The organism is Streptomyces sp. NPDC001450 (assembly GCF_053597295.1).
Genome location: NZ_JBSFHY010000035.1, coordinates 1 through 56,907, shown reverse-complemented (window position 1 = coordinate 56,907; position 56,907 = coordinate 1). Strand labels below are relative to the sequence as shown.

Annotated in this window: 49 protein-coding genes, 1 tRNA gene and 3 pseudogenes (1 of these 53 only partly in view); 23 read left to right on the top strand and 30 right to left on the bottom strand. The window is 72.2% G+C overall.

Annotated elements, in window-relative coordinates:
- The 3 genes from ACWC5O_RS32200 to ACWC5O_RS32190 all read right to left on the bottom strand — a co-directional run.
- Positions 1-886, bottom strand: partial view of a tetratricopeptide repeat protein gene (locus tag ACWC5O_RS32200; protein WP_450590544.1) — the start only. It extends 2,597 nt beyond the left edge of the window; the window shows 886 of its 3,483 coding nt (coding positions 1-886); the start codon lies at positions 884-886; the stop codon falls past the left edge of the window.
- Positions 887-998: 112 nt separating this feature from the next.
- Positions 999-1,766 carry a hypothetical protein gene (locus ACWC5O_RS32195; RefSeq protein ID WP_450590545.1) on the bottom strand — a complete coding sequence of 256 codons (768 nt, stop codon included), beginning with the start codon at positions 1,764-1,766 and terminating at the stop codon, positions 999-1,001.
- Entirely contained in the window at positions 1,763-1,948 is a 186-nt protein-coding gene (locus ACWC5O_RS32190) for a hypothetical protein (protein ID WP_450590546.1), read from the bottom strand. The genes ACWC5O_RS32195 and ACWC5O_RS32190 overlap by 4 nt, the downstream gene beginning before the upstream one ends.
- Before the next feature lie 156 nt (positions 1,949-2,104).
- Between ACWC5O_RS32190 and ACWC5O_RS32185 the strand changes: the two genes are divergently transcribed.
- Together ACWC5O_RS32185 and ACWC5O_RS32180 are read left to right on the top strand one after the other, a co-directional pair.
- Positions 2,105-2,539: a hypothetical protein gene (locus tag ACWC5O_RS32185; RefSeq protein ID WP_450590547.1), complete on the top strand. Its 435-nt coding sequence runs from the start codon at positions 2,105-2,107 to the stop codon at positions 2,537-2,539.
- A gap of 177 nt (positions 2,540-2,716) precedes the next feature.
- Positions 2,717-3,220: an ATP-binding protein gene (locus ACWC5O_RS32180; protein WP_450590548.1), complete on the top strand. Its 504-nt coding sequence runs from the start codon at positions 2,717-2,719 to the stop codon at positions 3,218-3,220.
- A 95-nt stretch (positions 3,221-3,315) separates the two neighbouring features.
- On the opposite strand, the pseudogene ACWC5O_RS32175 reads toward ACWC5O_RS32180, so the two are convergent.
- Positions 3,316-3,468 (bottom strand): annotated as a pseudogene (locus ACWC5O_RS32175) (Txe/YoeB family addiction module toxin); the annotation flags it as partial.
- A gap of 86 nt (positions 3,469-3,554) precedes the next feature.
- Between ACWC5O_RS32175 and ACWC5O_RS32170 the strand changes: the two are divergent.
- The 6 genes from ACWC5O_RS32170 (at position 3,555) to ACWC5O_RS32145 (ending at position 15,902) form a co-directional block, all read left to right on the top strand.
- The gene (locus ACWC5O_RS32170; RefSeq protein ID WP_450590549.1) at positions 3,555-4,979 is read left to right on the top strand and encodes an AAA family ATPase; all 1,425 of its coding nucleotides are present in this window, start codon (positions 3,555-3,557) and stop codon (positions 4,977-4,979) included.
- Positions 4,976-5,602 (top strand): hypothetical protein, encoded by a 627-nt coding sequence (locus ACWC5O_RS32165; protein WP_450590550.1) that lies wholly within the window; start codon positions 4,976-4,978, stop codon positions 5,600-5,602. Before ACWC5O_RS32170 ends, ACWC5O_RS32165 begins: the two co-directional genes overlap by 4 nt.
- 154 nt (positions 5,603-5,756) lie before the next feature.
- Positions 5,757-9,689 carry a hypothetical protein gene (locus ACWC5O_RS32160; RefSeq protein ID WP_450590551.1) on the top strand — a complete coding sequence of 1,311 codons (3,933 nt, stop codon included), beginning with the start codon at positions 5,757-5,759 and terminating at the stop codon, positions 9,687-9,689.
- A complete protein-coding gene (pglZ, locus tag ACWC5O_RS32155) occupies positions 9,689-12,421 on the top strand; it encodes a BREX-2 system phosphatase PglZ (RefSeq protein WP_450590552.1) in 2,733 nt (910 codons plus the stop codon). The genes ACWC5O_RS32160 and pglZ overlap by 1 nt, the downstream gene beginning before the upstream one ends.
- Positions 12,418-13,761, top strand: a complete 1,344-nt coding sequence (gene brxD / locus ACWC5O_RS32150; RefSeq protein ID WP_450590553.1) for a BREX system ATP-binding protein BrxD — start codon at positions 12,418-12,420, stop codon at positions 13,759-13,761. Before pglZ ends, brxD begins: the two co-directional genes overlap by 4 nt.
- Entirely contained in the window at positions 13,758-15,902 is a 2,145-nt protein-coding gene (locus tag ACWC5O_RS32145) for a DEAD/DEAH box helicase (protein ID WP_450590554.1), read from the top strand. Before brxD ends, ACWC5O_RS32145 begins: the two co-directional genes overlap by 4 nt.
- A 124-nt stretch (positions 15,903-16,026) precedes the next feature.
- On the opposite strand, the gene groL is transcribed toward ACWC5O_RS32145, so the two are convergent.
- From groL to ACWC5O_RS32125, 4 genes are all read right to left on the bottom strand, one after another.
- Complete coding sequence (gene groL / locus ACWC5O_RS32140; protein ID WP_450590555.1) at positions 16,027-17,655, bottom strand: chaperonin GroEL; 1,629 nt, start codon at positions 17,653-17,655, stop codon at positions 16,027-16,029.
- Between the two features lie 120 nt (positions 17,656-17,775).
- The gene (groES, locus tag ACWC5O_RS32135; RefSeq protein WP_039652762.1) at positions 17,776-18,084 is read right to left on the bottom strand and encodes a co-chaperone GroES; all 309 of its coding nucleotides are present in this window, start codon (positions 18,082-18,084) and stop codon (positions 17,776-17,778) included.
- A gap of 345 nt (positions 18,085-18,429) precedes the next feature.
- Complete coding sequence (locus ACWC5O_RS32130; RefSeq protein ID WP_450590556.1) at positions 18,430-19,236, bottom strand: polysaccharide deacetylase family protein; 807 nt, start codon at positions 19,234-19,236, stop codon at positions 18,430-18,432.
- A gap of 35 nt (positions 19,237-19,271) precedes the next feature.
- A complete protein-coding gene (locus ACWC5O_RS32125) occupies positions 19,272-20,192 on the bottom strand; it encodes a polysaccharide deacetylase family protein (protein ID WP_450590557.1) in 921 nt (306 codons plus the stop codon).
- Positions 20,193-20,282: 90 nt separating this feature from the next.
- Here ACWC5O_RS32125 and ACWC5O_RS32120 point away from each other — a divergent pair, with 90 nt between their 5' ends.
- Positions 20,283-21,506, top strand: coding sequence for a THUMP-like domain-containing protein (locus ACWC5O_RS32120; protein ID WP_450590558.1), 1,224 nt, complete (start codon positions 20,283-20,285; stop codon positions 21,504-21,506).
- A 54-nt stretch (positions 21,507-21,560) separates the two neighbouring features.
- Here the strand turns inward: ACWC5O_RS32120 and ACWC5O_RS32115 are convergent, their stop codons facing one another.
- From ACWC5O_RS32115 to ACWC5O_RS32090, 6 genes are all read right to left on the bottom strand, one after another.
- Positions 21,561-22,856 carry an RNA polymerase sigma factor gene (locus ACWC5O_RS32115; RefSeq protein WP_450590559.1) on the bottom strand — a complete coding sequence of 432 codons (1,296 nt, stop codon included), beginning with the start codon at positions 22,854-22,856 and terminating at the stop codon, positions 21,561-21,563.
- 45 nt (positions 22,857-22,901) lie between these two features.
- Positions 22,902-23,258 (bottom strand): YciI family protein, encoded by a 357-nt coding sequence (locus ACWC5O_RS32110; protein ID WP_390856052.1) that lies wholly within the window; start codon positions 23,256-23,258, stop codon positions 22,902-22,904.
- Between the two features lie 129 nt (positions 23,259-23,387).
- Positions 23,388-24,761 carry an FG-GAP-like repeat-containing protein gene (locus ACWC5O_RS32105; protein WP_450590560.1) on the bottom strand — a complete coding sequence of 458 codons (1,374 nt, stop codon included), beginning with the start codon at positions 24,759-24,761 and terminating at the stop codon, positions 23,388-23,390.
- Positions 24,762-24,858: 97 nt separating this feature from the next.
- Positions 24,859-25,914 carry an LCP family protein gene (locus ACWC5O_RS32100; RefSeq protein WP_450590561.1) on the bottom strand — a complete coding sequence of 352 codons (1,056 nt, stop codon included), beginning with the start codon at positions 25,912-25,914 and terminating at the stop codon, positions 24,859-24,861.
- Positions 25,915-25,988: 74 nt separating this feature from the next.
- The gene (locus ACWC5O_RS32095) at positions 25,989-27,335 is read right to left on the bottom strand and encodes an endo-1,4-beta-xylanase (RefSeq protein WP_450590562.1); all 1,347 of its coding nucleotides are present in this window, start codon (positions 27,333-27,335) and stop codon (positions 25,989-25,991) included.
- Between the two features lie 86 nt (positions 27,336-27,421).
- On the bottom strand, positions 27,422-28,453 hold the full coding sequence (locus tag ACWC5O_RS32090) for a LacI family DNA-binding transcriptional regulator (RefSeq protein WP_450590563.1): 1,032 nt from the start codon (positions 28,451-28,453) through the stop codon (positions 27,422-27,424).
- Between the two features lie 122 nt (positions 28,454-28,575).
- On the opposite strand from ACWC5O_RS32090, the gene ACWC5O_RS32085 reads away from it, so the two are divergent.
- Complete coding sequence (locus ACWC5O_RS32085; RefSeq protein ID WP_450590564.1) at positions 28,576-30,897, top strand: beta-xylosidase/alpha-l-arabinosidase; 2,322 nt, start codon at positions 28,576-28,578, stop codon at positions 30,895-30,897.
- A 154-nt stretch (positions 30,898-31,051) separates the two neighbouring features.
- A complete protein-coding gene (locus ACWC5O_RS32080; RefSeq protein WP_450590565.1) occupies positions 31,052-31,921 on the top strand; it encodes a COG4705 family protein in 870 nt (289 codons plus the stop codon).
- Between the two features lie 42 nt (positions 31,922-31,963).
- On the opposite strand, the gene ACWC5O_RS32075 is transcribed toward ACWC5O_RS32080, so the two are convergent.
- The 6 genes from ACWC5O_RS32075 to tsaB form a co-directional block, all read right to left on the bottom strand.
- A tRNA-Gly gene (locus ACWC5O_RS32075) sits at positions 31,964-32,036 on the bottom strand.
- A gap of 137 nt (positions 32,037-32,173) precedes the next feature.
- On the bottom strand, positions 32,174-32,605 hold the full coding sequence (locus ACWC5O_RS32070; protein WP_450590566.1) for an ester cyclase: 432 nt from the start codon (positions 32,603-32,605) through the stop codon (positions 32,174-32,176).
- A gap of 108 nt (positions 32,606-32,713) precedes the next feature.
- Positions 32,714-32,971 carry a hypothetical protein gene (locus tag ACWC5O_RS32065; RefSeq protein ID WP_450590567.1) on the bottom strand — a complete coding sequence of 86 codons (258 nt, stop codon included), beginning with the start codon at positions 32,969-32,971 and terminating at the stop codon, positions 32,714-32,716.
- Positions 32,968-34,059 (bottom strand): tRNA (adenosine(37)-N6)-threonylcarbamoyltransferase complex transferase subunit TsaD, encoded by a 1,092-nt coding sequence (gene tsaD, locus ACWC5O_RS32060; protein ID WP_450590568.1) that lies wholly within the window; start codon positions 34,057-34,059, stop codon positions 32,968-32,970. The genes ACWC5O_RS32065 and tsaD overlap by 4 nt, the downstream gene beginning before the upstream one ends.
- Complete coding sequence (gene rimI, locus ACWC5O_RS32055; protein ID WP_450590591.1) at positions 34,052-34,546, bottom strand: ribosomal protein S18-alanine N-acetyltransferase; 495 nt, start codon at positions 34,544-34,546, stop codon at positions 34,052-34,054. The genes tsaD and rimI overlap by 8 nt, the downstream gene beginning before the upstream one ends.
- Before the next feature lie 17 nt (positions 34,547-34,563).
- Positions 34,564-35,220, bottom strand: a complete 657-nt coding sequence (gene tsaB, locus ACWC5O_RS32050; RefSeq protein ID WP_450590569.1) for a tRNA (adenosine(37)-N6)-threonylcarbamoyltransferase complex dimerization subunit type 1 TsaB — start codon at positions 35,218-35,220, stop codon at positions 34,564-34,566.
- Between the two features lie 112 nt (positions 35,221-35,332).
- Here tsaB and ACWC5O_RS32045 point away from each other — a divergent pair, with 112 nt between their 5' ends.
- On the top strand, positions 35,333-35,890 hold the full coding sequence (locus ACWC5O_RS32045; protein ID WP_450590570.1) for a hypothetical protein: 558 nt from the start codon (positions 35,333-35,335) through the stop codon (positions 35,888-35,890).
- Positions 35,891-36,081: 191 nt separating this feature from the next.
- Here the strand turns inward: ACWC5O_RS32045 and ACWC5O_RS32040 are convergent, their stop codons facing one another.
- The 4 genes from ACWC5O_RS32040 to alr all read right to left on the bottom strand — a co-directional run bounded on the left by ACWC5O_RS32040 (position 36,082) and on the right by alr (position 39,457).
- The gene (locus ACWC5O_RS32040) at positions 36,082-36,252 is read right to left on the bottom strand and encodes a hypothetical protein (RefSeq protein ID WP_450590571.1); all 171 of its coding nucleotides are present in this window, start codon (positions 36,250-36,252) and stop codon (positions 36,082-36,084) included.
- A 129-nt stretch (positions 36,253-36,381) separates the two neighbouring features.
- On the bottom strand, positions 36,382-36,924 hold the full coding sequence (tsaE, locus tag ACWC5O_RS32035; protein ID WP_450590572.1) for a tRNA (adenosine(37)-N6)-threonylcarbamoyltransferase complex ATPase subunit type 1 TsaE: 543 nt from the start codon (positions 36,922-36,924) through the stop codon (positions 36,382-36,384).
- Entirely contained in the window at positions 36,890-38,149 is a 1,260-nt protein-coding gene (locus ACWC5O_RS32030; protein WP_450590573.1) for an alpha/beta fold hydrolase, read from the bottom strand. The genes tsaE and ACWC5O_RS32030 overlap by 35 nt, the downstream gene beginning before the upstream one ends.
- Before the next feature lie 141 nt (positions 38,150-38,290).
- Positions 38,291-39,457, bottom strand: coding sequence for an alanine racemase (gene alr, locus ACWC5O_RS32025; protein ID WP_450590574.1), 1,167 nt, complete (start codon positions 39,455-39,457; stop codon positions 38,291-38,293).
- A gap of 297 nt (positions 39,458-39,754) precedes the next feature.
- Here alr and ACWC5O_RS32020 point away from each other — a divergent pair, with 297 nt between their 5' ends.
- Genes ACWC5O_RS32020 through ACWC5O_RS32010 form a run of 3 tightly spaced genes read left to right on the top strand, consistent with a single transcriptional unit; the run spans position 39,755 to position 42,407 of the window.
- Positions 39,755-40,528, top strand: a complete 774-nt coding sequence (locus tag ACWC5O_RS32020) for a CPBP family intramembrane glutamic endopeptidase (RefSeq protein ID WP_450590575.1) — start codon at positions 39,755-39,757, stop codon at positions 40,526-40,528.
- An 11-nt stretch (positions 40,529-40,539) separates the two neighbouring features.
- On the top strand, positions 40,540-41,811 hold the full coding sequence (locus ACWC5O_RS32015) for a sensor histidine kinase (protein ID WP_450590576.1): 1,272 nt from the start codon (positions 40,540-40,542) through the stop codon (positions 41,809-41,811).
- Positions 41,763-42,407, top strand: a complete 645-nt coding sequence (locus ACWC5O_RS32010) for a response regulator (RefSeq protein WP_450590577.1) — start codon at positions 41,763-41,765, stop codon at positions 42,405-42,407. The genes ACWC5O_RS32015 and ACWC5O_RS32010 overlap by 49 nt, the downstream gene beginning before the upstream one ends.
- Positions 42,408-42,434: 27 nt before the next feature.
- On the opposite strand, the gene ACWC5O_RS32005 is transcribed toward ACWC5O_RS32010, so the two are convergent.
- From ACWC5O_RS32005 to ACWC5O_RS31995, 3 genes are all read right to left on the bottom strand, one after another.
- Positions 42,435-43,868 carry an NAD(P)H-hydrate dehydratase gene (locus ACWC5O_RS32005; RefSeq protein WP_450590578.1) on the bottom strand — a complete coding sequence of 478 codons (1,434 nt, stop codon included), beginning with the start codon at positions 43,866-43,868 and terminating at the stop codon, positions 42,435-42,437.
- Between the two features lie 46 nt (positions 43,869-43,914).
- Positions 43,915-44,286 carry a holo-ACP synthase gene (locus ACWC5O_RS32000; protein ID WP_403960066.1) on the bottom strand — a complete coding sequence of 124 codons (372 nt, stop codon included), beginning with the start codon at positions 44,284-44,286 and terminating at the stop codon, positions 43,915-43,917.
- A gap of 252 nt (positions 44,287-44,538) precedes the next feature.
- On the bottom strand, positions 44,539-45,432 hold the full coding sequence (locus ACWC5O_RS31995) for a hypothetical protein (protein WP_450590579.1): 894 nt from the start codon (positions 45,430-45,432) through the stop codon (positions 44,539-44,541).
- A 233-nt stretch (positions 45,433-45,665) separates the two neighbouring features.
- Between ACWC5O_RS31995 and ACWC5O_RS31990 the strand changes: the two genes are divergently transcribed.
- On the top strand, positions 45,666-46,670 hold the full coding sequence (locus ACWC5O_RS31990) for a hypothetical protein (protein ID WP_450590580.1): 1,005 nt from the start codon (positions 45,666-45,668) through the stop codon (positions 46,668-46,670).
- On the top strand, positions 46,667-48,451 hold the full coding sequence (locus ACWC5O_RS31985) for a M16 family metallopeptidase (RefSeq protein WP_450590581.1): 1,785 nt from the start codon (positions 46,667-46,669) through the stop codon (positions 48,449-48,451). The genes ACWC5O_RS31990 and ACWC5O_RS31985 overlap by 4 nt, the downstream gene beginning before the upstream one ends.
- 17 nt (positions 48,452-48,468) lie before the next feature.
- Here the strand turns inward: ACWC5O_RS31985 and glmS are convergent, their stop codons facing one another.
- Positions 48,469-50,316, bottom strand: a complete 1,848-nt coding sequence (gene glmS, locus ACWC5O_RS31980) for a glutamine--fructose-6-phosphate transaminase (isomerizing) (RefSeq protein WP_450590582.1) — start codon at positions 50,314-50,316, stop codon at positions 48,469-48,471.
- A 200-nt stretch (positions 50,317-50,516) separates the two neighbouring features.
- Between glmS and ACWC5O_RS31975 the strand changes: the two genes are divergently transcribed.
- Positions 50,517-51,095 carry a carboxymuconolactone decarboxylase family protein gene (locus tag ACWC5O_RS31975; RefSeq protein ID WP_450590583.1) on the top strand — a complete coding sequence of 193 codons (579 nt, stop codon included), beginning with the start codon at positions 50,517-50,519 and terminating at the stop codon, positions 51,093-51,095.
- Positions 51,092-51,958, top strand: a complete 867-nt coding sequence (locus ACWC5O_RS31970; RefSeq protein WP_450590584.1) for an RNA polymerase sigma-70 factor — start codon at positions 51,092-51,094, stop codon at positions 51,956-51,958. The genes ACWC5O_RS31975 and ACWC5O_RS31970 overlap by 4 nt, the downstream gene beginning before the upstream one ends.
- Here the strand turns inward: ACWC5O_RS31970 and sigJ are convergent.
- A complete protein-coding gene (gene sigJ / locus ACWC5O_RS31965) occupies positions 51,948-52,910 on the bottom strand; it encodes an RNA polymerase sigma factor SigJ (protein ID WP_450590585.1) in 963 nt (320 codons plus the stop codon). The two genes, ACWC5O_RS31970 and sigJ, sit on opposite strands and share 11 nt — an antisense overlap.
- A gap of 149 nt (positions 52,911-53,059) precedes the next feature.
- Here sigJ and ACWC5O_RS31960 point away from each other — a divergent pair, with 149 nt between their 5' ends.
- From ACWC5O_RS31960 to ACWC5O_RS31950, 3 genes and pseudogenes are all read left to right on the top strand, one after another.
- Positions 53,060-53,440, top strand: a complete 381-nt coding sequence (locus tag ACWC5O_RS31960) for a DoxX family protein (RefSeq protein ID WP_450590586.1) — start codon at positions 53,060-53,062, stop codon at positions 53,438-53,440.
- Between the two features lie 38 nt (positions 53,441-53,478).
- Positions 53,479-53,925 carry a nuclear transport factor 2 family protein gene (locus ACWC5O_RS31955; protein WP_450590587.1) on the top strand — a complete coding sequence of 149 codons (447 nt, stop codon included), beginning with the start codon at positions 53,479-53,481 and terminating at the stop codon, positions 53,923-53,925.
- Positions 53,900-54,121, top strand: a pseudogene (locus ACWC5O_RS31950) (type I pantothenate kinase); the annotation flags it as partial. The gene ACWC5O_RS31955 and the pseudogene ACWC5O_RS31950, both read left to right, overlap by 26 nt.
- Here ACWC5O_RS31950 and ACWC5O_RS31945 read toward each other — a convergent pair.
- Positions 54,118-54,282, bottom strand: a pseudogene (locus tag ACWC5O_RS31945) (glucosamine--fructose-6-phosphate aminotransferase); the annotation flags it as partial. The pseudogenes ACWC5O_RS31950 and ACWC5O_RS31945 overlap by 4 nt on opposite strands.
- A 301-nt stretch (positions 54,283-54,583) precedes the next feature.
- Between ACWC5O_RS31945 and ACWC5O_RS31940 the strand changes: the two are divergent.
- Positions 54,584-56,907 (top strand): RICIN domain-containing protein (locus tag ACWC5O_RS31940; protein ID WP_450781125.1); only part of this gene is annotated, 2,324 nt, incomplete at its 3' end.

Here is a 56,907-nt window from a genome sequence, read left to right as displayed (position 1 = left end):
CGGCGTACATGTCGGCCATCAGCGCGCCGGCGTACGCGTCCCGGACCGGTGCGGACATGGCGACGACGGCGGGCGCGCCGGACTCCGTGAGGCTCTGCGCCAGCCCGGGCAGAGACCTACTGTGGTGCGCCGGCTCGACGGGCCCGGCGGGAGAGCGGTTCACCGACGCCGCCGTCGAACAGCCCGCCAGGACCACCGCGGGGACACCGTGGGTGCCTCGCAGGGCCCGGCACAGGGCGTCGGCGGTCACCGGCTCGCGTTCCCCGGCCTCGTCCTCCAACAGGAGTTCGCCGGGCCTGGCGTGGCAGACGATGTGGACGACGTCGGCTGGTCTCTCCGCCAGCGCGGCGCCGAGCGCGGCGAGACTGCCGGAGCTGAGCACCCGTAGGTCCGCACGGCCCGGGATCCTGGACACGGCAGCCGCCAGACGCGCCGTCTCCGCGTCCAGGTCGAGCAGGGGCTCCCGGCGGCCGGGGGCCTTGCGGGGCCCGGCGAGCAGAACGAGCAGCCGCAGCGGCCGGTCCGGCCGGCCGGCGTGTGCGGGCACGAGGTGGTCGCCGAAGCTGCGGTACGGACGGATGGTGGGGTGGAGCGCCAGCGGTGCCGACCGACCGGGCAGCGTCAGGGCCTCCCACGGCAGCCCGTCGAGCCGGCCCCGTTCCGCCTCGATGGTGAGCGGCAGGCCGTGCTCCCTCGCCGCCCCGCTCTCCGATGCCGTGGTGAGGGCGCGGAGCGTCGGGACGCCCACCGCCTCGGCGAGCAGGCCTCCCAGACGCCGCATCAGCACCTGGGGTGGGACGCCGGTCGCGCGTCGGCGAGCGCCCCGGCCGGCGGCCTCGTACGCCCGGTGCAGCGCCTGCACGGTCTCCGTCAGGGAGAAGGACACATCCGCACCAGGACCTTCGGCGACAATCTCCGAGCCGGCGCTGAGGGTGACGGCGGCATGCCGGATGCGAAGCCGCCAGTGCAGTGGGCCGGGGGGTAACGCCGACAGCGGTTCATCGAGCACAGGGGTCCCCCTGCCCGTGGACGGCCGCGTGGACGGCTTTCGGTTTCGCGGCGGCGCCCGCCTCGCAGACGTACACGACGGTCGGCTCCTCCTTCGCGTCGAGTGGCGCGGTGACGTACAGGACGGCACCGGCCAGCACCAGCAGCGCGGCCAGCAGGGTCTCCCGCCGGGCCCGCAGCAGGGACTGCCGTACCTGCCAGGCGTGGATCCAGGCGAGCAGTCGCTGTTGCAGACGCTGGATCAGCAGTGCGTTCCGCCGGGCGACGGCCGCCTCGTGGGTCAGGACCCGCACCCGCGCGGGATCGCTCTCACGGGCCAGCAGGGCTTCGAGACGGGCCGCCACGGTCAGCCGCAGCCGGCGCTCCCGCCGCAGCGCGGCCGGGTCGGTGGCGTACGGGCCGTAGAAGTCGCTCGGTGACCGGTCGATCAGCTTCCGCAGACCGGCCAGGTCCGGTGAGCCGAGATCGTCGAGCGTGGCCGTCCGTGGGCTGAGCACCTCGCTGGTGCGCCACACCACCCAGACGACCCCGACGACGGCCAGCAGCATGCCGCCGGCCGCCGCGGCCACGTCTCCGGCGTCGTTCAGGTCCTTGACGATCACGAGTGGCCCACCCGCCAGCACCAGAGCGCCGACTCCCGCCGCCGCTCCGGTGATCCAGCGGGCCGTGGCGCGCATGTCGTCGACGGAGGCCCGCAGATCGGCGAGCACGGGGTCGGGGCCCGGGTCGCCGGCCGGCGGCTCGGCGGGGCTGCTCATCCCGGGAACGAGGAATCGTCGTCCGGCCCTGCGCCGTCCTCGTCGTGGCCGCGCAGGTCGGGTGGTGCCTGGTCGTCGGGGAGTTCTTCGTGCCGCACCCATCCGGTTCCGTCGAAGTACTCCACGGTCGTGCCGTTGAACCGGATGTCGCCCACTTCGGGCTGCGGCGGTGGTGAACCCATGACCGGATTATCCGCAGAATTCAAACCAGTTGCACCGGATGTACCGAACTCGGCGAGTAGTCTTCCGAGTGACGACGACTCCCCCGCACTCAGCCGAGGACACCCAACTCCCTTACTACGCACCGCATCCGTCTCCTGCGACGAAGGGCTACCGCCGTGTACCGCCTGACACTCAGCCCACACGCCCGGGGCACCAGAGTCGAGTCACTCCACGGGCTGATCGAGAGTTCCGGACTCGTCACCACGGTGCAGACGTCGGTCGGTCCGGACGACACGACCGGAGCGATCCTCGAGGCGGCTCCGCGTCTTGCGGAGGACCAGGACGTCAGGCCCAACGGGCTGATCGTGAGCCGCGTCGGGATGTACCGCATCGTCTGGGGCGTCGTCAGCCATCCCACCGGAAGCCTTGCGGTCCTCACCCCGCTGCCGGCCTACGAGGGACAGCCCTCCGACTGGATCCGCCACTACATGAGTGAGGTGCTCGATCCCGTCATGGCTCTCTCCGGCCGCGGCCACCGCACCGGAGGCGGCGGCAACGGGACGGTGACCGACCCGGAGTTCGCGCGGGCGTTCGGGGAGGCCTACGTCTGACCCGGATCCCTCGCGCGAACGGGAACCCCGGCGGGACGGGCGGCGGCCGTCTCGGGTGGTGGTGCACGGGGCGGGGCACGACAGCCCCGACAGGGACGGTCCCCACCGTTACAGCGGGCGACTGTAGGCCCGTCTCCCCTGGTCGGACGGTGCTCGGGAGCGGAACCCTCGGGCCTCATGACCATCCTCACCCTCCGTTTCACCGCCACCCCCCGCGGCGCCCGCCTCGCCCGCCGGCTCGCCGCCCAGCAGATGGACGCCTGGGGCTGGCCGTACGGCGGCACGGCGAACGACACCGTCGAGCTGATCGTCGCCGAGCTGACCGCGAACGCCGTCACCCACGGCCGGGTCCCCGGCCGGGACGCCGAGCTGCGGCTGCGCCGGCGGGACGGCGAGGGCGTGGTCCGTATCGAAGTGAGCGACACCCGCGGCGAGCGGGTGCCCGTGGTGCGGGACGCCGGGAGCGAAGAGGACGGCGGGCGGGGGCTCGTCCTGGTCGCAGCACTCGCCAAGGAATGGGGCACGGCACCACGCCCCGGCTCCCCCGGCAAGACCGTGTGGGCTGTCGTGCCCACCGGTGTCCCAGCAACACCGGCAGCCGGAGCCTTCCGTGGGCAGGGCGACGGCAGCCGGAGCCTTCCGTGGGCAGGGCGACGGCAGCCGACATGCCGCAGCCGATGAACTCACCGCTCTGAGTCAGGACATGGGTCTGATCTGACCGAGAGCGGCAGGACGCCGGGCTGCGGCTCAGCCGAGGGATACCGGGAACGTGGACGTCAGTAGTGGTACCGGGCCTTGATGATCACGACTTCCTTCTCGGTGGCCCGGTAGACGAGCCGGTGCTCGTCATCGATCCGGCGGGACCAGTAGCCGGACAGGTCACCCGTCAACAGTTCCGGTCTGCCAGTACCGCTGAAGGGATTCACGGCACCGGTGCGGCCCTGCCAGGGGACATATGCTGCTGAGGACGCTGATCCGGCCGGGCGAGAGCCGGCTGCACCGCCTGGGAGGACGGATGCTCACACGGCTCGAGGTCGACGGCTTCAAGAACCTTCTGGGACTCACGGTCGAGCTGGGTCCGTTCACCTGTATCGCGGGCGAGAACGGTACGGGCAAGTCCAACGTCTTCGACGCGATCCAGTTCCTGAGCCTGCTCGCCGACCGCTCGCTGATGGAGGCGGCGCAGGAGGTCAGGGGCACTCAAGGCGAGCGACACGGCGACGCACGCGACCTGTTCTGGAACGGCTACGACGAGGGCACGCACCGGATGCGGTTCGCGGCGGAGATGCTGGTGCCGCCGCAACCGGTCGAGGACGATTTTGGACGGCCGGCCGTACCGACGACGTCCTTCCTGCGCTACGAGCTGGAACTCGGCTATCACCCCCCCAGCGGAGCTGAGAAGATCGGCAGGCTGTCGCTGCTGCACGAAAGCCTGCGGCACATCAAGCAGGGGGATGCGCGGGCTCGGCTCCGCTTCCCCCACTCCAAGGCGCGGTTCCGCGACGCGGTCGTCACCGGACGGCGTTCCGGCGTCTCCTACATCTCCACCACGGTGGAGGGAACCGAGTCCGTGATCCGCATTCACCAGGACGGGGGAAGCCGTGGCCAGCCGCGGCCCGCGGCGGCATCGCGAGCCCGTGCCACGGTGGTGTCGACGGTCAACACCAGTGACGATCCCACCATCCTGGCCGTACGCCGGGAGATGCAGTCCTGGCGGCGGCTCGCCCTCGAACCGTCGGCGCTGCGCAGCTCCGACAACTACACGGGCTCCCGGTCGATGGGCCCCGACGGTCTGCACCTGCCCGGCACCCTGTTCCGCATCGCGCTGCACACCTCACCGGACGACCCCGCCCAGGTCTACTCACGCGTGGCCGGCCGACTGTCCGACCTGTCGGGCCTCCAGGTGCGCACGCTCGACGTCCAAGAGGACGACGTACGGGAACTGCTCACCATCAGGCTGCACGAGATCAGCGGCATGGTGCTGCCCGCCCGAAGCCTCTCTGAGGGAACGCTGCGGTTCCTGGCCCTGTGTGTGCTGCTGGAAGACCCCGAAATCCGGGGCTTGGTGTGCATGGAGGAACCGGAGAACGGCATCCATCCGGCCAACCTCTCGGCGATGGTGGATCTCGTGCGGGATCTCGCCGTCGATCCGCAGGAGACTCCGGGAGACGACAACCCGTTCCGTCAGGTCCTCATCAACACGCACTCCCCTGGGCTCGTGCAGCTCGTGGACTCCCAGGATCTGCTGTTCGCCGACACGGCCGCCTTCCGCACGGAGACGGGACAGGTGACCCGACGGCTGAGACTGCGTCCGCTGGCCGGAACCTGGCGGGCGGCAGGCGAGACGGGTGACTACGTCACCAAGCTCGACATCCTGCCGTACCTCGAGTCACCACCGGACGCCCAGCTCACCCTCGACCTGGACGGGCGAGCCACATGACCGTACGCGTCCTGTTCCTGAGCGAGGGCACCAGCGACCAGGGCCTCGTGGCCCACGTGGAGGGGATCGCGGCGGATCTGGGGGTTGCGGTGACCGTCAGCGCACCGGACCTACGGTGGCTGCGGTCCTCGGTGGGACACTCCGTCGCGGACAAACTGCGAACGGCGAGGGATCTCGGGGCCACCTACGATCTCGCGGTGGTCCAGCGGGATGCGGACCGCGGATCACCGGACATCCGCAACGCAGAGATCGCGGATGCCGTCGGCGAGACCTGGCCGGGTCTCCCGCACGTTCCCGTCGTACCGGTGCGCATGCTCGAAGCGTGGCTGCTCCTCGACGAGCAGGCCATCCGGGAAGTGGCCGGCAACCCACGAGGACGCATGCCCCTGGAGCTGCCGAAAGCAGCCGCCGTGGAACGCGTCGCCGACCCGAAGCAACGCCTCAAGGACACCCTCGCGAAGGCCAGCGGCTGCAAGGGCCGACGCCTAGCGGAGCTGCAGCAGCGCTTCCCACGAAACCGGCACAGACTGCTCGACCTGCTCGACCGCCACGGGCCAGTGGGCCAGGTTCCCTCGTGGCAGACGTTCGTGGCGGATCTTTCCGCCGCGCTGCGCGGCCTCTGACCCCGGTCGCCCTCGTCCCACCGCACGCGGTCATGAAGAGCGGGGCGCGGTCGATGACCGGCCGATGACTCCCGGGTCCGCAGAGCCACCCGAGCTGGCAGGATAAGGAGGAGTTGTAAGGGGCACGGGTTTCACCGGGGAGCGGGAGCAGCCGATGGCCAGGGGTGGCGACACCGTCGTACTGAGGGACGTCCTCGACATCAAGGAGGACGTCTACGCCGGCGACTTCAAGGTCGAGCTGTCCCAGGGGTTCACCGGTGACTCGGCGGGGCGGGTCGAGGAGTACGTCGTCACGCCGCAGCTGAGGGAGCAGTTCGACAAGGCGCTGAAGCTGGTGCGCGGCGCCGTGCGGAAGAACGCCTCGTACGCCGCCTATCTGCACGGTTCCTTCGGCGCCGGCAAGAGCCACTTCCTGACCGTGCTGCACGCCGTGCTCAACGGAGACGCCTCGGTACGGGCCAAGCCGCGGCTGAGGGAGGTCATCGCCGAGCACGACGAGTGGCTGCGCGGCAAGAAGTTCCTGATGGTGCCGTACCACCTGGTCGGCGCGGCGAACCTGGACGAGGCGCTGCTCGGCGGGTACGTGCGGGCCGTGCGCGAGCAGCACCCCAACGCGCCCACCCCGACCGTGTTCCGCTCCGACGCGATGCTCGCGGACGCCCGGCGGATGCGGGAGCAGCTCGGCGACGACGCGTTCGTCCGGCTGCTGCCCGCCGACGGCGGTGCCACCGCGGGCGGTGACGACGATGACGAGCTTCAGGTGATCGGCGCCGGCGGGGCCTGGACCTCCGGTGAGCTGGACGACGCCTTCACCGCCCCGGCCGGGGACTCGCGCCGTGAGCGGCTGGTGTCCGCGCTGCTCACCGGGCCGATGCGGTCGTACGCCGAGAGCGCTCGCGGCGACGCCGCCAAGTACGTGCCGCTGGAGAACGGGCTGTCCGCGATCAGCCGGCACGCGCGTGCGCTGAACTACGACGGTGTCGTGCTGTTCCTCGACGAGCTGGTGCTGTGGCTCCAGGCGCACATGCGGGACCGGACCTTCGTCAACAGCGAGATCCAGAAGCTGGTGAAGCTGATCGAGTCCGGGGACGCCGACCGGCCGGTGCCCATCGTGTCGTTCATCTCCCGTCAGCGCGACCTGTCCCAGCTCGTCGGTTCCGACGTGCTCGGCGCCGACGTCAAGGCCATGGAACAGGCGCTCGAATACCTGAACGAGCGGTTCGACACGGTCGACCTCGAGGACCGCAACCTGCCGGAGATCATCAAGGAGCGGGTGCTGAAGCCGCTGCCCGGCAAGGACGTGGTGCTGGAGAGCGCCTTCGGCGGGGTCGACCGGTCCAACCAGCAGGTCAAGGACATCCTGCTGGACGGCGGCGGCGCCACCCACGCCGACTGGACCGACTTCCGCGCCGTCTACCCCCTCTCGCCCGCGCTGCTCAACGTGCTCGTCGCCCTCTCCGGCGCCCTCCAGCGCGAGCGCACCGGTCTGAAGCTGGTGCAGCAGCTGCTGCAGAAGAACGCGGGCGCCGCCGTCGGGCAGCTCATCCCGCTCGGTGACCTGTGGGACGTCCTCGTCGACGGCTCCGGAGCCGCCTTCACCGACAAGCTGAAGCGCGAGTCCGAGGCGGCCGTGAAGTTCTACGGCAAGGCGCGCACCCATCTGCTGGAGAAGTACGGCTCCGACACGCACGCCGACTTCCGGGCCGACGACCGGTTCGTGAAGACCCTGCTGCTGGGCGCACTCGCCCCGGACGTGCCCGCGCTGCGCCGGCTGACCGGGGCCCGGCTCGCCGCCCTCAACCACGGCTCGGTGCGCTCCCGTACCGTGCCGGCCGGTGACGTCGTCGTACGGCGCATGCGGGACCTCCAGGCCGCGTTCCCGTCCGAGGTGCGCTCCGACGGCGAGACCGACCCGGTGTTCTCGCTGCACCTGTCCGAGCTGGACATCGAACCGCTGCTCGACGCCGTCGCCGAGGAGGACAAGGCGGGCGTGCGCCGGGTGTGGCTGCGCGACCGGATCTGGGAGGCCGCCGGCGTCCGGGACGGGCAGTTCGTCGCCGAGAAGGAGATCGTCTGGCGGGGCACCCGGCGCCTCGCCGAGTTCGTCTTCGGCAACGTACGGGACCGGGCCGACCTGCCCGACGAGCAGTTCACCCCGGCGACCGCGGGCAACGTGCGGTTCGTCGTCGACTACCCCTTCGACGACGGCGACCACTACCCCAGCGACGACTTCCACCGCGTGGAGCAGCTGAGGAAGGACGGGGTGACCGCGCCGACCCTGGTGTGGCTCACCGACTTCTTCTCCGACCAGCGCCGCGCCCAGCTCGGCCGGCTGATGCGGATCAACTTCCTGCTGGAACGGGACCGGCTCACCGACTACACCGGCAACTTCCCGCCCGACGACCGGGCCAAGGTCCGGCGCCAGCTGGAGGTGGCCCGCGACACCCTCACCGACCAGCTCACCGGCGCCCTCGCCGAGGTGTACGGGCTGGCCCGGCCGACCGACGCCAACCCCGGCCCCGAGGTGCCCGACGGCCGCCACGTGCTCTCGCTCCAGCCGGAGTTCGCCCAGCCGCGCGAGGAGGGCGGCAAGGGCTTCGAAGCGAATGTGCAGCATCTGGCCGACGGCATGTTCTCCGCGCTGTACCCGAAGCACCCCGACTTCGGACTCGACGGGAAGGGACAGCGCAAGGCGGTGAGCCCGGCCGAGCTGCGGACAGCCCTGGAGTGGATCACCCGGGCCATGGACGAGGGGGGGCGCGCTCAGAACGTCGACAGCCACCACCTGAAGACCGTCAAGCGGATCGTGGAGCCGCTGGAGCTGGGCACGGTGCACGACGGCCCGCTGGTCATGCGGCAGGACTGGCGCACCCGGATCAACCAGGCCGCCTCCGCGCACAAGCAGCGCGGTGACCTCGCCGTCGAGGACATCCGCGGCTGGATCACCAGGGACCTCGGCTACGGCGGCCTCGACAAGCTCACCGGGAACCTGCTCATCTCCGCGTACGCCCTGCTCGACGACCGGGCCTGGGTGTACCAGGGCGGCCCGGAGCGGGAGGCGCCCGCGCTGCACGAGATCGGGCCCGGCTGGTCGCTGCGCTCGCAGCCGCTGCCCAGCGAGGACGAGTACGCGGCGGCCCGGGAGCGGGCGGCCCGGCTGTTCGGCGTCTCCGCCAAGCCGAACATGTATGCCCGGAACGTCAACCGGCTCGCCGAGGACATCCGCGCCAAGGCGGACGCCTGGGAGCGGGACGTCGCCGGGGTGCGGGCCTCGCTGGACCGGCACGCGGCACTGCTCGGCCTCGACGCCCCCGGCGAGCCCGCCGCCCGGGTGGCGATCCTGCGGGAGGCCGCCGGGCTGCTCGCCCGGCTGACCCGGCACGGCAGCGACGCCACCGCCCTGGTGCGCGAGCTGGCCTCCGCGTCCTGCACGGCCACCGAGCGGGACTTGAGCACGACCATGGGCAGCGCCGGTGAGGTGCTGCGGGCGCTGGACGACGCCGCCTGGCCGGCGCTGACCAACGTGCGCGGGCTCACCGGCCGGGAGGACGGCGTCGGCGACCGGGCCCGGCGGCTCTTCGGCGAGATCGCCCTCGCCGCCCGGGCCTCGGAGTTCGAGCGGTCGCTGGTGCCGGTGCTCGGTCACGCCGGTGAGAAGGCCAACTCCATCATCAACGCCGCGCTCCAGGTGGAGACCGTGTTCGCGCCGCGCCAGGAGCCGGCACCGGGGGCGCGGGACGTGCGGGTGAGCGAGCCGGAGGTCGCCACGCACCATCCGCGGCCGGGAGCCGGCGGTGCCGTACCGGCCGGGTCGGACGGGTCCCACGGGGCGGACGGGGCCGTCGTACCGGCGGCACGGCCGGCGGGCGCGCCCCGGGCGTCGTCCGGGCGGCGGCTCATCGCGGCCGGTGGGGCCACCCCGCTGGAACAGCGGCTGGCCGACGGGCTGGCGGGCGTCCGCGACGACATCCGCGCCTTCCTGGCCGCGCATCCGGACGCCTCGGTGGAGATCAGCTGGAAGCCGGTCGCACCCGCGGACGAGTCCGCGGGCGAGTCCTCCGCCGGGGACGCCGAAGGGGCCCGCTGATGGCGGCCCGGCCCGCCGCCGGACGGCGAGCCATCGAGGTACTGCTGGAGACGGAGCTGCCCCGGGCCGAGGGGCGGCGGCTGGTGCTGGTCGACGCCGTGTGGGCGGGCGGCGACGAGGAGCGGGAGTTCACCGTGCGGGTGGACGGCGCCGCCCGGCGCGTGCACGTCACCGACCAGGACTCGCCGCTCGGCATCGCCGACGCCTGGCGGCGCCACACCACCGAGACCGACCCCGGCGGGGACAGCGTCCTCGTCGTCACCGGCAGGGTCCCCGCCGACCAGCTCGGCTGGGACCTGCGCGGACACGCCGTGCGGCGCAGGCCGCTGGCCGTCGAGCAGGCCGACATCGTCAAGCAGCTGTTCGGGGCCGGTGACCTGGACACCCGCATGGTGCGCGAGACCTGGCTGCTCGACGCGCTACTGGAGGCCGAACCGCCCGGCGGCTGGCCCAGGGCCGGGTCCGTCCTCACCCGCGACCGGGCGCTGCGCGCCCTGCTCGCCGCCCGCGTCGGCCTCGGCGACATGCGCGCCGACTCCCTCGACCTGGATGCCGACACCCTCTTCGACTGGAGCCGCACCCTGGCCGGTCCCCGGCTGTTCGCCGAGCTGCCCGACCAGCAGCGGGCCGGACTGGCGGAGTGGCTGGAGGAGGTGACCGGGCCGGCCGCGCCCACCCTGCTCGCGCTGGCCGCCGACGGGCGGGGCGCCGACGCGCTGCCGCTCGGCGCGCTCGCCTCGGCCGTCCTCGCCTGCCCGTCGGCCGCCGACGCCGGGTTCGCGCTCGGCACGCTGTTCGGCCGGGCGCTCGGCTCGTTCGACGTACTCGGCCCGTACGCGGCCGCGGCCACCGGCGTGCTCACCCGGTGGATCGCACAGGCCGAGGCGGGCGGAGGAGCGGGCGCGGACGCCCGGAGCCGGGTGCTGGCCGTGCTGGAGCGTGCCGACCAGCTCGCCGAGACCGCCCGGCTGACCGGCCTGCTGGCCGGGGACCGGCTGCTGCCCTCCGGCTACCGGACGCGACTGCGGTCCCTCGCCGCCGCGCTCGACGGACGGCCCGGCCCGGCACAGGCCGCGCTGCGCGACCTCGCCGACCACCAGCTCGCCGTCCTGCACACCGACTCCACCGAGCGCGCCCGGACCGCCGTACGCCTGCTGCGCTGGCTCGACACCCCGCAGCCCGCCCCGGGCTCGGTCGGCAGGAGCGTGCGCCACCACATGGAGTCCACCGGCTGGGTGGACCTGGCGACCGGGATACTCGCCGAAGGCGACGCCTCGCGGGACAGCGAGGTCGGTGAGGCGTACCACCGGCTGATCGCCCGGGTACGCGACCGGCGCCGGCAACTCGACGAGCAGTTCGCCGCCGTCCTCGCCACCTGGACCGAGGCGGCCTCCCAGCAGGCGCCGAACGGGGCGCTGCTGATCGAGGACGTGCTGGCGGAGGCAGCGGCGCCGCTCGCCCGGGACGGCGGACGGCCGCTCATCCTCGTCCTGGACGGGATGAGTGCCGACGTGGCCGTCGAACTCGCCGCCGGGTTCGACCGGCGGAACTGGACCGAGATCGTCCCCGCCGCGGAGTCGGGCCGGCTCGCCGCCGTCGCCATGCTGCCCACCCTGACGAAGATCAGCCGGACCTCGCTGCTCTGCGGAGCACCCGCCGAAGGCGGCCAGGACGTGGAGCGGGCCGGTTTCACGGCCTTCTGGAAGAAGCGCCGCCGGGAGGCGGTTCTCTTCCACAAGGGCGGCTACGAGGGAACGGCCGGGCACCGGCTCGCGCCCGAACTCCTCGGCGCGCTCGCCGACGACAGGACGCTCGTCGGGGTGATCCTCAACACCATCGACGACGCCCTCGCCGACGGACGCGAGAGCGGGCGCGCCCGCTGGCGCACAGGGGACATCGCCAAGCTGGCCGATCTGCTGGGCGCCGCCCTCGGCGCCGGCCGCCCGGTCCTGCTCGTCTCCGACCACGGGCACGTCCTGGACCGGGGCCCGCGCGAGGCGGGTCCCGCGGTCGCCGAGGGCGTACAGGGAGCCCGCTGGCGTACCGGACCCGCCCAGCCCGGCGAGGTGGAACTCGCCGGGCCGCGTGTCCGGGCCAATGGCGGGCGCGTCACCGCCGCCTGGCGCGACGACCTGCGCTACACCGCCCGCCAGGCCGGCTACCACGGTGGCGCCTCACTCGCCGAGGTCACCGTGCCCGTGCTGGCGTTCGTGCCGTCCGACAGCGAGATCCCGGCCGGCTGGGCGGCACTGCCCGCCGAGAACACCGCCCCCGAGTGGTGGCGGGGCGCCGCCGAACCGGCACAGCCGCAGGAGACCGTGCCCGCCCCGCCCCGCGGCAAGGGCGGCCGCAAACAGCCGACGCAGTCCGAAGGGCTGTTCCCGCAGCTGCCGCAGCCGGGCCACGTCACGCCGGGCGAACAGACCGTGCGCAGCAAGCCGTACGAGACGCAGCGCGAGTTCGTGCGCAACGCGCCGGCCGGACCGGCCGTGGCCGCCGCGCTCGACGCGCTGCTCGAAGCGGGCGGCAAGCTGTCCCCGGCGGCCGTCGCGGCCGCCGCCCAGGCCGCAACCGGCAAGTCCGAACGCAACCCGCAGCGGTTCGTCACCATGCTCGAACGACTCCTGAACATCGACGGCTACCCCGTGCTCCAGCTGGTGGAGTCCGGGCGCACCGTCCACCTCGACAAGGAGCTGCTGCGGCAGCAGTTCCTGGAAGGCACGCCCTCGTGAACACCGCAGACGGCCCCCGGGCAGCCGGCATCAGCCCCGCCCGCGCCCGGGACGTGGTCGACGCGCTGCGCCGCGGCACCGTGCCGCAGCAGGGGCTCGGGCTGTTCGCCGTCGGCCTGGACCGGTTCGCGGACGCCCTCGACGACGACCTCGCCACCGTCGCCCGCGGCGGCTCCGCCTTCCACGCGCTGCGCGGTGAGTACGGCTCCGGCAAGACGTTCTTCGCCCGCTGGCTCGCCGAGCGGGCCAAACGGCGGGGCCTGGCCGTCAGCGAGGTGCAGATCTCCGAGACGGAGACTCCGCTGCACCGGCTGGAGACCGTGTACCGGCGGCTCACGGAACGGCTGGCGACGGCCACCCATGCGCCGTCCGCCCTGCGCGCCGTGGTCGACTCCTGGTTCTACGCGCTGGAGGAGGAGGTTCTCGACGCCGGGGACGCCGACCAGGACGACGAGGCCGGACTCGCCCGCGCCGTCGACGAGCTGCTGGAGCGGCGGCTCACGGACGTCGCCCGCACGACCCCCGCCTTCTCGGCCGCGCTGCGCGGCTACCGCGAGGCCGTGGCGGCCGGTGACGGAGCCCGCGCCGAGGCACTGATCGCCTGGCTCGGCGGCCAGAAGTCCGTCGCCGCCTCCGCCAAACGGGCCGCCGGGGTACGCGGCGACCTGGACCACTTCGCCGCGCTCGGGTTCCTCCAGGGGCTGCTGACCGTGCTGCGGGACTGCGGTCACCCCGGGCTGCTCCTCGTCCTCGACGAGGTCGAGACCCTCCAGCGGGTGCGCGGCGACGTCAGGGAGAAGTCCCTCAACGCCCTGCGGCAACTGCTCGACGAGATCGACGCCGGACGGTTCCCGGGGCTGTTCCTCGTCATCACCGGTACCCCCGCCTTCTACGACGGACAGCAGGGCGTGCAGCGCCTGGCACCGCTCGCCCAGCGGCTGGCCACGGACTTCACGACCGACCCACGGTTCGACTCGCCCCGGGCCGTCCAACTGCGGCTGCCCGGCTTCGATCTGGCCTCCCTCGGTGAACTGGGGCGCAAGGTGCGCGGCGTGTACGAGGCCACCGCCCGCAATCCCGAGCGCATCGCGACCCGCGCCGACGACGGCTACCTGGACGAGCTGGCGCGTGCCGTCACCGGATCGCTCGGCGGCAAGGCCGGTATCGCGCCCCGGCTGTACCTGCGGAAGCTGGTCGCCGACGTACTCGACCGGATCGACACCTTCGACGACTTCGATCCCCGCGTCCACTACACGCTCACGGTGAAAGCCTCGGAACTCGACGAGGTGGAGCGCAACGCGGCCGCGAGCGCCGGTGACGTGGAGCTGGAGCTGCCGTGAGCGCCGACGCGCTGGACCTGCTCGACCCGATCCTCACCCACCACATCGTCAACTCGCTGGGCTGGCGCTCCCTTCGGCCGCTACAGGAAGAGGCGATCGGGCCGCTGCTGTCCGGGCAGGACGCCGTACTGCTGGCGCCGACCGCCGGCGGCAAGACGGAGGCCGCCGCCTTCCCTCTGCTCACCCGCGCACAGCGGCACGGGTGGAAGGGCACCGGCATCCTCTACGTCACCCCGCTCAAGGCACTCCTCAACAATCTGCACCCCCGGCTGGAGACGTACGCCGGCTGGGTGGGGCGGACGGCCGAGCTGTGGCACGGCGACATCGCCTCCAGCCGGCGCCGGCGCATCCTTTCCCAGCGCCCGGACCTGCTGCTGACCACCCCCGAGTCGCTGGAGGCGATGCTGGTCAGCGCGAACGTGGACCACCGGGCGTTCTTCTCCGGTGTGCACAGCGTGGTCGTCGACGAGGTGCACGCCTTCGCCGGTGACGACCGTGGCTGGCATCTGCTGGCCGTGCTGGAACGGCTACAGAAGATCGTCGAACGGCCGGTGCAACGGGTCGGCCTGTCCGCCACCGTCGGCAATCCGCACGAGCTGCTGGACTGGCTCCAGGGATCGGGCAAGGGACGCCGACCGGGGCAGGTCATCGCTCCCGGGGTGGCATTCCCCGACACCAAGGGCATGCCGTCCCCGGCGTCCGCCGGTGCGCCCCCGGGTGACATCGAGCTGGACTTCGTCGGCTCGGTCGCCAACGCGGCCACCGTCATCGCCGCCCTGCACCGGGGCGAGAAGCGCCTGGTGTTCTGCGAGACCCGGCGTACCGTCGAGGAGCTGGGCGAGCAGCTCCGGCTGCGCGGTGTCACCACCTTCCTCTCGCACGCCTCGCTCTCCACCGACGAGCGACGGCGCGCTGAGGAGGCGTTCGCCGAGGCCCGGGACTGCGTGATCGTGTCCACCAGCACGCTGGAGCTCGGCATCGACGTCGGCGACCTGGACCGGGTGATCCAGTTGGAGGCACCGGCCACGGTGGCCTCGTTCCTGCAACGGCTGGGCCGCACCGGGCGCCGCCCCGGCACCACCCGCAACTGCCTGTTCCTCGCCCTGACCGACGCCGGTTTCCTGTCCGCGGCGGCCCTGCTGCTGGCCTGGTCGCGCGGCTGGGTCGAGCCGGTGACCGCACCCCCCGAGCCACGGCACCTCATCGCGCAGCAAGTCCTCGCGCTGTGCCTCCAGGAGCACCGGGTCGGGGAGAACCTGTGGCAGGAGTGGTGGGGCGGGTTCGGGCCGTTCGGAGCGGGCGCCGAGCCCGTCGTACGGCACCTCGTCGAGCAGGGATACCTGGAGCGCGACGGCGGCACGCTGTTCATCGGTCCCGAGGCCGAACGCCGCTTCGGGCACCGGCACTTCATGAATCTGACGGCGTCGTTCACCGCCCCGCCGGAGTTCACCGTCCTCAGCGGACGGACAGAGATCGGCCGCACGGACCCGGACCTGCTCACCGAGGAGGTCGAGGGGCCCCGCAAGCTGCTCCTGGCGGGCCGCAGCTGGCTGGTGACGTATATCGACTGGCGGCGCAGGCGCTGCTTCGTGGAGCCCGTGGACGAGGGCGGGCGGGCCAAGTGGAGCGGCTTCGGCCCGGACCGGATCCGCTCCTTCGCGCTGGCCCGGGCCGCCCGCGAGGTGCTGCTCGGTACCGATCCCCCGGTGCTGCTCACCCGCCGGGGCGAGGCGAGACTGGCCGAGGCCCGGGAGACCCACCTGGACGTGGTGCACCCCGCGGGGACCGTCATCACCCGCCGCGGTGACGACGACGTGCGCTGGTGGACGTGGGCCGGTCACCGGGCGAACGCCACGCTGGCCGCGTCACTGCCGTCCGTCGTCCTGCGCCACCGCTTCGTCGACGACCGCTTCATCCGCCTGCGCGACGACGTGACGCGCGAATCCTGGCGCACGGCGGTCGCTGACGCCGGACCGGGACTGACCCTGCCCGAGGTGGACATCCGCGCGGTCCGCGGCCTGAAGTTCGCGGAGGCCCTGCCCGAACGGCTCGCGCAGGCCACCCTCGCGGCCCGGCTGGCGGACGAGGAGGGGGCGCGGACGGCACTGGCGGAGCCGGTGCGGTTCGTCAGCTTCCCGTGACGGACGCCGGGCGCCACGCTGCATCACCCGCCGAAGCTCCACGGGGGTGCCGAACCGCAATGCCCGGCACCCCCGTGGAGGTGCCGGGCATTGCGGTTCGGCTCAGGTCAGCTCAGCGCAGCGCTCAGTGGGCGTGGCCGTGACCGTGGCCGTGGCCCGCCTCGGCCGGCTCCTCTTCCTTCTTCTCGACGACCAGGGTCTCGGTCGTGAGCAGCAGGGAGGCGATGGAGGCGGCGTTCTCCAGGGCGGAGCGGGTGACCTTGACCGGGTCGATGACGCCGGCCTTGACCAGGTCGCCGTACTCGCCGGAGGCGGCGTTGTAGCCGTTGCCCTGCTCCAGCTCCGCCACCTTGGAGACGATGACGTAGCCCTCGAGGCCGGCGTTCTCGGCGATCCAGCGCAGCGGCTCGACGGCGGCGCGGCGGACGACCGAGACACCCGTGGCCTCGTCGCCGGACTTGCCGAGGTTGCCCTCGAGCACCTTGACGGCGTGGACCAGCGCGGAGCCACCACCGGAGACGATGCCCTCCTCGACCGCGGCGCGGGTCGCGGAGATGGCGTCCTCCAGACGGTGCTTCTTCTCCTTCAGCTCCACCTCGGTGGCGGCGCCGACCTTGATGACGCACACGCCGCCGGCCAGCTTCGCGAGGCGCTCCTGGAGCTTCTCGCGGTCCCAGTCGGAGTCGGTGTTCTCGATCTCGGCCTTGATCTGGTTGACGCGGCCGACGACGTCCTCGGAGTTGCCGGCGCCGTCGACGATCGTGGTGTCGTCCTTGGTGACGGTCACGCGGCGGGCGGAGCCCAGCACGTCCAGACCGGCCTGGTCGAGCTTGAGGCCGACCTCCTCGGAGATGACCGTGGCGCCGGTGAGGACGGCCATGTCCTGCAGCATCGCCTTGCGGCGGTCGCCGAAGCCGGGGGCCTTCACCGCGACGGCGTTGAAGGTGCCACGGATCTTGTTGACGACCAGGGTCGACAGGGCCTCGCCCTCGACGTCCTCGGCGATGATCAGCAGCGGCTTGGAGGCACCCGCCTGGATGACCTTCTCCAGCAGCGGCAGCAGGTCCTGGATCGAGGAGATCTTGCCCTGGTTGATGAGGATGTACGGGTCCTCGAGGACGGCCTCCATGCGCTCCTGGTCCGTCACGAAGTACGGCGACAGGTAGCCCTTGTCGAAGGCCATGCCCTCGGTGAAGTCCAGCTCCAGACCGAAGGTGTTGGACTCCTCGACGGTGATGACACCGTCCTTGCCGACCTTGTCCATCGCCTCGGCGATCAGCTCGCCGACCTGCTGGTCCTGGGCGGACAGCGCGGCGACGGCGGCGATGTCGGACTTCTCGTCGATCGGGCGGGCCGAGGAGAGCAGTTCGTCGGAGACGGCCTTGACCGCGGCGTCGATGCCCTTCTTCAGGGCGGCCGGGGAGGCGCCGGCGGCGACGTTCTTCAGGCCCTCGCGCACCAGCGCCTGGGCGAGCACGGTGGCGGTGGTGGTGCCGTCACCAGCGATGTCGTTGGTCTTGGTCGCCACCTCCTTCACCAGCTGGGCGCCGAGGTTCTCGTACGGGTCCTCGACCTCGATCTCGCGGGCGATGGTGACACCGTCGTTGGTGATGGTGGGGGCACCGAACTTCTTGTCGATGACGACGTTGCGGCCCTTGGGGCCGATCGTCACCTTCACCGTGTCGGCCAGCTTGTTGACGCCGCGCTCGAGGGCGCGACGGGCGTCCTCGTCGAACTTCAGGATCTTCGCCATGACAGCGGGAGCCCTCTCGGAAATCTGTGGGTGAAAAAAGAACTGCGCCCCGGCGCCCGGCTTCTTGGGTGGTCGCGGGGGCCAGGGGCGCAGCTGGAAGCAACTGAGTGCTGGAGGTGATTACTTCTCGATGATCGCGAGGACGTCGCGAGCCGAGAGGACGAGGTACTCCTCGCCGTTGTACTTCACCTCGGTGCCGCCGTACTTGCTGTACAGGACGACGTCGCCGACCTTGACGTCGAGCGGAAGGCGCTCGCCGTTCTCGAAGCGGCCCGGGCCCACGGCGAGGACGGCGCCCTCCTGGGGCTTCTCCTTCGCGGTGTCCGGGATGACCAGGCCAGAGGCCGTGGTCTGCTCGGCGTCCAGCGGCTGGACCACGATGCGGTCCTCGAGCGGCTTGATGGCAACCTTGGAGCTGGCGGTCGTCACGATCCGACCTCCCCCTTCGGAGATCTCACGGGGTTAACTGTCTGAGGTGGCGACCAGGTCGATCCGTCGTCGCGGGTGCCGGACCTGCCCGTCGCGTTTGTTGGCACTCTCATCTGCCGAGTGCCAGAGCCGAGACTATGACCGCGATTAGCACTCGGTCAAGCGGAGTGCCAATGCCGTGCGGCGCGTCGGCCGAGTTGGGGGTACGCGGAGCTGCTCGGTCGCCGGTGCCGGCCCCACCGCCCCGGGGGCTGCCGGCCCCCAGACCCCCGCTTCGGCCCTGAACGGGCCTCGCCCTCAAGCGCCGGACGGGCTGTTGTTGCCGGCGGGCGCAGAAAAGCACGTTTACAGGTAGTCCTCGAGGCGCCCCACCGTCAGCCCTCGTGACTGCACCCGGCGCAGCAGGCGTGCCGTGCGTTCCCTGAGAGTGGGGCCCGTGGCCTCGTCGGGGCCGACCAGGACGATGTCTCCCGGACGCAGGTGGTGCTCTCCGCGCGTGAAGGCGATGCCGTCGGAGGTCATGGCGGCGCGCCACAGGACGATCGTGGAGATGCCGCAGTCGGCGGCGGCGCGCAGGGTCGTGGTGTCGTACGTGCCGTAGGGCGGGCGGAAGAGGCGGGGGCGGATGCCGAAGCGGGACTTGAGTTTGTCCTGCTGGCCGCAGATCTCGGCGCGCTGGCCGGCGTAGGGCAGTCCGGGCATCGCCGGGTGGTCGAGGGTGTGGTTCTCGATGTCGGCGCCGACCGCGCGCAGGCGGGCGAAGTGGCCGTAGCCGGGTCCGACGACGCTGTCGGTGAGGAAGAAGCTGACCGGCAGTCCGAGGTCGCGGACCATGTCGACGAAGCGCGGGTCGCGCTCGGCGCCGTCGTCGTAGGTGAGGAAGACGACCTTGTCGGTGGTGGCGACGTGGTCCATGACGCGGGGCGGGGAAGCGCCCGCCCCGTGGGCCGTCAGGGGGCGGACCGGGTGGCGGGGCGGCGCGGTGAGCGGGGCGGCCAGGCCCCAGCGGCGGTACGCCTGGCTTCCGGCCGGGCTGGGCTGCCGTACGCCTTGGGCCGCCCGTTTGCCGAGGCGTTCGATGGGGTCGACCGACTGGGCGCAGCCCGCGAGGAGGAGGGCCGAACCGAGCACGGCGGCCAGCCCGGCCCGCACTCCTCCCGGACCGCGCCCCGGTCGCCCCCGGCGCCTCACAGGTAGTCCTCCAGGCGCGCCACGGCGTACCCCTCGCGCGTGACCTTGTTCAGGAACCGGCGCATGTCGTCGACCATCGTGCCGTCCCAGTCGTTGCGGCCGCGGAAGTGGGTGAGCACGATGTCGCCGGGGTGCAGGCTCTTGTCGTCCTCGCGGTACTCCCAGTGGTCGACGAAGACCTCCTCGTCCCAGATCGGCGCGTACCTGATCCCGCAGGTCTTGGCGGCGCGCAGGGTGTCGCCGTTGTAGTTGCCGTAGGGCGGCCGGAAGACGGTCGGCGCCTTTCCGAACTGCCGCTTCATGACGGCCTGCATGCCGCAGATCTCGTCCTTCTGCTCCTCGTAGGACAGTCCGGGCAGGTAGGGGTGGGTGAGGGTGTGGTTGTTGAGGGTGTGGCCCTCGGACTGCATCCGGCGGAAGTAGCCGTAGTCGTCCTTGACGAGGTAGTTGCTGAGGAAGGCCGTGTAGGGGATCTTCAGGTCGCTCATCATGCGCAGGAACGCCGGGTCCTTCTCGGCGCCGTCGTCGATGGTGAGGAAGACGACCTTCTGTCTGGTGGGGACGGTGGTGAAGACCGGTGGGAGGTTCTCCTCCTCCTGGCCGTCCACCTCGAAGCCCTCGCGCGCGGTGATCTTCGGTTTTCTGGCCGGTGGCGCCGGGGGTCTCAGGGGGACCTCGTCGAGGTTCCAGTGCCGGGCGGCGGCGACCAGGCGGGCGTGTTCGGCGGCGAGGCGGGCCTGGGGGTCCGCCGGCCCGGCGGGGCGGCCGTGGCCGGGGGCGCCCTGGGCTCCGGGGTCCGAGCCCAGGGCGGAACAACCGGAGACGAGGGCGGTGGAGGCCAGCGCCGCGGCCGCGCAGCGGAGGGCGACCTTCGGAATGCGCGCCCGACTTTTGTCATTTTGTACTACTACTCGCATGGTGTCGGATCCTTCCAGCCCCGGCTCCCGAATCCCGTCCGACACCGCCGCCGGAGGCGCACCATCCACCGACTGGCTCACAATGACCCGGTGAACGACCTCGCCCTTCTCCTCACCCCCGAAGGCCGCGCCCTCCTCGACGAGGTGCGCGACACCGACCCCGCACAGGAGCTGGCCGTGGCCACCCGGCTGCGCCGCGAGCATCCCGCCGAGCTGGTGTCGGCGGCGCTGGGTCAGGCACGGCTGCGGCAGCGGGCGGTGGCGAAGTTCGGGGCCGAGGACGCGCGGCGGATGTTCTTCACGCCGAACGGGGTCGAGCAGTCGACCCGGGCGAGCGTGGCGGCGTACCGGGCGGGACGCATGAGGGAGTTGGGCGTGACCTCGGTCGCCGACCTGTGCTGCGGGATCGGCGGCGACGCGATCGCGCTGGCCCGGGCCGGGATCCGGGTGCTGGCCGTGGACCGGGATCCGCAGACCGCGGCCACGGCACGGGCGAACGCCGAGGCGCTGGGGCTCGCCGGGCTGATCGAGGTGCGCGAGGCGGACGTCACGGAGGTGGACACGAAGGGCTACGACGCCGTGTTCGTGGACCCGGCGCGCCGGGGCGGGCGGGGCAGGATCTTCGACCCGGAGGCGTACTCGCCGCCCCTGTCCTGGGCGGTCGCCACGGCCCTCGGGGCGCCCCGCGCCGCCCTGAAGATCGCCCCCGGCATCCCGCACGAGGCGATCCCCGCCGAGGCCGAGGCCGAGTGGATCTCGGACGGCGGGGACGTGAAGGAGGCGGTGCTGTGGTTCGGCACCGGGGCGCCGGGGGCCGTACGGGCCACGCTGCTGCCGGGCCCGCGCGCACTCCTCGGCCGGGGTCTGCCCGATCCCCGGGTGCGCCCCGTCGGGCGGTACCTGTACGAACCCGACGGCGCCGTCATCCGCGCCCATCTGGTCGCGGAGATGGCCGAGGAGGTCGGCGGCGGCCTGGTCGACGAGACCATCGCGTACGTCACTGCCGACGAACTGCACCCGACGCCGTACGCCTCGGCCTACGAGATCACCGACCGACTCCCCTTCAACGTCAAGAAGTTGAAGGCCCTGCTGCGGGAGCGGGAGATCGGCACGCTGACCGTGAAGAAGCGGGGGTCGGCGGTGGAGCCGGAGGAACTGCGCAGGAAGGTCAAGCCGCAGGGGCCGGGCTCGGCAACCGTGTTCCTCACCCGGGTCGCGGGGGCCCCGACCATGCTGATCGGCGCCCCCGCGCGGCCGTCGGCCACTGCCGGTGGACCGGCCTCGGACACGGGATCCGGCGTCGGCCAGGTGTGACCCCCGCTCACCGGAGGGTGAGCACGGGGAGAACTACCGGCCCAGGAACCAGAGTTACGAGGGGCACTCCGCGGCCCGGTCCAGCAGCAGCGCGCGCTCGCGCTCGTTGCGCGTCAGCTCGGCCGCGCGCACGAACTCCTCGCGGGCCTCCGCGGTGCGCCCGAGCCGCGCCAGCAGGTCGCCGCGCACGCTGGGCAGCAGGTGGTAGTCGCGCAGGGCGGGTTCGGCGGTCAGGGCGTCGACCAGCTTCAGCCCCTCGGCCGGGCCCTCGGCCATCGACACGGCGACGGCGCGGTTCAGCTCGACGACCGGCGACGGGGCACGGGCCGCGAGCAGGCCGTACAGGGTGGCGATGGTCCGCCAGTCGGTCTCCTCGTAGGTGTACGCGTGCGCGTGGCAGGCGGCGATGGCGGCCTGGAGGGCGTAGGGGCCGGGGGCGCGGGATGGGGGTCCCCCCTGCTCGGGTGAAGCCGAGAGCTTGGGGGAAGTGGCGTCGGCGCGGCCGAGGGCCCGGATCCCGCGCGCGATGAGCATGCGGTTCCAGCGCCGGCGGTTCTGGTCCTTCAGCAGCACCGGGGTGCCGTCGGGCCCGGTGCGGGCGGCGGTGCGGGAGGCCTGGAACTCCAGGAGCGAGGCCAGGGCGTGCACCTCGGGCTCCTTGGGCATCAGGGCGGAGAGCACACGGGCCAGCCGGAGGGCGTCCTCGCACAGCCCGGGACGCAGCAGGTCGTCCCCGGCGGTGGCCGCGTACCCCTCGTTGAAGATCAGGTAGATGACGTCCAGGACGGAGCCGAGGCGGGCCTCGCGGTCGGGGCCGTACGGCACCTCGAAGGCGACGTTCTTCGTGGCCAGGGTGCGTTTGGCGCGGACGATGCGCTGGGCGATCGTCGGCTCCGGGACGAGGTAGGCCCGGGCGATCTCGGCGGTGGTCAGGCCGCCGAGCAGCCGCAGGGTCAGCGCGGTGCGGGCCTCCGTGGACAGCACCGGGTGACAGGTGGTGAAGACGAGCCGCAGCAGGTCGTCGTCGATGTCCTCCGGGTCGGCGGGCTCCTCCGGCGGGGACGTGGTCTCCAGGTCCCGGCCCATCTCGGCGAGCTTGCGGGCGTAGGTCTCGCGGCGCCGGACCAGGTCGACGGCGCGGTGCCGGGCGGTGGCCATGAGCCAGGCGCCGGGGTTGTCGGGCACGCCGTCCACGGGCCATCGTTCCAGCGCCGCGACCAGCGCGTCCTGCGCCAGTTCCTCGGCGATGCCGACGTCCCGCACGATCCGCGCCACTCCGGCGACGACCCGCGGGGACTCCAGCCTGAAGACGGTCTCGATCGCGTGCGCCGCGGTGGGCTGTGCTTCCACAGCCCACCATGCAACACCCCCGGGCGGCCCGAGGCCAAGAAAGGCTCAGCCCTCCGCGATCTCCCGCACCTCGCAGCTGACGGTCCAGTAGTCCTCGTGGACCTGCAGGAACCGCTTGGCCCACTCCAGGGCCTCGGCCTTGTCCTTGCACTGCATGATCGCGTAGCCGCCGACGACCTCCTTGGACTCGGTGAAGGGCCCGTCGGTGACCGAGATCTTCCCGCCCGCCCAGCGCACGGTTGTGCCCTGGGCGGAGGGGGTCAGGCCGGCGGTGTCGAGCATGACCCCGGCCTTGGTGACCTCCTCGATCAGCCGGCCCATCCGCTGCATCAGCTCCTCGCTGGGGCCCTCGGCAGGGGCGGAGGACTCGTCGATGTGCACGATCGACAGGTAGCGGGGCATGGTGACTCCTTCGGTCGGTGCGGCGGGGTCCGTCCCCGCCGCTCACCCATGCGTCGATCGGGAGACACCTGGATCGACACGCTCTCGGAAATTCCTCGAAGAAATCTTTTCCGGGGGCGTGCGGCGCCGCTACTTCAGCTCGGCCCCGAACGCCGCCTTCGTGTACGGCGCCCCGACCGCCTTGCCGCCGAAGGCGAGGGCAGCGTCCGTGACCAGGCCGGTGGCGCGGCCCTGCAGGACCGCGACCGCGCCGTTGCCCGCGTCCTCGAACAGTGCGGTGGCGGCCAGGTCGGCGTGGCCGTCGCGGTTGATGTCGAGCAGGGCGACCGTGGCGCCGAAGGAGTCGTTCCGCTCGGCGGCGCCGGGGACGCCCTTGGTGTTCTGGCTGAAGGCCTGCGCGCCGGTGCCGGTCAGGCCGGAGCTGCTGCCGCGCAGCACGTCGACCACGCCCTCGCCGTCGTTCTCGCCGGGCGCGCCGACGGCCACGTCGTCGATGCCGTCACCGGTGATGTCGCCGACGGAGAGGGAGGTGCCGAACCTGTCGCTCAGCTCTGTGGCGCCCGGGACGCCGGGGGTGTCCTGCGAGTACGACCGCCAGGTGTCCTGGCCGCCGAGGCCGGAGGGTGAGCCGTGGACCACGGAGATCTTCTCGTCGTCCGCGAATCCGGTGACCAGGTCGTCGTAGCCGTCTCCGTCGACGTCGCCGAGCGCGGCCGCGCCGTCGCCGCCCGGGTACCCGTCGGTGACGCGGGTGAGGCCGGACGGGCCGCTCAGGTAGAGGCGGCTGCAGTGGCTGCCGTCGCCGCAGTAGCCGGTCAGCAGCAGGTCGGCACGGCCGTCGCCGTTGACGTCGCCGGTGCCGCCGTCGTGGATGTCGATGTACTGGAGGTAGTCGGGGTCGAGCGGGGTCTTGGCGGCCGGGGTGCCGGAGCGCTTGAGTGGGCCCTTCCAGAGGGTGGCGGTGGTGCCGTGCGGGTCGTCGCCGGTGGCGAAGCCGGTGCGGAACACGGCGAGGTCGAGGCGTCCGTCGCCGTCGAAGTCGCCGGTCTGGGTGTCGGTGGCGGGGACCGACGTGCCGCCGGACAGGCCGTGCGGGCCGCCCCAGACCACGACCGCGTCGGCCGACGCGGAGCCCGTGCCGATGACGAGGTCGGCGTAGCCGTCGCCGTCCAGGTCGCCCTTGGAGACCTGGAGGCCGAAGCCCTGGCCCTTGGCCGGGCTGCCCGGGACGCCGGCCGTGGCACGGCTGATGATCGTGCGGTGGGTGGTGGACAGGCCGTGCGGACCGCCGTACATCACGGCGACGTAGCCCGCCCTGGCCTGCCCGCCGACCGTGGCGTGCGGGGCGCCGACGGCCAGGTCCGCGTACCCGTCGCCGTTGAAGTCGTCGCGGACGGGCGCGGCCGTCTTCGTCGCGGACGCCTGCGGTACGGCGACGCCGAGGGCGGTGAGGCCCAGGGTCAGCGGAAGCGCCCAACGGGCGTGCGAACGCAACGAGAACACCGGAAAACCCCCAGATGTACGGCGACTGGATCACCGCAGGAGACTCGCGGGTCACGCAGATGGTTGTGCTGCTCGGCCCAGCGTCCTGTGGTGCTGCTCAGCGCAGCGAGGCCCACAGTTCGCTCGCCGCCGGTTCCTTCGCCACCACCCGGTTGGCGTCGGAGGGTGCCGTGACGACCGGCATCGTCACCGTCTTCACCCGGTCGGCGGTGAGGCCCTGCAGGCTACGGCCGAGCTTCGTCAACTCGCCCAGGGAGTCGAGGCCGGTGTCCGTGGTGAGGCTGGCGGTCACCGCGTCGGCGACCCTGTAGAGCTTGGCCGGGTCGGTGAGGAGGTCGCTGCCGGCCATCTGCTCCAGCAGGGCCTTCACCAGCTTCTGTTGCAGGCCTATGCGGCCGAGGTCGCTGCCGTCGCCTATGCCGTGCCGGGTGCGGGCGAGCGCCAGGGCCTGGGTGCCGTTCAGGTGGTGGGTGCCGGACGCGAGGTGCAGATGACTCCTGTCGTCGTCGATGTCCTGGTCGGTGGTGACCGTGACCCCGCCGAGCGCGTCCACCAGCTTGGCGAAGCCGGAGAAGTCGATCTCGACGTAGTGGTCCATGCGGACGCCGGTGACCGACTCGACGGTCTTGACCGCGCACACCGGACCGCCCACCGAGTAGGCGCTGTTGAACATCGCGTGGTACGCCGACGCCGTCGAGCCGCCGGAGGACAGCGGGCAGGACGGGCGGGTGACGAGGGTGTCGCGCGGGATGCTGACGACGGTCGCCTTCGTGCGGCCGGCGTCGATGTGCACGACCATCGCCGTGTCGGAGCGGGCACCGGAGCTGTCACCGCCCCCCAGCTCCTTGTTGGCCCTGCCGCTGCGCGAGTCGGAGCCGAGGACCAGGATGTTCAGGGCCTCGGTGGGCAGCGGGGAGGCGGTGGCCGAGGCGGTCGCGGCCGGGGTGACCACCGCCTTCGCCGGGCGGTTGTCACCGAGCGCGCTGTTGATGTCGACACTCTTGATGTTGTTGTCGAGGTGCCGGTAGGCGTAGCCGGCCGTGGCCACGCCCAGCACCAGGAATCCCGCCAGGGTGAGGCCGGCGGCCTTCAGCACTCCCGGCCGCCGGCCCACCCGTCTGCCCGCGTCGCCTTGCTCCTCGTGTCGCGTCACGGGCAGGAACGTAAGTCCGAATTATTAGCGGACTGTTAGCGGAAGCCGTGAGAGACGGTTTTCTTGGGAAATTCTCATCCCAACGACACCGTGGGCAGCGGATTGCTCCCGCTCCACGACGCGTTGAAACCGAACGTCACCGAACCGCCGGCCGGCAGCGACCCGTTGTACGAGGCGTTCGCACAGGACACCGCCGCGCCCGACTGGGCGCAGCCGGCGTTCCAGGCCTGCGTGATCTGCTGGCCCGCGCCGAACGTCCAGTTCGCCTTCCACGAGGACAGCGAGGCCCCGGAGCAGGAGATCGTCACCTGGCCCGTGAAGCCGGTGTTCCACTGGCTGGTCACGCTGTAGGCCGCGGTGCAGGCACCGGTCGGGGGCGGAGTCGTGGTCGAGCCGCCGAGGGCCTCGGCGATGCCGTGGTACGCCGGCTTCGGCGCGTAGTTCTCGTCGTACGGCGTCGCCGCCCCGTACCCGGGGAACGTGCTCGGCACCCAGGAGTCGGAGTCGGTGAAGCCCCACACGGTGACGTTGACGCAGCGGGTCACGGCCGCGCAGGCGGCCACCACGGACTTGAAGTCGGCCGCCTGCTGCGCGAGCTCGGCGCTGCCGGCGGGCAGCGCCATCCGTACGTCCAGTTCGGTGATCGCCACGTCCACGCCGAGGTCGGCGAAGCGCTGGACGTTCTGCTGGAGCGTGGCCGGCACCTGGCCGAGGATCAGGTGGGCCTGCAGGCCGACGCCGTCGATCGGGACGCCCCGCTGCTTGAGGGACTTGACCAGGTCGTACAGGGCGGTGGACTTCGCGTTCACACCCTCGACGTTGTAGTCGTTGATGTACAGCTTGGCGTCCGGGTCGGCCGCGTGCGCCCAGGACAGGGCGTTCGCGATGTAGCCGGAGCCGAGGCCGTCGTACCAGAGCGCCGAGCGGTAGCTGCCGTCCTCGTTGAACGGCTCGTTGACCACGTCCCAGGCGGCGATCTTTCCCTTGTAGCGGCCGACCTCGGTGCTGATGTGGTTCTGCAGCAGGCTGCTCAGCTGGGCCGAGGTCCAGCTGCCGTTGGTCAGCCAGCCGGGGTTCTGGCTGTGCCAGACCAGGGTGTGACCGCGCACCTGCTGGTGGTGGGCCTGGGCGAAGGCCACGATCTGGTCGGCCTCGCTCCAGTCGAAGCTTCCCCGAGTGGGCTCGACCGTGCCCCACTTCATGGCGTTGCCCGGGGTCAGCGAGCTGAACTGCGACCCGGCGAGGTCGCCGTAGGTGCCGGTGAGCCTGGAGCCGGTGACGGCGGTGCCGACGACCTTGTTCTTCGCCGCGGCGAGGTCGCGCAGCGGGGTGTCGGCGGCGTGCGCCGCGGGCGCCGTCGGCAGGAGCGCCGCACTGGCCAGGAGGGAAGCGATGGATAATCCGGTTCTCAGAAGTCTCATGGACATCTCCGAAAGTTTCGGTCAGATAACCGATTGACTTCGGAGCAGTGTGGGGTGGCCTTCGAGACGCGTCAATATACGCACCGCTAAACCGCCGGAGGCACATCCGTACTCGACCGCACCACCAGGCTGGTCGCCAGCTCCACCCGGGTCGCCGCCCGTTCGTCCTCGGCACGGCCCAGTTCCAGCACCAGCCGGGCCGCGGCCTCGGCCATCTCGGTCAGCGGCTGCCGTACGGTCGTCAGCGGCGGGCCCACCCAGCGGGCCACCGGCAGATCGTCGAAGCCGACCACGCTCAGGTCCTCCGGGATGCGCAGCCCCAGCTCGCGCGCCGCCTCGTACAGACCGAGCGCCTGCAGATCGTTGCCCGCGAAGACCGCGGTGGGCCGGTCGGGGCCGCGCAGCAGTTCCAGGCCCAGGCGGTAGCCGGAGTCGTGGTGGAAGTCGCCGGTCCTGATCAGGCCCGGGTCGACCGGGAGCCCGGCGGTCTCCAGGGCGGCGCGGTAGCCGTCGAGGCGGGCGCGGCTGCACATCATCCGGGAGGGTCCGCTGATCGCCCCGATCCGGGTGTGGCCGAGTTCCACCAGATGACGGGTGGCGGCGAGGCCGCCCTGCCAGTTGGTGGCGCCGATGGAGGGGACGTCCGGGCCGGGGTCGCCGGCCGGGTCCATCACCACGAACGGGATGGAGCGGCTGGTCAGCAGCGCCCGCTGGGACTCGTCCAGGCCGGACAGCACGAGCACCACCCCGTGCGGGCGGCGGGCGGCGACCTGGTCGGCCCAGGTCCGGCCCGGGGTGAGCCGCCCGGCGGACTCGGACAGCACGACACTCAGGCCCGCGTCCCGGGCCACGTTCTCCACGCCCCGGATCACCTCCATCGCCCAGGCGCTCTCCAGCTCGTGGAAGACCAGGTCGATCAGCGGCGAACGGGAGGATTCGGCGCGGCGGCGCCGGTAGCCGTAGGCGCGCAGCAGCTCCTCGACCCGGGTGCGGGTCGCCGGGGCGACGTCGGCGCGGCCGTTGAGGACCTTCGAAACAGTCGGGGCGGACACCCCGGCTTCCCGGGCGATTTCGGCGAGGGTCGCCGTCTGCGTTTCTGCGGGCTTCGAAGGCTTCATGCCCGGGATCGTATCCCTGCGGGCCCTCTTGACGAAGGCCTTCGCGCGCCATAGGTTCCCGGAACATTCGAGATATTGCCCGAAACATTCGTGAGCACCCGACCCCATCCGACGGGAGTTTCATGGCCACCGCTCCTTGGCGCGACCCCGCCCTGCCCGCCGCCGACCGCGTCGACGACCTGCTCTCCCGGATGACCCTGGAGGAGAAGACCGCCCAGCTGTACGGCGTATGGGTGGGCGCCGCCACGGACGGCGACGGAGTCGCCCCGCTGCAGCGGGAGATGACGGCCGGCCCCTCCGCCGACGAATGGGACGAGCTGGTCACCCGCGGCCTCGGCCAGCTGACCCGCTCCTTCGGCACCGCACCCGTGGACCCGGCGCTCGGCACCCGGGCCCTGGCCCGCGCCCAGCGGCGGATCGCGGCGGCGGGCCGCTTCGGCGTCCCGGCCGTCGCCCACGAGGAGTGCCTGGCGGGCTTCACGGCCTGGGGCGCGACGGCGTACCCGGTGCCGCTGGCCTGGGGCGCGGCCTTCGACCCGGCGCTGGTCGAGGAGCTGGGCCGGCACATCGGCCGCGACCTGCGTTCGGTCGGCGTCCACCAGGGTCTCGCCCCGGTCCTGGACGTGGTCCGCGACCCGCGCTGGGGCCGGGTGGAGGAGACGATCGGCGAGGACCCCTACCTGGTCGGCACCATCGGCGCGGCCTATGTGCGGGGCCTCGAGTCGGCCGGGATCATCGCCACGCTCAAGCACTTCGCCGGATACGCGTCCTCGGCCGGCGCCCGCAACCTCGCGCCCGTCCGGGCGGGTGTGCGCGAGTTCGCGGACGTCACCCTGCCACCGTTCGAGATGGCGCTGCGCGAGGGCGGGGCGCGCTCGGTGATGGCCTCGTACACCGAGACCGACGGCGTGCCTGTCTCCGCCGACCCCCACCTGCTCACCGGCCTCCTCCGCGACGAGTGGGGCTTCACCGGCACGGTGGTCGCCGACTACTTCGGCATCGGCTTCCTGCAGACCCAGCACCGGGTCGCCGCGGACGAGGCGGGCGCGGCGCACCTGGCCCTCGCGGCGGGCATCGACGTCGAGCTGCCGACCCTGAAGTGCTACGGCACCCCGCTCGTGACCGCCGTACGAGAGGGCCGTGTCCCGGAGTCCCTGGTGGACCGGGCGGCCCGCCGCGTCCTGCTCCAGAAGTGCGAACTGGGTCTGCTGGACGAGGACTGGCAGCCGGAACCGGACGGCCCGGCCGACCTCGACTCGCCGGACAACCGGGCCCTGGCCCGCCGCCTGGCCCAGGAATCGGTGGTTCTGCTGGACAACCCGGACGGTCTGCTCCCCCTGGCCCCCGACGCCCGGGTCGCGGTCGTGGGCCCGCGCGCGGCGGACGCGCTCGCGATGCTCGGCTGCTACTCCTTCCCGTCCCACGTCCTCCCCCACCACCCCGAGGCCCCCCTCGGCATCTGCGTCCCGACCGTCCTGGACGCCCTGCGCACCGAACTCCCCGACGCCAAGGTCACGTTCGCCGAGGGCTGCGGGGTCTCGGACCCGGACACCGCGGGCTTCGCGGAGGCGGTGGCCCGGGCGGGCGAGGCGGACGTGTGCGTGGCGGTCCTCGGCGACCGCGCGGGCCTGTTCGGCCGGGGCACGTCGGGCGAGGGCTGCGATGTGGCGGACCTGCGACTGCCTGGCGTGCAGAGCGAGTTGCTGGACGCACTGCTCACCGCGGGTGTCCCGGTCGTCCTCGTGCTGCTGACCGGGCGCCCGTACGCCCTGGGCCGCTGGCACGGCCGGCTCGGCGCGGCCGTGCAGGCCTTCTTCCCCGGCGAGGAGGGCGGCCCGGCGCTCGCCGGGGTCCTGTCCGGCCGGGTGAACCCCTCCGGCCGCCTCCCGGTGAGCGTCCCGCGCGAGCCGGGCGGACAGCCCTGGACCTACCTCCAGCCTCCGCTGGGTCTGGCCGGCGAGGTCAGCAGCCTGGACCCGACCCCGCTGTACCCGTTCGGCCACGGCCGCTCGTACACGTCGTTCGCCTGGGAGGACGGCACGGGCGACGATGTCACCGAGATCGGCACGGACGGCTCGTACGACCTCTCGCTGACCGTCCGCAACACGGGCGAGAGCGCGGGCGCGGAGGTCGTCCAGCTGTACCTGCACGATCCGGTGGCGTCGGTGACCCGCCCGGACGTCCGGCTCATCGGCTACCGGCGGGTGGACCTGGCCCCGGGCGAGGCCCGCCGGGTGACCTTTCGCTTCCACGCGGACCTGTCGTCCTTCACCGACCGTACGGGCGCGCGGGTGGTGGAGCCGGGGGCACTGGAGCTGCGGCTGGGGCCGTCGAGCGCCGAGGTGCGGCACACGGCACGGCTGCGGCTGACGGGGCCGGTGCGGGTGGTCGGGGCGGACCGACGGCTGCGCTGCGAGGTGGAGGTGTCCGGGGGAACCGATTGAGTGGAAGGGGTCGAGGGGACGTATTCAGCCACAGCGGGACCACTGGGAACCCGGTTCCGCAAGACCCCTGACACGGGCGTTCAGGATGGGTTCAGGTTGCCCCTGGCAGGGTCGGGCCGAAGTTGATCAACCCCCCACCCCGACAGGAGCACCCTTGACGACGACGAAGTCCGTGATGAAGAAGCTGCCCGAGGTCACACTGGCGTTCTGGATCATGAAGATCGCCGCGACGACCCTGGGCGAGACGGCCGGCGACCTGTTCGCGCAGACGCTGAAGCTCGGCTACTTCCTCACCACCATCGCCCTGTTCCTGGTCTTCGTGGTGACGCTGGTGATCCAGCTGCGCTCGTCCCGCTACAACCCGTTCTTCTACTGGACCGTGATCCTGTCGACCTCCATGGCCGGCACCACGATGTCCGACTTCATGAACCGGGACGCCAGCGCCAAGTACCTCTCCGACGGCGCGACGAAGCTGGGCTGGGGACCGCAGGGCCTCGGCCTCGGCTACCCGGAGGGCGCGGCGATCCTGGTCTCGATCCTGCTGCTGATCTTCCTCTGCTGGAAGCTGAGCGGGATGACCTTCCAGATCACCGAGATCGTCTCCTTCAAGGGCGAGGCCCTGTTCTGGTCGGCCATCCTGGTCTCCAACACGCTCGGCACCTCGATGGGCGACTTCCTCTCCGACAGCTCGGGCCTCGGCTACCTGGGCGGCGCCGCGCTGGTGACCGGTGTACTGCTGGTCCTGGTCGCGCTGATGAAGGTGCCGGCCGTCCCGAACGTCCTGCTCTTCTGGATCGCCTTCGTCCTGACCCGCCCGCTGGGCGCCACGGCCGGCGACTTCCTCACCAAGCCGGTCGCCAAGGGCGGCCTGAACCTGGGTACGGCCGGTGCGTCGACGGTGCTGCTCGCGATCCTGTTCGGCCTGATGGTGCACGCGCACCTGCAAGAACGCCGGGCCGGGACGGCCGTGCCCGAAGGCCCGGAGGCGGAGGCGGTCAGCCCCGAGAAGGCCGGCCGCCGGTAAAGGAAACACCCCGCCCCCAAAGAACCGGGGGCGGGGTGTTCATGGAGCGCCGGGCAGGCCTTGCACCTGCATCTCCCCGCAGGAAGCGGGGCGTCTTTCCTTGGACCACCAACGCACTGCGTCCGGACCGGAGTTCCGGCCGTTCACTGTGTGATGATCATAGCCTACCGAGACGGGTGCCCGCACCTCCCGGCGGTCCGGCGATGCCGCGGGGCCTCGGCCCGGCCGGGGCCCCGTGGCATGTCCGCCGGCTCAGGCTCCCAAGCGCTCGGTCAGGCCCAACTGGGCCATGATGGCGCCGGTGTCCAGGTAGGCGCGGGCCTCCTGGATCTTGTTGTCCTTGACCTCGTAGATGTCACACGCGTGCACCGTGACGTGCTTCCCGGTGGCGGGTACCGTCCCGGCGTGCAGGACCAGATCGCCGGTCTGTGTCCCGTCGCCGGTGTACTCGATGACCACCGTGTCGCCCTGGGCCGTGAGGTGGTCGACGGTGAACCTGCCGTCGGGCATCGCGTCGAACAGGGCCTTCGCGAGCCGGGTGAACCCCTCCGGGCCCTGCAGCGTCCTGCCGCTGCCCTCCTCCACGAGGGTGCAGTCGGGAGCCACCGACTCCGCGATGGCGTCGTAGTCGCGGTCGTTCCACGCCTGGAAGAGGTCGCGTACGAAGGTTTCCTTGTCTCCCATGAGGGCCTCCACCCCCCTTGGTGAAGCCCCCTCCCACGATGAGTCCCGAGTCGTCCTGTACTCCCATGCTGGTGCCAGGCTCGCGAAGGCGCATCCCGGCGGAGCGGGCTATCCCTCACCCACGGACTCGAACCGCCACCGGTGCACCGCCCGGGCCACCAACTCGTCGCCCGGCTCCGGCAGTTCGGGCAACTCGGCGTCGTACGGCGCGTCCCACCACGTGATCACCAACACCCGGTCCCGCGGGGCCAGGAAGGTCTCCCGGCGCAGGGGCCGCGCGGCGAGTTCCTGCGTGCGGGCCCAGGTCAGCAGCTCCTCGCCCCGGCCCTCGGCGGCCCGGGCCTCCCACATCAGGGCGACCGTCACGAGTACAGGTTCTCCTTGCTGACCTCGTGCACGTGGTCGTGCCCGTGGCCCGGCACGTGCGGGTCGGTCACCGGCAGGGAGGAGTCGGCGGACAGGTCCCAGCTGGAGACGGCCCGGTTGCGGGCGACCATCTCGGCGCCGAGGGCCGCGACCATCGCGCCGTTGTCCGTGCACAGCTTGGGGCGCGGTACGCGCAGCCGGATGCCGGCGGCCTCGCAGCGCTCCTGGGCGAGGGCGCGCAGACGGGAGTTGGCCGCGACGCCGCCGCCGATCATCAGGTGATCGACACCCTCGTCCTTGCAGGCGCGGACGGCCTTGCGGGTGAGGACGTCCACCACGGCCTCCTGGAAGGAGGCGGCCACGTCACGGACCGGGACCTCCTCGCCGGCGGCGCGCCTGGCCTCGATCCAGCGGGCCACGGCCGTCTTCAGGCCGGAGAAGGAGAAGTCGTACGCCGGGTCGCGCGGGCCGGTCAGACCGCGCGGGAAGGCGATCGCCGCCGGGTCGCCCTCGCGGGCGTAGCGGTCGATGACCGGGCCGCCGGGGAAGCCCAGGTTCAGCACGCGGGCGATCTTGTCGAAGGCCTCGCCGGCCGCGTCGTCGATGGTCGAGCCCATCGGGCGGACGTCGGAGGTGATGTCCTCGGACAGCAGCAGGGAGGAGTGGCCGCCGGACACCAGCAGGGCCATGGTCGGCTCGGGCAGCGGGCCGTGCTCCAGCTGGTCCACGCAGATGTGGGAGGCGAGGTGGTTGACGCCGTAGAGGGGCTTGCCGAGCGCGTAGGCGTACGCCTTGGCGGCCGAGACGCCGACCAGCAGGGCACCGGCGAGGCCGGGTCCGGCGGTGACCGCGATGCCGTCGAGGTCCTTCGCGCGGACGCCGGCCTCCTTCAGGGCGCGGTCGATCGTCGGGACCATCGCCTCCAGGTGGGCCCGGGACGCCACCTCGGGCACCACACCGCCGAAGCGGGCGTGCTCGTCGACACTGGAGGCGACGGCGTCGGCCAGCAGGGTGGTGCCGCGGACGATGCCGACGCCGGTCTCGTCGCAGGAGGTCTCGATGCCGAGGACGAGAGGTTCGTCAGTCATTGGTCTCGGTTTCTCGTACGGAGGAGGAACCCGCGGCGGAGCCGCCGGATTCCGTGGTCAGGCGCATCACCAGGGCGTCGACGTTCCCCGGCTGGTAGTAGCCGCGTCTGAAGCCGATGGGCTCGAAGCCGAAGCGCTCGTACAGCTTCTGGGCGCGGACGTTGTCGACCCGGCACTCGAGCATGACCTCGGAGCACTCGAAGGCGGTGGCGGCCTTCAGCAGCTCGGTGAGCAGGCGGGCGCCGAGGCCGGTGCCCTGCTGGTCGCGGGCCACCGCGATGGTCTGGACGTCGGCCAGCTCGCCGGAGGAGGCCAGGCCCGCGTAGCCGACGATGCGGCCGGCGTCCTCGGCGACGAGGTAGCGCCGGGTCGCCTCGTCGCCCCGGGAGTGGGCCAGCTCGGACCAGAACATGCCGCGGGACCAGGCGTCCTCGGGGAAGAGGTCCTTCTCCAGTTCGAGGACCGGGTCGATGTCCCACCAGCGCATCTCGCGCAACTGTGCGGTCACTTGGGCGTGACCACCTTGTAGCTCTTGGGTACCTGGGCGTCGGGGCGGCGCAGGTACAGCGGGCGCGGCGCCGGGAGTTCCTCGCCCGCGGCCAGTTTCCCGGCGGCCAGCGAGGCGAGGGCGGCGGCGGACACGTGCTCGGGCTCGTGGGCGCTCGGGAACGTGTCCGGGTAGAGCAGCGCGCCCGCGCCGACCGCGGGGAGTCCGGCGACCTGCTCGGCGATGTCGGCCGGGCGGTCGACGGCCGGGCCGGTCAGGCGGGTGCGGGAGTCGGCGTACGTCGCCCAGTAGACCTCCTTGCGCCGGGCGTCGGTCGCCACGACGAAGGGGCCCTTCTCGATGTCGGTGGCGTAGGCGAGCGCGTCCAGCGTGCACAGGCCGTACACGGGGACGCCGAGCGCGAGGCCGAAGGTGTCGGCCGTCATCAGACCGACGCGCAGACCGGTGTAGGGGCCGGGACCGGTGCCGACGACGACCCCGGTGACGGCCTCCAGCGTGAGCCCCGCCTCGGCGAGCACACGATCGACGGCCGGCAGCAGCAGCTCCCCGTGCCGGCGCGCGTCCACCTGACTCGACGAGGCGATGACGTCCGTCCCGTCGTGCAGGGCGACGGTGACGGCGGGCGTGGCGGTATCCAGAGCGAGCAAGAGCACGCGAACAGCCTACGGCGCCTGCGGCTCGTGCATGGCCGTCCGGGGCAGACGGTGACTGACTGCTACGGTCTGTACGAAGTACGACATATGACGCGAGGCAGAGGTGGCGGACGTGGCAGGGACCAGCTCGGGGATCGTGGCCGGCCTCACCGCGGCCGCCGTGGGCACCGTCGGCTTCCTCGCCTACCAGGCACAGGCGACCGTACCGGCGAGTCTGGGTGGCGTGGCCGGCGCGAGTGCGTCACCCTCGGCGAGCGCCAAGAAGGCGCCGCGCGACCTGCGCAACCCGGGCGCCCTGCCGGGTGACTCCGGCACGGGTGAACGGGTCGTGTACTCGGTGGACGACGACCGGGTCTGGCTGGTCGACGAGAGGAACGTGGTGCAGCGCGGCTTCGGGGTGCGCCCCGGGACCGTCGACCCACCGGTGGGCAGGTACTGGGTCACGTCCCGCTCCAACGCGGTCACCGGCACGGACGGCGTGCCCATCGAGCACGTGGTGCGCTTCACGAGCGTGGACGGAGTGGTGATCGGCTTCAGCGCGGCGGTGGGCGGCACCGTGGGCATGACCGCCGACGGCGTGAAGACGGGCGGCATCCGGGAGCGGCGCGAGGACGGCGACGCGATGTGGAAGTTCGCCACGATCGGCGTACCGGTCGTCGTCATCCGCTAGGTCCTGTCGTCAAACTCCCGTCGTCCGCCCGAAGGGCGGGCCGCGCGGCCCAGGTGCGTGCTCTCGGCGTGCCGGGCCCTGACCCTCGTACTGGAGTCGTTTGGATCAGGTCGGCCGTGACAAGCGGTAGGGACTGGCCGACCCGAGCCCCGCGACGCCGGGATGATCCGAACGACACCCCCTAGGGCCGGCTACGCGGCCCGGCGGCGCCCCTGGTCCCGGTCGGTCTTCTCGGGCTCCGGCTTCCGTGGCGGCCGGGAGATCGCGTCCGCGGCCGCGCACGACGCCAGCAGGTCACGCATGGACACCCCGGAGAGCACGACCGGCTCGGCCGGCTGCGCCGTGGGTCGAGAAGCGGGCATGGACGCCTCCTGACGTGCGGGGGGCGGAGCGTGGTTAGGCACGCCTAACCACGGGCTGGACACCATGTGACCATGCCCGGTACGTCCGGCGCAACAGGTTGCCGACGGCTTGTCGGAACGTACGGCGGATCAGGCGTCGAGCGCGTCCAGACCGGCCTCGGCCCACCGCGGGCCGAGCCCGGTCAGCGTCACGTGCCGCACCTCGTCCGTGCCCGGGGGTTCGGGGGTGTCCCCCGATGCTGCGGTGCCGACGGCCCGGTGGATGACGACCTGCAGCCGGTCCTCGGTCAGGTCCTCGACCTTGCCCTCGCCCCACTCGACGACGACCACCGAGTCGGTCAGCGAGACGTCGAGGTCCAGGTCCTCCATCTCGTCGAGGCCGCCGCCGAGCCGGTAGGCGTCGACGTGGACGAGCGGCGGACCGTCACCGAGGGAAGGATGCACACGGGCGATCACGAAGGTCGGCGAGGTGACCGCGCCACGGACCCCCAGACCCTCGCCGAGCCCACGGGTCAGCGTCGTCTTGCCCGCGCCCAGCTCCCCGGTGAGCATCACCAGGTCGCCCGCGCGCAGCAGCTTGGCCAGCCGGCGGCCCAGCTCCCGCATCTGCTCGGGGGAGGTGATGGTCAGCCGGGTCTCAGCGGGGTTGTGCGGTGCTGCTGGTGCTTCCATAGCCACTTACGGTAGCTCCTGCGGGCACGGCACCCGCGCGGGTGAGCAGGTCGGCGAGCCGGTCGGTGACCACTTCCGGGTGTTCCAGCATGACCAGGTGCCCGGCGTCCGGCACCAGCACCAGCTCGGCCTCCGGCAGCAGGTCGGCCATGGCCTCGCTGTGCTCGCTGGGCGTGATCAGGTCCCGCACCCCGGCCAGTACCAGCACCGGGAAGTCCCGGAAACAGGCGAGCGCCTCGGCCTTGTCGTGGTCGGTGAAGGCCGGGTAGAACTCGGCGACCACGTCGATCGGCGTGGACTCGATCATCCGCTCGGCGAACCGCTCGACGGCCGGGTCGACGTCCCGGGTCGCGAACGAGTACCGCTTGATGATCCCGGCGAACAGGTCGGCGGTGGCCCGGCGGCCCTTCTCCACCAGCTCCGCCTGCTGGCCGAGTGCCTTCAGCACTCCGGGGAGGATCCGGCGCACCGCGTTGACGCCGGCCAGGGGCAGCCCGAAGTTGACCTCGCCGAGCCGCCCGGACGACGTACCGACGAACGCGGTGGCGACCACCCGGTCCCGGATCAGCTCCGGGAACTGGGCGGCCAGCGCCATCATGGTCATCCCACCCATGGAGTGGCCGACCAGCACGATCGGCCCGTCCGGTACGGCCGCGTCCAGGACCGCCTTCAGATCGCGGCCGAGCTGCTCGATGGCGACGGGCACGCCGTCCTGGGTCTGGACGACGCCCCGCCCGGACCGCCCGTGGCTGCGCTGGTCCCAGTGCACGGTCCGCACGACCCCGCGCAGGGCCGCGCGCTGGAAGTGCCAGGAGTCCTGGTTGAGGCAGTAGCCGTGGCTGAAGACGACGGTGACCGGAGCGGGCGCCTTGCGGCCGAAGAGCCGGCGGCGGCGCGGGGAGACGTTCGGGCCGGGGTCGGGTTCGACGTCGTCGACCTCGTAGTACAGCTCGGTGCCGTCGTCGGCGTACGCCTTGCCGGGGGTGCCGCGCAGGGCGCCGTAGGGGCCCGCCGAGTCCAGCACCAGCCGGGCCTTGCGGCGCATCCCGCGGCCCACGGTCATCCGCTCGATGGCGACACCGGCGGCCGCGCCCGCGGCGAGCACGCCTATCGCGGCACCGGCGATGCCGGTCGCCCTGCGCCAGCTGCCGGCCGCCTCCGCGGCGGAGGCGGCGGCCGCCGAGGCGACGACGTCCGCCACGGCCTCCGCACTGCTCTCGCTCACGTACCGCTCCTCTTCGCCGTACTGCAGTTCGCTGGGTGAATGAAACAGGTGGTGCCGGTGTGGCTCGTGTGGTGCAGCTGTGGTGCGTGGCGCCGGTCATGACAGGAGTGACCGGGCGCGCGGCGCCCGTCTCAGAAGGGACTACCCCTCTTCTTCCCCGTTCACATAGACGCGCGGAACCCGCGTTCCGATCCGCGTGACGATTTCGTACGCGATCGTGCCGCAGGCCTGCGCCCAGTCCTCGGCGGTCGGCTCGCCCCGGTCGCCGGGCCCGAACAGCACCGCCTCCGCACCCACCGGGGGCTCGTCCCCGCCGAGGTCGACCACGAACTGGTCCATCGCGACCCGCCCGGCGACGGTCCGCCACTTGCCGTCGACCAGCACCGGACCGGTGCCCGAGGCGTGCCGGGGAACACCGTCCGCGTAGCCGACGGGCACGAGGCCGAGGGTGGTCTCGCCGGGGGTGACGTAGTGGTGGCCGTAACTGACGCCGTGCCCGCCGGGGACGTGCTTGACCAGGGCCAGCGACGCCCTCAGCGTCATCACGGGCCGCAGGCCGAAGTCGGCCGGGGTGCCGATCTCCGGGCTGGGCGAGACGCCGTACATGGCGATACCCGGACGGACCAGGTCGAAGTGGGTCTCCGGGAGGGTCAGCGTGGCCGGGGAGTTGGCGAGGTGCCGCACCTCGGGGCGCACGCCCTGCTCCTCGGCGTACGCCACCACCTCCCGGAACCGGGTGAGCTGGGCGGCGATGGACGGGTGCCCGGGTTCGTCGGCGCACGCGAAGTGGGACCACAGACCGGTGATCCGGACCAGGCCCTCGCGCTCGGCGCGCAGGGCCTCGCGGACCAGCTCGGGCCAGTCGTCGGGCTGGCAGCCGTTGCGGCCGAGGCCGGTGTCGGCCTTCAGCTGCACGCGCGCGGGCCGTCCCGCCTGCCGGGCGGCCTCCGTCACCTCCCGCAGCGCCCACACCCCGCTGAGCGAGACGTCGATGTCGGCCTCGATGGCCTGCCGCCAGGGCCCGCCCGGCACCCACAGCCAGCACAGGACACGCGTGTCCAGGCCGGCGGCGCGCAGTGCGAGGGCCTCCTCCGGCGTGGCCGTGCCCAGCCAGGTGGCCCCCGCCTCGACTGCCGCGCGGGCGCACGGCACGGCCCCGTGGCCGTAGGCGTCGGACTTGACGACGGCCATCAGGGCAGCGCCCTTCGCCCGGGCACGCAGGGCCCGCACATTGGCGCGCAGGGCGGCCAGATCGATCTCGGCCCGGGCGCGCAGGGGCGCGGTCGGCACAGCTGCAGTCTCACTCATGGCGCCCCCAGTGTCTCAGAGGCCCGTGCGGGCCCCAGGTGCAGTGTCAGGTACCCGGCCGCCGCCCCCGCTCCCTGGCCTCCTCCGCCTAGCCGGGCTCGCGGTGGCGAGCAGTGCCGCGACGCCTCGACACCTCGACGCGCGATTCGTCCGCTGATCATGCGATCAGCCAAACGTGCGGCCCCATCGGATCCAGGATGCCGCGCGGACGGGTCACCCGGGGGTGCACCTGGGTACACCCCCGTTCGGCAAGCAGGTGCAGTCCGCGCGCGTCGCCGTCCCGGCATCGTCGAGGTCATGCAGACGACACAGACGAGACAGCGGTGGAAAGTCCGGGCAGGGGTCTATCTGGTGGTCGCCTTCCTGGCGTCCGGGGCGCTGGGAGCCGTGCAGCCGGCCACCGGGATTCCCACGGAGGTCGTCCAACTCACCCAGTTCGGCCCGGCGCTGGGCGTGGCCCTGGCGGCTCTGCTGTGGCCGTCCCGGACGCGCGGGCTGCTCGCCGGTTCCCCGGGGCACCCGGCCTCCGCGTGGCGGCAGTTGCTCGCCACGCCCCTCATTATCATCCTCCTCTCGGCAGGCCCGTACGCCCTTCTGACCGGCACCGCCCACGCCACCGACCCACGCAGCCTGCACCACCCCCTCCTCCTCATCGCCCTCGCCCAACTGGTCGGCGCCTGCGGCGAGGAGATCGGCTGGCGCTGCTTCCTGCAGCCCCTGCTGCGCACCCGTTTCGGCCCGCTCACCGCGTCGGCGGCGGTCGGGACGGTGTGGGGCCTGTGGCACGTCCGGGCGCTGGCTCAGAGCCCGGCCTACGTGGCGGGCTTCCTGCTCGCCGCGATCGCGATGTCCGTCGCCCTGGGTCTGGCCCTGGAGGAGGTCGGGGGACTCCGGCGTCTGCTCCTCGCGGGCGGCTTCCACGCCCTGGTCAACCTCGGAATGCTGCTGTTCATGGACGAGGAGACGGGCAGGGCGCTGCCGATGGTCCTGTTCGGGCTGGCCTGCGCGGTGACCGCGGTGCCGTGGGGGTGGCGGAGGCGGGGGGTTACGATCCCGGCGGCCGTGGGGTGAGGGGGCGTGGGGTGGGGGGTTTCCGGCGCGCGGACTGGGTCGCGCTCTGGCGGTGCCAGTTGGTCGGGCTGGCCGGGTTTCTCGTGGTCGGGGCCGGGCTGTTGGCCGGCGGGGCGTTGACGCTGTTGCCGCTCGGGGTCGGCTTCCAGGTACTGCCCGCGACCGCCGGGCTGCTGCGCCGCGTGTCCGACACGTACCGGGCCCGCGCGGCCCGCTGGACCGGCCGTCCCCTCAGCCCTCCCGACCCCCTCCCCCGTGGCACGTCGGCCCGCCGCAGCAGCGCCGCGATCCTCGGGGACGACGGCTTCTGGTACGACCTGCGCTGGGCCTGGCTGGAGCCGTGGACGGGCGGGTTGCTGGCGGCGGTTCCGCTCGCGCTGGTCGAATACGGGGCGTTCGGCGCGCTGGTCCAGCCCTTCGTCCGGCGCCGGCTGGGCGACGGCAACTGGTACGCCTTCATACCGGTCACCTCCCCGGCCACCATGCTCACGGCCCTGCTCCTCGGCCTGGCGTTCATCGTGGCGGGCCTGCGTCTGGCGCCGGTCATGACGACCCTGCACGCCCGTCTCACCCACCGCCTGCTCGCCGCCCCGCGCACCACCGAACTGGCCCGCCGCGTCACCCGGCTGACGGACACCCGGGCCGCTGCCCTGGACGTCCACGCGGCCGAACTCACCCGTATCGAACGGGACCTGCACGACGGCGCCCAGGCACGCCTGGTGGCCCTGGGCCTCACCCTGGACGAGGCGACCCGTCTGCTGGACACCGACCCCGGGACCGCGCGCACCCTCCTCCTGGACGTCCGTGCCCTCTCCGCACGGGCGTTGCAGGATCTGCGCGATCTGGTCCACGGCATCCACCCGCCGATCCTGGCGGACCGGGGCCTCGCCGACGCGGTCCGCTCCCTGGCCCTGGACAGCCACCTGGACGTCGACGTGGCCGTACACCTGCCCCCGGACCGCCTTCCCGCGCCCGTCGAGTCGGCGGCCTACTTCACGGTGTCCGAACTCCTCACGAACGCGGCCAAGCACGCGCAGGCGACCCGGGTCGGCATCGCCCTGGCCCACGACGGCACGCACCTGCGGGTGACGGTGACCGACGACGGCCACGGCGGTGCCGACCCGTCGGCCGGGACCGGACTGCTCGGCGTGCGGCGCCGGTTGGATACCTTCGACGGCACGCTCGCCCTGTACAGCCCGCCGGGCGGGCCGACCACCGCGACCCTGGAGATCCCGTGCGCGTCGTCCTCGCCGAAGACCTCTTCCTCCTCCGCGACGGCCTGACCCGCACCCTGCGCGAACACGGCTGCGAGGTCGTGGCCTCGGTGGACAACGGCCCCGCGCTGGTACGGGCCCTGCGCGAGACGGACCTGGACGTCGCCGTGATCGACATCCGCCTGCCGCCCACGCACACGGACGAGGGCCTGAAGGCGGCCCTGGAGGCCCGCCGCACCCGACCGCGGCTGCCGGTCCTGATCCTCTCCCAGTACGTCGACCAGCTCTACGCCCATGAACTCCTCGCCTCCGGCGAGGGCGCCGTCGGCTACCTCCTCAAGGACCGCGTCACCCACACCGCGCAGTTCGTCGACGCCCTGCACACGGTCGCCGCCGGCGGCACGGTGATGGACCCCCAGGTCATCGCCAGGCTTCTGACCCGCAGTGAGAAACGGGGCCGCACGGACTCGCTGACCCCCCGCGAGCACGAGGTCCTCACTCTCATGGCCGAGGGCCGCTCCAACACGGCCGTCGCCGGCACCCTGCACATCAGCGAGAGCGCGGTGGCCAAACACATCGCGTCGATCTTCGCGAAGCTGGGGATAGAACAGTCACCGGAGGACAATCGCCGGGTGCTGGCGGTGTTGGCCTACTTGAGGGGCTGAGTGACCTGCGTGGCTGCGGGCCACAGTTCACCCCCGCACATCCCTCCACGCCTCCGGGATCCTCTCCGCGACATCGTGTGCCCCGGCCGGTGCCCCGTCTGCGGCGAAGCGGCCCGCCAGGCCATGGAGATACGCCGCCACACTCCCCGCGTCCAGCGCGGACAGCCCCGCCGCCAGCAGTGACCCGGCCAGTCCTGACAGCACGTCCCCGCTCCCGGCCGTGGCCAGCCAGCCCGTCCCCGTGGCGTTCACCCGCACCGGCCCGCCCCCGGAGTCCGCCACCAACGTCGTCGACCCCTTCAGCAGCACGGTCGCCCGGTACACCGCAGCCAACTCGCGCACCGAGGCCAGTCGAGCCCCCTCGACCTCCTCCCGCGGCACCCCGAGCAACGCCGCCGCCTCCCCGGCATGCGGAGTCATCAGGGTCGGCGCCGTACGCGCACGCACGGCGTTGCGCTCGGCCAGCCGCAGCCCGTCGGCGTCGAGCAGCACCGGCACCTCGGCGGACAGCACCTCCGCCACGGTCGCCGCGTCGTCCCCGGCACCCGGCCCGGCCACCCAGGCCTGCACCCGCCCGGCCTTGGCGGGCCCCTGGTCGGACACGAGGGACTCCGGGAAGCGAGCGATGACCGCCTGCGTCGCGGGCCCGACGTACCGCACGGCCCCCGCCCCACCCCGCAGCGCTCCGGAGACGGCCAGCACGGCGGCCCCCGGATACCGCGCGGACCCCGCGGCGATCCCGACCACGCCCCGCCGGTACTTGTCGCTCTCCGCCACGGGAAGCGGCAACAGCCGCGCCACGTCCGCGTGCTGCAACGCCTCCAGCTCGGCGTCCGGCGGCAGTTCGAGCCCGATGTCGACCAGCCGCACCGACCCGGCGTACTCCCGCGCGGGGTCGACCAGCAGTGCCGGCTTGTGCGTCCCGAAGGTGACGGTGAGGTCGGCCGGCAGCGCCGTACCCCGTACTTCTCCCGTGTCCGCCTCGACCCCGCTCGGCAGGTCCACGGCGACGACGGCGGCCCGCGACCGCTCGACGGCACCGGCCAGCGCCTCCGCGTCCGGCCGCAGTCCGCCCTTGCCCCCGATCCCGACGATGCCGTCCACGACGAGGTCGGCCCGCTCGACGGCCTCCTCGGCGGCACCGTCGGCCGCGAGGCACCCACCCGCCCGGAGCAACGCCGCGAGCCCCTCGGAGTGGGTCCGCTCGGGCCGCGCCAGCAGTACGGCCGTGACCCCGGCCCCCCGCCGCGCCAGCCGCGCCCCCGCGTACAACGCGTCGCCGCCGTTGTCCCCGCTCCCGACGAGCAGCACCACCCGGCTGCCGTAGACCCGTCCGAGCAGGTCCGCACAGGCAGCGGCCAGCCCCGCGGCGGCCCGCTGCATCAGCGCACCCTCCGGGAGCCGCGCCATCAACTCCCGCTCGGCCGCCCTCACCGTCTCCACGCTGTACGCAGTACGCATGGCATCGAGTCTGCCCCGGAAACCCCTGCCGCCACACCCGGGGGCGTCACCCCTCGGCGACCACCACGGCCGACGCGATGCCCGCGTCATGGCTGAGCGACACGTGCCAGGACCGCACCCCGAGTTCCGCGGCCCGCGCGGCCACGGTGCCCTTCACCCGCAGCCGGGGCTGCCCGCTGTCCTCGACGAACACCTCGGCGTCGGTCCAGTGCAGCCCGGGCGGGGCCCCGAGGGCCTTGGCGAGCGCCTCCTTCGCCGCGAACCGCGCCGCGAGCGAAGCGATGCCCCGGCGCTCCCCACTGGGCAGATACAACTCGCTCTCCACGAAAAGCCGGTCGGCGAGACCAGGCGTACGGTCCAAGGACGCCCGGAACCGGTCGATCTCGGCAACGTCGATACCAACCCCGATGATGCTCATCCGGGCACTCTACGATCCGTCTGGCGACTGCGGGCTCGGCTCCCCGGTGACCGGACCGGCCTGGTGTGCAGCGGTGAAACCTGCCGCCCATTGCGCGCGTTGTTCCCCGTCCTCCGCCACCTCACCGGCGCGCACCCGGGCCACATCCTCAAGGCGAGGAACCCGGCGCCGCCTGAGGCCTTCGAGCCCGAACAAAAAATCACCGGCCACCTGTCGGCTGTCTTGCTGACCGTCCTGCTGGTCGGCCGACACTCAGGCCTGTTCAGGGCTGGTCCCCGGAACGTCCGCGTCCTCGGCGAACAGGTCCTCGGCCCGCTCGACCGTACGGGAACGCTCCAGCCAGGCGTCCATGCGGTCGAGATCGGTGCAGGTGGTGATGCGCTCGCGCACACTGTCCGGTACGGGGATGCCACGCACCTCCAAAACCGACAGGATGCCCTTGGCCTCGCCTTCGGCCCTGCCCTCTGCCCTGCCCTCTGTCTTGCCTTCTGTCTTGCCTTCGGCCCGGCCTTCCAAGTAGGCGGTTTCGCGGACCGTCCCCCGGCCGGGGAAGTAGCTGACGAACGACATGATTTCCCTCAATTTCTGTCCGGCCGGGGTGTTACCCAGGCTGATTTCCAGGAAGTCGAAGAAGTAGTCGGCGGTCTCGGGGTCCGTTTCCCGGATCTCCTGAAGGGCGGCTGTGATTGCCCTCAGTATGGCCTCACAGTCGGCGCTGCGGGCATGTGCCAGGGCGGAGAGCACCGCCAGGGCGGAGAGCACCGCCAGTGCGGGGTTCTTCGTCGCGGTCCTGACGTCGGTGATCTTCGGCAGATTGTCCGGCCCGGCGACCAGTGGACAGGTCCGCTGAGCCGTCCAGCCGCGCGTACCGCAGTCGAAGGGTCCTGTCGCCCACTTGGCCGTGGACCTGTCCTGGCAGACCACGAGAAGCAGCACGGGCAGGCGGTACTTCGCCTGGAGGTAGGCGACGTAGTACGCCCAACTCGACGCCTTGCCCTCGTCTTTGCCCGACTGCGACTCGATGGCGAGCAGGAAGTCCTCGCCGTCGGACGGACCCACACACAGCACGGTGTCCACGCGTCGCTCCAGTGGCCGCGCCTCCGTCACGTCCGTGGTGACGGCGTCCACGGTCGCCTTTGCGGACAACGCGGTCGGTGTGTCCCACGCCCCGTCCGCAGTACGCCCGGTGGCGACCAGGGACGGAAGCCCTCAAGACCGCCCCCGAAACCGAGTCCCCTCGCGTCGCAGCTCCCTGCTAGCCTGCCGAGGCTCGATCACATGTGCCCATTCGGGCGCTCGCGGGTCACATCACGCGCCTCCTGACCAGACGGCGTGCTCCGCGGTGGGAGCGCATCCGAAACGCCGAGGGGGGCGGACGCTTGAGCAGTACCACCAGCGCAGGCAGCGACAGAGACGGCGGCGGCAGAGCCGCCGGCCCGTCGAGGCCGGTGACCGATCCGTTCGACGCGCTGCCCGAACTCGCGCCGCTGCGCACCGCCGCCCAGGCCGGCGACTGGGCCGCCACCCAGGACTTCTTCAGCGGCCGCGACTCCGCCGACGAGGTCTCCTTCGCGGCCGGCGCGCTCGCCGACCTCGCCGGGACCGAGGGGTATCTGGAGGAGGCCGCGCAGGCCCTGCCCGGCGACCCGCTGCCGCGTACGCTGCTCGCCGAGCGGTACATCCGCATCGGCTGGACGATCCGCAGCGGCGCCGGCGCCGAGCACGTCTCGCGGGATCAGTTCGACCAGTTCCACGCCTGGTTGCGCAAGGCCGAGCACATCTTGATCGAGGTCTGCGCGGAGCACCCCGACCACGCCCCCGCCTGGACCGCCAGGCTGCTGACCGCCCGCGGCCTGGAGCTGGGGCAGTCCGAGGCCCGGCGCCGCTACGACCGGCTGTCGGTCCACCACCCCCACCAGTTCCGCGCGCAGTCGCAGTTGCTGCAGCAGTTGAGCCCCAAGTGGGGCGGATCCCTGGAGGCCACGCACGCATTCGCCCAGGAGTGCGTGAGTGCCGCGAAGGACGGCTCACCCGCCGGGATCCTGATCGCCGAGGCCCACGTCGAGCACTGGCTGGAGCTGTCCGGAGTCGCGGGCACGGAGTACCTGCGGAACGTGTCCGTCCGCAACGACCTCCGCCAGGCCGCCCAGGCGTCCGTGCTGCACCCGGACCACCGGCCGGGACGGCACGGGTTCACCGGGCACAGCGCGTTCGCCCTGGCCTTCTCGCTCGGCGGTCACCTCAAGGACGCCGCCCCGCACTTCGCCGCCCTGGGCAACACGGCCGCCGAGTCCCTGTGGCGGTACCTGGGCGACTGGAAGAGCCGGTACGCGACGTACCGCACGGCCGCGCTGGCGACGCTCCGAGGGGAGACGGAACGATGACCACGTACGACGCGACCGTGAGACGCGATGCCGCGGACCTCACCGCCCTCGACGGGCTGATCGGCCACGCCACCGTCCAGGGCGTGCCCGTCCTGCACGCCCCGCGCCCCGGCGACATCTCCGCCGGTCTCTTCTTCCGCGTGGGCCGCGCCGACGAGACCTTGTCCACGTCCGGTGTCACCCATCTCGTCGAACACCTCGCGCTGCACCGGCTGGGCGTGTCCGACGTGCATTACAACGGCGCCACGGCGAACACGTACACCCACTTCCACGTCACCGGCGACGAGGACGAGGTCGTCACGTACCTCAACGACCTCTGCGCGGCCCTGCGCGACCTTCCACTGGACCGTCTGGAGACGGAGAAGGAGATCCTCCGCACGGAGGCGGCGGGCCGCGCGAACGGCCCCAACTCGCAGATGCCGCTGTGGCGTTACGGCGCCCAGGGCTATGGCCTGTCCAGCTACGACGAACTCGGCATCTGGAGTCTGACGGCCGATCAGGTGCAGCAGTGGGCCGAGACCCGCTTCACCAGGGACAACGCGGTGCTGTGGATGACCAGCGACCACGTACCGGACGGCCTGGACCTCACCCTGCCCGCAGGCCGCCGCATCCCGGCCCCGGCCGCGTCCGGCTCACTGCCGGTCACCCCCGCCTACATCCGCGGCGACGACGGCCACGTCGTCTTCGACAGCGTGCTGCACCGCTCCACCGCGGCTGCCGTCTTCGCCGACGTTCTGGGCCGCGCCCTGTTCCGGGACCTGCGCCAGGAGGGCGGCTACTCCTACACGGCGGAGGCGCACTACTCCCCCCGCGACGCCGGCTTCGCCACCCTCACCGCGTACGCCGACGCGCTGCCCGAGAAGCAGGACGCGGTGGTCGGCGCCTTCGTCGACACGCTCGCCGGGCTGCGCGCGGGCCGCATCGAACAGGCCGAACTGGACTCGGTGCGCGGCAAGTTGCTCAAGCGGTACGACACACCCGACCTCGGCGCCGCCAAGCTGCCGTCGGACGCGCTCAGCCTGCTCCTCGGCCACGAGATCCTCTCCCCGGAACAGCACAAGGCCGAACTGGAGGCGGTCACGGTCGCGGACCTGCGCGAGATCGCCCGCGAGGCGTGGGACGGCGGGCTGTTCCAGGTGCCCGCCCGCGGCGCCGACTGGGCGGGCTTCACGCTCGCCCCGCAGTACTCGTCGTCCGCGGTCACCGGCACCCGGCACCAGTCGCTGGAGGACGACGGCCTCACGCTCGTCATCGGAGCCGAGGGGGTGAGTCTGCTGCTGCCGGGCGGCCCGGTCACCGTGCGGTACGACGCCTGCGCCGCGATGACCGCCCGCCCCGACGGGGCCCGCTTCCTGACCGGCCTCGACGGCTTCCGCGTGGCTGTCGAGCCGACCCTGTTCCGGGACGTCACGGCCGAGCGGATCGCCGTGCTGGACGCGGCCGTCCCCGCCGCCGCGGTCGTCCCGCTGCCGGCCCGTGACCCGGAACGGATTCCGCAGCCGCGCGAGCGGGAGATGCGAGAGGCGGCCCCCGTGCCGCAGGGCGGGGGCGACGAGGCCAGGAAGTCGGCGTCTCCTGGCCTGCGGCACCTGCCGGTCTGGTTCGTGCTCCTGGTGGCGGCGGAGGCGGTGTTCGGCCTGGGCCTCCTGATCGCCATCCTCCAGACGTCCGACTCGGCCCACGCGGCGTTGATTCACCTGACCCGCGCGATGCTGCCGACCGCCCTGGTGATCGCCTACACCCGCAAGGCGTACCGCCACGCCCGGCGCGAGCGCGGCTGACTCCCGGGAACGCGCTGCTACTCCACCGTCACCGACTTCGCCAGGTTGCGGGGCTGGTCCACCTCGTTGCCGCGGGCGGTGGCCAGCTCGCACGCGAACACCTGCAGCGGCACCGTCGCCACCATCGGCTGCAGCAGCGTCGGCGTGGCCGGGATCCGGATCAGGTGGTCGGCGTACGGAACCACCGCCTCGTCCCCCTCCTCCGCGATCACGATCGTCCGCGCGCCCCGCGCCCGGATCTCCTGCATGTTGGACACGATCTTGTCGTGCAGGACGGACCGGCCGCGCGGCGACGGAACGACGACCACCACCGGCACGTCCTCCTCGATCAGCGCGATCGGACCGTGCTTCAACTCGCCCGCCGCGAAGCCCTCGGCGTGCATGTAGGCGAGTTCCTTGAGCTTGAGGGCTCCTTCCAGGGCGACCGGATAGCCCACGTGCCGGCCCAGGAACAGCACCGTGTTCTTGTCGGCCAGGGACCGGGCGAGCGACCGTACCGGCTCCATCGTGTCCAGCACGCGCTCGACCTCGCCCGAGATCTGCGACAGGTCCCGGATCACGGCACGGATCTCGTCGCCCCACTTGGTGCCCCGCACCTGGCCCAGGTACAGGGCCACCAGGTAGCACGCCACCAGCTGCGTCAGGAACGCCTTGGTGGAGGCGACGGCCACCTCGGGCCCGGCGTGCGTGTACAGCACCGCGTCCGACTCGCGAGGGATCGTCGAACCGTTGGTGTTGCAGATGGCCAGGACCTTCGAGCCCTGCTCCCGCGCGTGCCGGAGCGCCATCAGGGTGTCCATGGTCTCGCCGGACTGGGAGATGGCGATCACCAGGGAGCGGCCGTCCAGGATCGGGTCCCGGTAGCGGAACTCGCTGGCCAGTTCCACCTCGCAGGGGATCCGCGTCCAGTGCTCGATGGCGTACTTGGCGATCAGGCCGGCGTGGAAGGCCGTACCGCACGCGACGATGACGACCTTGTCCACCTCGCGCAGCTCGGACGGCGAGATCCGGACCTCGTCCAGGGTCAGTGAACCGGCCGCGTCGATACGGCCCAGGAGCGTGTCGGCGACCGCCTTCGGCTGCTCGGCGATCTCCTTGAGCATGAAGTAGTCGTAGCCGCCCTTCTCGGCGGCCGAGGCGTCCCAGTCGACGTGGTAGGAGCGCACGTCCGCCTCGCGGCCGTCGAAGCCCGTCACCTTCACGCCGTCCCGGCGCAGCTCCACCACCTGGTCCTGGCCCAGCTCGATCGCCGAGCGGGTGTGCGCGATGAACGCGGCGACATCGGAGGCCAGGAACGCCTCGCCCTCCCCCACGCCCACCACGAGCGGGGAGTTCCGGCGCGCGCCCACGACCACGTCCGGCTCGTCGGCGTGCACCGCGACCAGCGTGAACGCGCCCTCCAGGCGCCGGCACACCAGCCGCATGGCCTCGGCGAGATCGGCGCACGACGAGAACTCCTCGGCCAGCAGGTGCGCGACCACCTCGGTGTCCGTCTCGGACGCCAGCTCGTGGCCCCGCTCGGCCAGTTCCGCGCGCAGCACCGCGAAGTTCTCGATGATGCCGTTGTGGACGACGGCCACCCGCCCGGCGTTGTCGAGGTGCGGATGCGCATTCGCGTCCGTCGGACCGCCGTGGGTGGCCCAGCGCGTGTGGCCGATGCCCGTCGAGCCCGCCGGCAGCGGCCGCTCGACCAGTTCCTTCTCCAGGTTGACCAGTTTCCCGGCCTTCTTCGCGGCGGCCAGCCCGCCGTCCGCCAGCACGGCGACGCCCGCCGAGTCGTAACCCCGGTACTCCAGCCGCTTCAGCCCGGCCATCACGACCTCGAGCGCCGACTGCGACCCCACGTATCCCACGATTCCGCACATGAGCGGCAGCCTACGGGCCGACGAGCGACGTAAGTGGCCTTCGCCTGCCCGAAATCGGAAATTCCCGCCGGGGTACGAAGGTCTACGACGGTCCGGATCATCAACTCGGCGGGTGTCACATGCACGAGCCCGGCGGTGTCTTCATGCCGAACAGCCCAACAGCCCAACAGCCCAACGGGCAGAGGTCCGAGGAGGACACCATGGCGCCACGCATTCCGAAGGCGGAGCTCGACCCCGAGCTGAAGGAGAACCTGACCAAGCAGCTCGGCGCCGTGCCCGAGCCCGTCGAGGTGGCGTTCAACAACCCCGGCGTCGCCCTGGCCAACATGGATTTCTCGGCCAGGGTGGCCGCCTGGAACGCGGCCGACGCGAGCCTCAAGTCGTTCGCGCACATGGCCGTCTCGGCGCAGGTCGGCTGCAGCTGGTGCCTCGACATCGGCTACTTCCAGGCGCAGAACCAGAACCTGGACCTGACCAAGGCGAGCCAGGTGCCGCGCTGGCGGGAGTCGGACGTGTTCACGCCGCTGGAGCGGGACGTGATGGAGTACGCCGAGGCCATGACGAACACGCCGCCGACCGTCACCGACGAGCTGTCCGCGAGCCTGCTCGACCGGCTCGGCCCGGCGGCGCTGGTCGAGCTCACCGTGTTCATCGCCTTCGCCAACTTCGCGACCAGGACCAACACGGCGCACGGGATCACGTCGCAGGGCTACTCCGACTCCTGCGAGATCCCCCTGGCCGCGCGGCCCGCCGACTCCGGCGCGGCGTCCGGCGCATGACCGAGGACCCTTTCGTCGCCCATCGCAGCCTGCTGTTCACGGTCGCCTACGAGATGCTCGGGTCGGCGGCCGACGCGGAGGACGTGCTGCAGGAGTCCTGGCTGCGGTGGGCCGGCGTCGACCACACGCAGGTGCGTGACCCGCGGGGCTACCTCGTCCGGACGGTCACGCGGCAGTCGCTCAACCGGCTGCGGACCCTGTCGCGCAGCCGCGAGGACTACGTGGGCCAGTGGCTGCCGGAGCCCCTGCTGACCAGCCCCGATGTCGCCGAGGACGTCGAGCTCGCGGAGAGCGTCTCGATCGCGGTGCTGACCGTGCTCGAAACGCTCGCGCCGACCGAGCGGGCGGTCTTCGTGCTCCGCGAGGTCTTCGAGCTGCCGTACGGCGAGATCGCCGAGGCCGTCGGGAAGTCCGCGGCCGCGGTGCGGCAGATCGCGCGCCGCGCCCGCGAACATGTCGCGGCCCGGCGGCCGCGGGTGCAGGTGAGCCGGTCGGAACAACAGGCGGTGGTGGAGCGGTTCCTGGCCGCGCTGCGCACCGGGCGTCTTCAGGAGCTGATGGAGGTCATGGCACCGGACGTCGTCATGATCGCCGATGGTGGCGGGCTCGTGGCCGCCGCGCTGACTCCGGTCCACGGCGCCGAACTCGTGGTGCCGTTGCTCGCGCGCGTGAACCAGGTGGTGACCGCGTTCGAGGCGACGGACGTGTGGCTCAACGGCGCACCCGCGGGCCGGCTCGCGTTCGACGGCGAGCCGGCCACGGTGAGCCTCTCGGTCGAGAACGGGCGCATCACCCGGATCTACGTGGTGCGCAACCCGCGGAAGCTGACCAGGCTGGACGAAGCGTCCGAGCTCACCAGGTAGGCCCGCTGCCGTACGCCGTCCAGGGCCGGAGCTTCTCGGGGTTCCGTACGGCCCAGATCCGGTGGATCCGGTCGCCCACGACGTCGAGGGCCAGCACCGCCGCGGTGACGCCGTCCTGCTGGACGACCACCCCGGGCTGGCCGTTGACCGTGCGCTCCAGGACGGTCATGCCGACTGCCCGGGCGGAGAGATCGACGAGGTAGCGCGCGACCTGCTCGCCGCCGTCGACGGGGCGCAGCGCGGCCTGGGCGAGTCCGCCGCCGTCGGCGATCGCCGTGGCGTCGGGGTCGAGGAGGCCGATGAGCGCGTCGATGTCCTGGGCTTCCCAGGCCCGCTTGAAGTCCCTGACGACGTCGGCGCGCCGGGCCGCGGGAGTCCCGGTAGTCGCGGGAGCGTGCGAGGCACGCATGCGGCGGCGGGCCGACGAGGCCAGCTGGCGACATGCCGCCGGGGTACGGCCGACGATCTCGGCCACTTCGGCGAAGGGATAGCGGAAGACGTCGTGCAGGATGAACGCGACGCGCTCGGCCGGGGTCATCGCTTCGAGCACGACGAGGAAGGCCATGTTGACCGACTCGTCGAGGGTGACGCGGTCGGCCGGGTCGACGGCGGTGCCGCCCGACCGCCCGCTGATCCACTCCGTCCGATCGGGCAGCGGCTCCGGGATCCACGCGCCCACGTAGCGCTCCCGCCGGACCCGTGCCGAGCGCAGCAGGTCCAGGCAGATACGGCCGGCGACCTTCGTCAGCCAGGCACCCGGGGAGTCGATGGCTTCCCGCTGCTCCGGGGACATGGCGTACCAGCGGGCGTACGTCTCCTGCACGACGTCCTCGGCGTCGGCCAGGGAGCCGAGGAGCCGGTACCCGAGATTGATCAGCTGACGCCGCTCGCTGGTGATCGCGCTCAGGCCCGGATCGAGCGGGCCCTCTGCAGGCCCGGACTGCGTGCTCATGTGTCGCCGTCTCCCTTGGTCGTATCCGCACTCACCAGTACGACGGGACAGCGCACCGGACTGTGACGTCGGCGCGGCACCTCACATCCCGAGGGGCCGTGTCGTCGTACCGCTGAGACGAACACATCCACTCCGCGAGGAGAACCCTCATGAACATCGCTCTGTGGATCACTGCGGGACTGCTGGCCGTGGGCTCCCTGGCCGGCGGCGCCATGCTGCTGATCCAGCCCAGGCAGAAGCTGGTCACCTCCGGCTGGGCCTGGGTCGAGGACTTCGGCGACGGCACCGTCAAGGCCATCGGCACCCTCAAGGTGCTGGCCGCGGCAGGCCTGATCCTGCCCGCCGTGCTCCACATCGCGCCGGTCCTGGTGCCGCTGGCCGCCGTCGGCTGGGTGCTGCTGATGATCGGCGCGATGATCACGCACCTCCGCCGCCAGGAGGCCCAGGCCATACCGGTGAACCTGGTCCTGCTCGCCCTGGCCGCCTTCGTGGCGTGGGGCCGCTTCGGCCCCCATTCCTTCACCGGCTGACCTGGTTCGACACGAGGAAGAGGAAGAGGAGAAAGCTGATGAGCGACCTTCAGTCCATCGCTGACCGCTTCGAGATCGAGGCCCTGCGCGGCGAGTTCACCGACGCGGGGATGATGCGTGACTACGACCGCTTCGCGTCACTGTTCACCGAGGGCGGCGTCTGGCGGATCCCCGGCGTCGCCGAGTTCACCGGCCGGGCGGACATCCGCGCCGGGATCGAGCGGCTGCAGGGCTTCTGGGACTACTTCGTGCAGAACGTGCACCCGGGCACGATCCGGCTCACGGGCGACGCCGCGGAAGGCCGCGCGTACATCTCGGAGTTCGGGCGCATGCGCGACGGCACGTCACACGCGAACCACTCCCTCTACCACGACCGCTACCGCCGCACCCCGGACGGCTGGCGGTTCACGGAGCGCGTCTACGAGGTCAGGTACGCCGACAACTCCCCACTGGCCGGCTCGGCGCCCGGCCCGGCGGCCACATGACGCACCCTACGACGCCGACCTCACCCGTACCGGGTGGAGCGCCCTGCGCGACAGGACTCCGCTGCCACTCACCGCTGAAGAGGCCGAGGAGGGGCGCGGCCTCGGCGACGTCGTCGACCTCGTCGAGGTGCGGGACATCCACCTCCCGCTCTTCTGCCTCCTCAACCTCTACGTCGACGCCACGGACGGGCTCAGAAGCGGATGCGCGTTCGCGTCCGTCGGACCGCTGTGAGTGGCCCAGCGCATGTGGCCGATGCCCGTCGAGCCCGCCGATAGCGGCCGCTCGACCAGTTCCTTCTGCAGGTCGACCAGCTTCCCGGCCTTCTTCGCGGCGGCCGGCCCGCCGTCCGCCAGCACATCCTCGAGCGACGTAAGTGGCCCTCTCCCGTGCGGCTCTACGTGTACATGCCTATGCTGTGGTCGCGCATGGACGGAACCTGACCATTCCGCCTTCACGCGCATCGATCAGCGACCAGGGGAACGCCGTCGCTCACGGGGAGGGGTTGCATCGCCATGCCGTCACACCGACCGCACGCACGCCGCAAGTCGTCTGGGTTCGTGAGTTCCTGAGCGCGCCTCAGGACCGGATCCCTGCTCCCTGCTCTTCGGCCGCTCTTCCGGCCCGCAACCCCGACTGAACACAGAAAGGGATGCTTCCTTGCACCCCAGACCGCGGTTCCGCCTGCCCGGAACACGAAGATCGCAGAAGCTCACCTCCGCCGTCACGTCCGTCGCCGCACTGGCCGTCCTGGCAGGCCTGGCGGTTCAGCCCGGCCTGACCAACCTGGGCGCCCAGCCGGTGGGCGACTCCTATCCCTGGTACGAGGACACCTCCGCCGAGCAACTGCGGCAGGACCAGTGCCTGATGGCCGACGTACTGCGCCTCGGCGGCCCGTCCATGGCCGCGACCGCGCAGAACGGCCTCAACCAGACGCCGGACAAGCTCCACGTCCTGGCCGACCGCAAGAACTGGGAACAGACACCGCTCGCCGTCGCGTACAAGAACGACCGCGACGCGGCCGGCAAGGACCTCGACGCCGTGTGGGCCCTCCAGGACGGCTGGAAGAAGCCCCTCGACGGTCTCGCCACGCCCGGTGGCTTCTCCGAGACCGGCTTCCACTGGCCGCCCGGCACCAGCAACGACGGCCAGAAGAGCTTCTACGAGCAGACCGGTCTCACGCCCTGGATCGCCGACCGGTTCTGGAAGACGGACTCCGACTTCTACGAGGACGCCACCCCGGCGGCCGACGCCAAGACCCTCAAGGCCGTCGACGACATCGGCAACCCCCTGTACGGCAAGGACCCCGACCCGACGGGGACCACCCAGGAGGAGTGGAACCGCGCGCTCGCCGAGCAGAGCGCCTTCCAGTGGATGCACGGCGGGCCCAGCGCCAACGCCGGCGCGGACGACGCCCGTATCTTCCTGTCCTCCGGTGGCTTCCCGCGCAGCGCTCCGCAGCCGGGCACGCCGGAGTACCGCATCGCCGTCGAGGACGTGAAGTCCCGCTTCGCCGCCTGCGGTTGGCGTGACCCGCTGGACCCGGACAACGTGCTGGGCGACATCACCTCCACCGCGGCCGCGGAGTGGCAGCAGGAGATCGCCTCCCAGGCGACCCAGCGCAACCAGATCGTCGACGCGAACAAGGACGCCGTAGACGCCCTCACCAAGAGCGCGAAGGCCCTGGGCGAGATGCTGGGCCAGTCCTGGGTTGCCGACCACCTCACCCGCTGGCAGGACTACTGGAGCGCCGGCGGCCTCGGCTGGATCGGTGACGGCCAGTTGGAGATCCAGGTGCCGGGGGCCGCCGGCAAGTGCCTCGACGTGCAGGGCGGCGGCAAGACCAACGGGACCCCCGTGCAGGTCTACACGTGCAACGGCGGCGCCTCCCAGCAGTGGAAGCTGCTGGGCTCCTACGACGGTGGCTACACCCTGGTCAACCCGAACGCCTTCAAGTGCCTGGAAGTGCTCAACGGCGCCAACGCCGACGGCACGAAGATCCAGATCCGGGACTGCGGCAGCAGCAAGGCCCAGCAGTGGACGTTCGACGTCCGCAGCAGCGGCCCGCTGCGCAACGCGGCGACGGGCAAGTGCCTGCACCTGCCGACGTTCGACAACAGCAAGGACGCCGTGCTGTCGACGTGCAACGGCTCCAGCGCGCAGAAGTTCAAGATCGTCCCCAAGACCCACACGGGTGATGACAAGCTCGGCTACCCGGACAAGGCCCAGTTCACCAAGGCGACGGCCGGGATCGCCGCGGCGCAGGCCGCCTCGAAGAAGCAGCTCGCCGTTCTGAAGACGCAGCTGACCGCCGCGCAGAAGGCGGCGACGACGTCGGACACGGCGGTGCAGGCCGCTTACGGCATCGCCGACGCCAACGGCGCGCCGCGGGGGCGTGGTCTGCTGGTGGGTCAGCAGAAGGATCAGGTCACCAAGGGGGCCGCGGCGGCTGTCGCGGCGCTGGAGAAGGCCGGTGAGACGGCGGAGGCCGCGACCCGTGCCGCCGCCGGTGACAGTGCGACCATCACCCAGCGGGCGCTGGCGCAGGCCGCGCAGTCCAAGGCGGAGTTCCGTAAGAAGGCCGCCGAGACGGCCGAGTGGCAGGCCAAGGCCGCAGCGGACGCGGCGAAGGTCCACCGGGACAACGCCAAGAAGGACAAGGAGACCGCCGAGGCGAAGCTGGGCGACGCGCTGAAGGCGGAGGGCGACGCGAAGGCGGCCGCCGCCGACGCGCACGCCAAGCGGCTCGCGGCGGAGGCCGAGGAGAAGACGGCCAAGGCGGAGAAGGAGAACGCCGCCGCCAGCCGGGCCGAGGCCGCCGAGCACCGCAAGAACGCCGAGTCCGAGGCGACGAAGGCGAAGGACGCCAAGGACAAGGCCGAGGCCGCCGAGAAGACCGCCGAGGACCGGCGCGACGACGCCGTCGCGGCCAAGGACCACGCCAAGGACATGCGCGACGACGCGTGGGACGCCGAGCAGAAGGC

Excerpts from the sequence above, each read along its gene's own strand:
- sigJ (WP_450590585.1), bottom strand. The coding sequence starts at position 52,910 with ATGAGCACGCAGTCCGGGCCTGCAGAGGGCCCGCTCGATCCGGGCCTG.
- tsaD (WP_450590568.1), bottom strand. The coding sequence starts at position 34,059 with ATGACTGACGAACCTCTCGTCCTCGGCATCGAGACCTCCTGCGACGAG.
- glmS (WP_450590582.1), bottom strand. The coding sequence starts at position 50,316 with ATGTGCGGAATCGTGGGATACGTGGGGTCGCAGTCGGCGCTCGAGGTC.
- ACWC5O_RS32040 (WP_450590571.1), bottom strand. The coding sequence starts at position 36,252 with ATGCCCGCTTCTCGACCCACGGCGCAGCCGGCCGAGCCGGTCGTGCTC.
- ACWC5O_RS32070 (WP_450590566.1), bottom strand. The coding sequence starts at position 32,605 with ATGGGAGACAAGGAAACCTTCGTACGCGACCTCTTCCAGGCGTGGAAC.
- ACWC5O_RS32180 (WP_450590548.1), top strand. The coding sequence starts at position 2,717 with ATGACCATCCTCACCCTCCGTTTCACCGCCACCCCCCGCGGCGCCCGC.
- ACWC5O_RS32085 (WP_450590564.1), top strand. The coding sequence starts at position 28,576 with ATGGCCACCGCTCCTTGGCGCGACCCCGCCCTGCCCGCCGCCGACCGC.
- ACWC5O_RS31960 (WP_450590586.1), top strand. The coding sequence starts at position 53,060 with ATGAACATCGCTCTGTGGATCACTGCGGGACTGCTGGCCGTGGGCTCC.
- tsaE (WP_450590572.1), bottom strand. The coding sequence starts at position 36,924 with ATGGAAGCACCAGCAGCACCGCACAACCCCGCTGAGACCCGGCTGACC.
- rimI (WP_450590591.1), bottom strand. The coding sequence starts at position 34,546 with ATGCGCTGGTGGGACATCGACCCGGTCCTCGAACTGGAGAAGGACCTC.
- alr (WP_450590574.1), bottom strand. The coding sequence starts at position 39,457 with ATGAGTGAGACTGCAGCTGTGCCGACCGCGCCCCTGCGCGCCCGGGCC.
- ACWC5O_RS32000 (WP_403960066.1), bottom strand. The coding sequence starts at position 44,286 with ATGAGCATCATCGGGGTTGGTATCGACGTTGCCGAGATCGACCGGTTC.
- ACWC5O_RS32165 (WP_450590550.1), top strand. The coding sequence starts at position 4,976 with ATGACCGTACGCGTCCTGTTCCTGAGCGAGGGCACCAGCGACCAGGGC.
- ACWC5O_RS32160 (WP_450590551.1), top strand. The coding sequence starts at position 5,757 with ATGGCCAGGGGTGGCGACACCGTCGTACTGAGGGACGTCCTCGACATC.
- ACWC5O_RS32095 (WP_450590562.1), bottom strand. The coding sequence starts at position 27,335 with ATGAGACTTCTGAGAACCGGATTATCCATCGCTTCCCTCCTGGCCAGT.
- ACWC5O_RS32125 (WP_450590557.1), bottom strand. The coding sequence starts at position 20,192 with ATGCGAGTAGTAGTACAAAATGACAAAAGTCGGGCGCGCATTCCGAAG.
- ACWC5O_RS31970 (WP_450590584.1), top strand. The coding sequence starts at position 51,092 with ATGACCGAGGACCCTTTCGTCGCCCATCGCAGCCTGCTGTTCACGGTC.
- ACWC5O_RS32090 (WP_450590563.1), bottom strand. The coding sequence starts at position 28,453 with ATGAAGCCTTCGAAGCCCGCAGAAACGCAGACGGCGACCCTCGCCGAA.
- groL (WP_450590555.1), bottom strand. The coding sequence starts at position 17,655 with ATGGCGAAGATCCTGAAGTTCGACGAGGACGCCCGTCGCGCCCTCGAG.
- ACWC5O_RS32190 (WP_450590546.1), bottom strand. The coding sequence starts at position 1,948 with ATGGGTTCACCACCGCCGCAGCCCGAAGTGGGCGACATCCGGTTCAAC.
- ACWC5O_RS32195 (WP_450590545.1), bottom strand. The coding sequence starts at position 1,766 with ATGAGCAGCCCCGCCGAGCCGCCGGCCGGCGACCCGGGCCCCGACCCC.
- ACWC5O_RS32020 (WP_450590575.1), top strand. The coding sequence starts at position 39,755 with ATGCAGACGACACAGACGAGACAGCGGTGGAAAGTCCGGGCAGGGGTC.
- ACWC5O_RS31985 (WP_450590581.1), top strand. The coding sequence starts at position 46,667 with ATGACCACGTACGACGCGACCGTGAGACGCGATGCCGCGGACCTCACC.
- ACWC5O_RS31955 (WP_450590587.1), top strand. The coding sequence starts at position 53,479 with ATGAGCGACCTTCAGTCCATCGCTGACCGCTTCGAGATCGAGGCCCTG.
- ACWC5O_RS32170 (WP_450590549.1), top strand. The coding sequence starts at position 3,555 with ATGCTCACACGGCTCGAGGTCGACGGCTTCAAGAACCTTCTGGGACTC.
- ACWC5O_RS32005 (WP_450590578.1), bottom strand. The coding sequence starts at position 43,868 with ATGCGTACTGCGTACAGCGTGGAGACGGTGAGGGCGGCCGAGCGGGAG.
- ACWC5O_RS32110 (WP_390856052.1), bottom strand. The coding sequence starts at position 23,258 with ATGCCCCGCTACCTGTCGATCGTGCACATCGACGAGTCCTCCGCCCCT.
- pglZ (WP_450590552.1), top strand. The coding sequence starts at position 9,689 with ATGGCGGCCCGGCCCGCCGCCGGACGGCGAGCCATCGAGGTACTGCTG.
- ACWC5O_RS31975 (WP_450590583.1), top strand. The coding sequence starts at position 50,517 with ATGGCGCCACGCATTCCGAAGGCGGAGCTCGACCCCGAGCTGAAGGAG.